The sequence below is a fragment of the Trinickia caryophylli genome, assembly GCF_034424545.1.
In the GTDB taxonomy this organism is placed as follows: Bacteria; Pseudomonadota; Gammaproteobacteria; order Burkholderiales; family Burkholderiaceae; genus Trinickia; species Trinickia caryophylli.
Map to the genome: position 1 here is coordinate 690,973 of NZ_CP139971.1, position 57,031 is coordinate 748,003.

Here is a 57,031-nt window from a genome sequence, read left to right on the forward strand (position 1 = left end):
CCGATGCGCGAAGCACGCAAGACGGTCCGCCCCTCCCCACCTAAACTGCCGGCATATCGCGTCAAATTCGATTCGCTCGAGGAGAGAAGCAATGGCACTTGTTTGGAAAGGCGTTCTACCCGCTGTCACGACGAAGTTCCACGAAGATTTCAGCATAGACCGTGCGTGGACAAAGAAGAACATCGAGGCCCAGATCGATGCCGGCGTGGACGGCATCATCGTATGCGGCTCGCTCGGCGAAGCCTCTACGCTGTCGCTCGACGAAAAGCTTGAGGTGCTCGACGTGGCAGTGGAAGCGGCGCGCGGCCGTGTGCCGGTACTGCTGACCATCGCCGAGAACAGCACGCTCGACGGCTGCCGGCAAGCCGAGCGCGCGGCCAGCCGCGGCGCGGCAGGCTACATGGTCCTGCCCGGGCTGCGCTATCTGTCCGACCGGCGCGAGACGCTCCATCATTTCCGCAGCGTCGCCAACGCCAGCCCGCTGCCGCTCATGGTCTACAACAACCCGCTCGCGTACGGCGTCGACATGACCCCCGAGATGTTCGCCGAGATCGCCGACGAGCCGAAGATCGTCGCGATCAAGGAATCGTGCGGAGACGTACGCCGCGTGACCGATCTCATCAACGCCGTCGGCGAACGCTATGCGATTCTTTGCGGCGTCGACAACCTCGCGGTGGAAGCGATGCTGATGGGCGCGCATGGCTGGGTCGCCGGACTCGTCTGTGCGTTCCCCCACGAAACGGTGGCGATTTATCGCCTCGTGCAGCAAGGCCGCATCGCCGAAGCGCTGAAGATCTACCGCTGGTTTGCGCCGTTGCTCGCACTCGACGTATCGGCCAAGCTCGTGCAGAACATCAAGCTCGCCGAAGCGATCGTCGGGCTCGGCACCGAGCCGGTGCGGCCGCCGCGCCTGCCGCTGGCCGGCGACGAACGCAAAACCGTCGAAGCGCTGATCCGGCAGTCCATCGAGACGCGCCCCCCTCTGCCGGCGAACTGATCCGCCGTTCACACCTTCGTTCGACACGAAGGCTGCGACCGCCCGGTCAACGCCTTCCCGTGCGCGGCGGACAGCAACGGTTTGCACCGTGCTCATCCGTCGCGCAGGCGGCGCTATCCGCCGCCGGTGCCTCGTGGCTGCTCGAGCCTGAAGCCTGCTCGCCACCGCGCTCAAAACCTTCCATTACCCTGCGAACTCGTTGCGCGCGCAACGGCTCGCCCCGCCATTGCATCGCCATTCGGCGACAAAAGATGGGCCGCGCCTATCATCCGATAATTCGCTTTTATTTTCATTTAACATCGCGCATTTTCACCCAAACGGAGGAATGCCGAAGTGGTTATTGAACTGATGAAAGCGCTTACGAGGCGCGCACTGGCGGGGGGTTTTGTCTGCTTTTCATTGATGGTTTCGACGGCGCCCGCCCAGGCCCAGGTCGAGCCGCTCAAGAATCCGGTCTACGGCGTGACGCTCGACGATTTGTCGAGACTCAACGCAATCGTCAACTCCCTCGCAAACCTGCCCTATCGTCCGACGGTTCGCGTCGTATTCGATCCCGATACGCCTGCAAGCGACTACTACGCGCCGCTCTTGCGGCTGCATTCGGTCGCTTACGTGATGGGCGAAGTTCTGGACTCGTATTACTTTCCGACGACGCTGACGGCGTACAAGGCCCGCACGCAGGAACTCGTTTCCGCGCTCAAGGGCACTGTGGACGTGTGGGAAATCGCCAACGAGATCAATGGCGAATGGTTGCGCGCGCACCCGTCGGGCTCGGACTCCGTCGTCAACGCCGAGGAAACGCAGATCGGGCAGATGGTGGAAGCGGCCAATACGATCGTGAAATCGGCGGGCGGCAAGACCGCGATCACGCTCTACTACAACGACGACAGCAAAGGCAACAACTGCTGGGAAAAACCGCAGGACTACTGGAAGACGTGGGCCACGACGTTCTTGTCGAGCACCGTCCGTCAGAGCGCGAACTATGCGCTTTTCAGCTATTACCCGTACCAGGATTGCCCGGGCCTGTCGCCATCATGGACCAGCGACTTCGCGGCGCTCGAATCGATCTTCCCGAATGCGAAAGTCGGATTCGGGGAAATCGGCACGTCCGATCCCGCAGCCCCGCAGACGGTGCAGGACAAGCTCATCACGACGTACTACCCGATGGTCAACAGCACGACCGATCCGCGCTTCATCGGCGGGTTCTTCTGGTGGTACTACGCGGAAGAGATGATCCCCTATAGCACGAGCCATTACTGGCAGTTGCTGCGCCAGACGATCATCAATCTGAAGGCACCGAGCTGATGCCGTGGCGGCCCGCCGTCGCGGCGGTGGCCGCGTCGCGCCGCTTCGCCGCTCGCGGCGCGAGCGCCCGCGTCAGCGCGGCGCTCACGTAGTGCGGGCCGTCGAACAGATACACGCCATAGCCGCCGTACTCGGTCAGTTGCGCACGCAGTTCGTCCGCGCTTGCCGAGCGAAATCCGCCGCGCGCCGACGGGCGAAACGCCTCGGCGATCACGCGCACGCGGTCTTTGCCCAGCCGCGAGGCGAGCACGTCGAGATACTCGCGCGCCACGCGCGGCACACGCGCATCAACGCCGCAGCCGTCCTGAAAAAAGATGCCCACGTCGCCCGGCAGCCAGGAGGCGAGCCAGTCGGCCAGCGTCTGCGCGCCGACGTTCGCGCTGTCATAGACCGTTACCCATAACGGCCGCGGCAGCTTGCCGAGCGCACGCGCGAACGCGTTCGGCGCATCGCGCCAGGTCGGGTCGATCTCCACTGGAAAGTAGTAGCCGGTTACGTGCAGCCCGAGCGGCAGGCGCGCGAGCGGGGCCGACATTTCAGCGAGCTTCTCGACGTTGGCGCGCGCACGGCGCTCGTCCATGTACCCGGCAAGTCCGAGAATCACGTTGCGCGCCCAGGGCTCGCGCCCGATCCGCTCGAAATCGGGCAACTGCCGCGCCTCGCGCCACCCTGTATGTGGCACGAAAGCCGTTTCGTCCACGACGATCCACTGGATCAGCAGCTCGTGCGCGCCGAGCAGGTCCCAGTCTCCCGCCGGTCGCGTCGTGGCGTCGTCGGCCTGCCAGACGATGCCTTTCACGCGCATGTCGGCCGGCGTGTCGCCGCATCCCGTGATCGCCAGCGCGCCCATCATCGCAGCAGCCACGCGCGCGAGCCGGGCCAACGGAAGCCTGTGAGCGGGCGGCACTAGAACCATAGCGTCGCTTGCACCACGAGACCGCGCGCTCGCGCGGCCGATGTCAGCGGGAAACGGTATTGAATCGTCACGTCGGCCCAACTGGCCGGTGCGCTGTAACGATTCTCGCGGAACCAGAATCGGAATTGCACGCCGGGCCCGATACCCATCGCGGTTTTGTCGATTTCGCGGTTGTCGTGATCGAATACGAACGCGACGTGCGGATAGACCGTCAGGTGATTGCTGATCGCCGGCAGCGCCCAGGTATGCCCATAGCGCAGCTCCGAATAGAGCACGTAGCGCCCCTGATGGAGAAAGTAGTCAGCTTCGGCGTAGACCTGCCAGCTGCGCCAGCTCGGCTCCGTCACGCGCAGATCGCTTCCGCCCTCGGACGAGTAGCCGAGACGCGCCAGCCAGTCGTTGGTGGAAAATCTGCCGATGTGTACGAGCCGCTCCGCCGCGATCACGAGGTTCTGATCGATGATCGGCTTGTAGCGCGCGCCGATCGACCCTTGCACGGTCGGCAAGCCGGTCACGTTGCCCGAGCCGTCGTAAGCGGTGCCGTAGCCGCGCACGAAAAACTGCAGGATGCGCCCATTCTGGTAGCCGATTTTCGGTGGCTGCCAGTATGCTTCGATGCCGGGCTGCAGCACATTGACCGTACCTTGCGGGGAGAACGCCGACACTTGGTAAGGCAGGCTCAGCACGAAGCCCCAGTGCCGCTCGAGCTGCTGCACCTCGCGCCGATAGCCGAAACGCCGCTGCTCGTCGAATGCGTGCTCGGTATCGTCGGCATCCAGGCTTTGCTTGAAAAGCTGGACTGCCTCGTCGTTTTCGCCGAGGCGCTTGGCCGCATAGCCCGCGTCGGCATAATTGCCGGCCGTGCCGGCGCCGCTGCTCAGCCCGCGCCGGAACGCCTCCAGCGCCTCTTCGTCCTTGTTCTCGCGCAGCAGATCGTAGGCGGTCTGCAGCGTCTGACGAGCGGTATCGTCCTTCGGCTCGGGCTCGTTCGCGAACGCAATGATCGTGGCGGCAGCTTGCCGGTCTTCGTCCGTGGACGCATGGCTTTGTGCGAGTTCGGCCGCGTGCCGCGCGCCGTCGCGATCGCCATTGCGCAGGCGCAGTTGCGCGATGCGCAGTTGTACTGCCGTATCCGGCTCCTGTTCGTAGGGCGCGAGCGCACGCGTCGCCCGCTCCGGCTGGTGCGCCGCCAATGCGCTATCGGCCAGTGCAAGGCGCAGGTTGCGCTCCTCGGCAGCACTCCAGTTACGCGCGCCGAGCGCCGCATCGAAATCTTCCATTGCCGCTTCGTATCGCTGTTGCCCCTGCTGCAGGAATCCGTGCCGCGCGAGCACGAGCGGATCGCCGGGGTGTCGCCGCTCGAGCGCTTCGGCCGCGTCGTCCGCCTCGGCCACCTTGCCTTGCCTGACGTAGACGTCGACCATCAGGAGCCCTAACTGAAGACTGCCCGGCTGCGCCTTCAGCGCGCGCGATGCGTAATTTTCGGCACGCGGGAGGTCGCCTGCCGCAATCGCCTTGTACGCCGCATCGGCCAGGCGGTACGCGCGCGGTGTGAGCGTCTCGGCACCGCCCGCATGAATCGCAAGCGACGCGAGCGCGGCAGCGCTCCCCAAGCGAACGAGTATCGCCCAGCGCACCGCCCGCGCGATCGTCGACTGCTTCATAGCCGTTCCCCCGGACGCCCCTCAGGCGCAACACGGCGCAAAGCCGCCTCGGCAGCCGTGCCGTGTTCGAAAAAGTGCGCGTGTCGTTCGAGCTCGGCATCGACCTCCTCGTCGCTCGCGACGAAGTAGGCGACATTGGAGCGCGCGCCGCGCTTGACGATCTCGCGCTCGTCGCCGCTGAGCGGGCTGCCTACCGCGACGTTCAACGTGCCGTCGTCGCTCGTAGAAAACGGGACGACCCGATAAGTCTTCTGCAACTCGAATGCGAGAGATTTGCTGAAATGGCCCACAGCGACGTTCGCAAGGCTCACGCGGGGCAATTCGGCCTGCTCGGCGAGCGCATCGGCCACCGATTCCGCGCTCACGACCCCGCTCTCGACCAGCAGGGCGCCGAGCCGGCGCCCGCAGCCTGCCTGCCGGGTGAGCGTCGCCTCGAGCTGCGCCTCGGTCAGCACCCCCCATCCGACGAGAATCTCTCCCAGCTTGCATCGCGTTTTGCCGCGTGCCTCGGTCGACAGATAGGTGTGGTTCGTCTTGTCCCAGGCGATCGGCTTGCCGGTGGCGAGATGGCCGATGAAGATCCGCCACGCGCGGCACACCGCCAGAAAGTTGATGACGTTGTTGACGAAGATGCGCGGCAATGAGAGCAGCCCTTGCAGCGGCCCGTTGAGCCTTGCCACGAAGTAATAGCGCTGCGCCAGCCGTGCGCCGAGCAAAACGGCGTTGATCGACAGCAGCGGGGCCAGCCACGCGCTCGAAAGCGCGCGCAGTTCGACCTCCGGCGGCGCGAGCCCCGCGGCGCGCAGGCCGGCCAGTGCAAGGTACTGCGCCAGCACGATATAGGCGAAGACCGAGAAGAGCGACGTGATCATGCCCTTGCGGTCGCGCGCAAGCATATAGCGCTGCATGAAGCTGCCGCTCCAGCGGATCTGCTGCCAGCCGTGAAACGCAATCCCGAGAATCCATCGCGCGCGTTGCCGATAGGCCGTGCGCAGCGTGCTCGGAAAGAACTCGCGCGTGGCCAGCAGATTGCGCACGGCGCAACCGCGCCCCTCGCCTTTCCGGTCGTCGTCGATCGGAAAGTGCGCGAACGATTGCTTCATGCCGAGCGCCTTCAACCGGAAACTGAAGTCGTAGTCCTCCGTCAGCGAACCGGTATTGAACGGCTTGCCGTCCGACGCGGCAGCAGCCGCATCGATCGCGCGCCTGCTGTAGCACGAGGCGACGCCCGCGCCCGGCACGATTCCAGTCAGACGCTGCCGTGTCGGCATGTCTTTCTGGTGGGTTTCGCTGAAATCGTCGAGATAGGTGCCGGCGACGAACTCGTTCCACTTGCGCGGCAACGACAGCACGGGCAATTGGATCAGGTCGCTCTCGTTCAATGCGTAATTGAAGTACTTGAGCTCGATCGGATGAATGACATCTTCGCAATCGTGCATGACCACGCCATCGAAACGAAGGTGATGCGTCGTCTCGTAGCGCCCTATCGCGGCAACGATCCAGTTAAGACAATCGGCCTTGCAGGTCGGGCCGTCGTTGAGCACGGTAGCGCGCGTCACGCGCCCCGGATGGCGCCTGACCATGCGCTCGACTTCCGCGGTCGTTTCGGGATCGTTGTGATAAGTCCCGACGAAGATCACATAATGTTCGTATTCGAGCGTCCGCAGCGTATGGTCGATCATCTTCGCGATGACGTCATATTCCTTCCACGCCGGCACCATGACGGCCAGATAACGCTCCTCCATTGCCCGCAGTGCCGCCGCATCGACCGTACGTTCGCTTTGTCCTCGCAAACGCGCACGGATCTCCGAAAACCAATAACAGGCATCGAAAAACAGATCGTCGATGGTGCTGATGAAGATAACGACAGCAGTGAGCCATATGACTGCGCTTGCTGCCCCCGCGTAGACCTGCCAGACGGACGTTGCCTGCATTTTTATCTGCCGATGAGATTCCGCCACCCATGGGCCGGCCACGATCGTGCGCTGGCCGCGCGTATCGATCGCCGATTGGAAGCCGGTCCATTCCCCGAATAAAACGCATCGAAATGCGTGATGCGTGTGCCCGCCTTTTATCCGGCGGGTTCGTTGGATTTATCTTGTGATATGCCGTCTATGCCGACTGTTCGTCCTCGCACAATGCCTGCAATTCATCGGCGTTTACGCCGAGCGCAGTGCAAAGAGGCCCGATGCCACCGCGTTGTGCAGCGAGGCGGCCTGCGATCCAGCCGCATCAGCCGGCAAGAATGTTGCCGGTATGTTCTTGAGCGCATCGGCAATCTTCGCGCTCGCATGCCCATCGCCATATGGATTCGTGGCGTGCGCCATCGCTTCGTACTGCGTGCGGTTCGTCAATAACGCATTCACTTCCGCAACGATCCGATCGGTGCGAGTGCCGACCAGCCGTGCAGTACCGGCGCGAACGGCCTCGGGCCGCTCGGTGGTTTCGCGCGTGACGAGCACCGGCTTGCCGAGCGCGGGGCCCTCCTCCTGAATTCCCCCCGAGTCGGTGACGATCAGGTAGGACCTCGACATGAGAAAGACAAACGGCAAGTAGTCCTGAGGCTCGATCAGATGGACATTGGGCTGGTCGGTGAGAATCGCATAGACGGGGTCGCGCACGTTCGGATTCAAGTGAACCGGATAGACGAGTTGGACGTCGTCATGCATTTGCGCGACGTGCTTGAGGGCCTCGCAGAAATGCTTGAAGGGCTCGCCGAAGCTTTCGCGGCGGTGCCCTGTCACGAGGATCAACCGCCGCGATTCATCGAGAAACGGATAGCGGGCGGCGATGCGCTGCGTGAGCGCGGGATCGTTGTCGAGCTTGTGCTTGACCTGATGCAATGCGTCGATCACGGTATTGCCCGTCAGCACCACCTGCGCCGCGGGCGCGCCTTCGCTGAGCAGGTTGTGTACGGCCTGCTCGGTGGGCGCGAAAAGCCACGACGCGACGGCGTCTGTCACACGGCGATTCAGCTCTTCCGGCCATGGCGACCAGACGTTGCCCGTACGAAGCCCCGCCTCCACGTGTCCGACGGGAATGTACCGATAAAACGCGGCGAGGCTGGCAGCCAGCGTCGTCGTCGTGTCGCCGTGTACGAGCACCGCGTCTGGCTGCCAGCGGTCGTACACGTCGCCGATCGACTGCAGGATGCCCGAGGTCAAATCACCGAGCGTCTGCCCGTCGCGCATCATGTTCAGATCGAAATCCGGCACGATGCCGAACAGGTCGAGCACCTGGTCGAGCATCTGACGATGTTGAGCCGTTACACAAACTCTTGCATCGAAATCCGCGCGCGCCGCGAGTACATGAACGAGAGGCGCCATCTTGATCGCTTCAGGCCTCGTTCCGAACACCGTCAATACTTTCTTCATTTCATCCCCCGCCGAACGCACGATGCACGCCGCGTCGCGTTGTGCCGTTACGAATTCGCTGCAGTCAGGTCGTACGATAGCGTCGGGGCAACGCCCGGTCTGTGGGGCGACCCTCACAGTTTGCGCGCCCGACGAGCGCGCAAACGCCAACGCATGCGTAGCCGGAGGGCAACCCGGGTTTCGTCGTTGGTCGGTCGGCAAGCGGAAGACATGAGGGGGCGGGCGATAAGCGCCTCGCATGCGGCCCCTTGCACGCTGCGCAGGGGCTGGATCGGCGCGGCAGGCCCGTTCGATGCAACCGACATTTCACGTCGGCCCGAAGCGTCGCGGCGCAACGCCTTTTAGTATCTCTCCATGAACACGCCCACACCCCACTTCACGCCAGCGCTCGCACGGCTTCTTTGCACCGTGAGCGTCGCGTTCGTCGTCACACAACTCGACGTCACGATCGTCAATATTGCGCTGCCAAGCATCAGCGCGCAGTTGCGCGCGCCCGTTTCCAGTCTTCAATGGATCGTCGACGCCTATACGCTCGCATTCGCCGTGCTGATGCTTTCGGCCGGCGTACTGGGCGACCGCTTCGGCCCGCGGCGCGTATTCGCCGCCGGCATCGCACTATTCGCGTTGTCCTCGCTCGCTTGCGGGCTGGCGCCATCCGCTTTGACGCTCATCGCCGCTCGTGCCGTGCAGGGTGCAAGCGCCGCCGCCATGCTGCCGAATTCGCTCGCGCTGCTCAACCGCGCGTGCAGCCACGACCCGAGACTCAGAGCCCGCGCAGTCGGCCTGTGGACGGCTTCTGGCGCCGTGTCGATCGCAGCCGGACCGGTACTCGGCGGCTTGCTGATCGCCGCGTTCGGCTGGCGCAGCATTTTTCTCGTCAACCTGCCGATCTGCCTGGCCGGCCTGGTCGCGGCCTTCGCGTGGGTACCGCGCAGCCATGACGAGGCCGCGCACACGCCGGACCGATCGAAACCCGGTATCGATGTGCCCGGTCAGTGCCTCGCCATCGTGGCGCTGACAGCGTTCACCGCGGCCGTCATCGAAATGCGGCCACTTGGCCTGGGGCACCCGTTCGTCGTCATGGGGTTCGCCTTCTCCGTGCTCGCTACCGTCGCTTTCGTCGGCGTCGAAGCGAAGAGCCGCGCTCCGATGCTGCCGCTCGCGCTGCTGCGCGATACGACGTTCAGCGCTGCGGTGCTCTTCGGCGTATGCGTGAACATGGCGTACTACGGAACCGTCTTCATCCTGAGCCTGTATTTGCAGCGCGTGCGCGGCGACACGCCGCTTCAGGCCGGGCTGGCGTTCCTGCCATTGACGGGCGGGTTTCTCGTTTCGAACGTGGTCAGTGGATGGGTGGTCGCCCGCAGCGGTCCGCGGCTGCCGATGACGGTCGGAGCAGCGATCGGCGCCGTAGGCTACGGCTTGCTGCACATGGCGGGCCACGATACGCCCTTGCTTGCGCTACTCGTGCCGTTTCTGCTGATTCCGGCGGGCATGGGGCTCGCGGTACCGGCCATGACGACAGCCGTCCTGGCCTCGGTCGAGCCGAGTCGCGCCGCCACGGCATCGGCACTGCTCAACACGGCACGGCAGGCAGGTGGCGCCGTGGGCGTGGCCGCGTTCGGCGCGCTCGCCGGCAGTTCGGGAGCGGCCGGCGTGGTGACCGGCCTGCAGGCTTCGTCCGCCATCGCGGCGGGGCTGCTCGCCGCCGGCCTCGCACTGAGCCGCCTTGTTCACCCGGAATCGCACGCGGGCAAGCGCCCCGACCGTTCGCCGACACGGCAGACGGAGCAGGCAGGGCGGACGGCTCGCGCCGATTCCTCCGAGTAACGGAAGACGGCACACCGCCTCACAGTTTCGCGGTCTGGACGGTACCCGTGTCGAGCGCGCGCTCGATCAACCCCTCTTCGCGCGCCTTGCGGATCGCGTCCGCGATGAGCTGCGCCGGAGGCGCCATTTCGGCCTTCAGCGCGCCGAGCAGCCCTCCGGTGTCGAATACAACCAGCGTTTCCGCGGAATCGTCGCGACTGATGATGACGCGGTGCACCGATTCCCCTTCGCCCAGACTTGCGCAAAACTGCATCGCCTGGCCGCCAATCGTTTGTTGAAAACTCTCTATCATTGCAACGCCCTCCGGCACGGCGCCTGAGCGCCGACCCGGAACGATGCAGCAAGAAACGTGCGCGTGCGGCGTGCCGCGCGATGTCAGAGCAAATGCCGCTTCGGCGTGCGCGCGGCATCGACGCTCATGCCGCCCGCACCTGTGACGAACAACAGCAGGAAGCCGCCGGCAATACCCACGTTCTTCCAGAAGTGAATGACCATGTCATGCTGGATCGTCGGATCCGTCACGTTCCAGAAGTCATGGCCGAGCACCGCTGTGGCGATCGTATAGGCCGCCATCACCAGTGCGAGCGGACGGGTAAGGAAGCCGACTACGAGCAAGACGCCCCCGAGCACTTCTATCGCCGTTGCAATCGGCGCGCCGATCTGGACGAATGGCACACCCTTCGCCTGCAGGTAGCTGACGAAGCCCGAATAACCGAGCAGCTTCATCACGCCACTCCACAAAAACAGCACCGCCAGCGCAAAACGAGCGATGAGAATGACGCCGGAATCGACGGGACGCGTCATGAATACCTTCCTCCTTGTTTCGATCGAAATAAAATCGATACGATCGCCGGCCGGCGCGCGCATCGATGGTCAGCATATGCGTTGACCCCTTGTTTTCCAAGGCTCAACGATACTTCGACCGGGAAACGGGGAAGAAGTGCAAACGCGTGCAGGATGTGCAAGGTCGCTTGCGCGACCTTGCATCCCATGCGTTCAGGCGGCTTGCTGAGGCCTGGGGGCTCCGCCGCCCGACGGGTCGGCCGCTACGCCGTCGACAACGCCGAGGTGGCGGATGACGGGGGCCTCCGGCCGCAGGCCAACGGAGTTGAGCAAGCGATAGAGCGTCGCGCGCGACACGCCAAGCTCGGCAGCGGCGCTCGACAGACTATAGGCGTGCCGCGCCAATGCATCGCGCACCGCGGCGCGTTCCGCCTCGCAGCGCACCTCGGCGAGCGTGCGTCCGCGCTGGTGCCCCGCATCGGGCAGCCCCAGATCCGCCGCCGTAATGAACCGGCCTTCGGCCATGACCACGGCACGCCTCACGCAGTTGATCAGTTCGCGCACGTTGCCGGGCCAGGGGTAATTGAACATCGCCGCAATGGCGTCGCTCGAGAAGCCGCGAATCTTCCGGGCGCCGTCGTTTTTGTGCAGCTCGAGCGCATGGTAGGCCAGCAGCTTGATATCGTGCCCACGCTGGCGCAGCGGCGGCTCGTCGAAACGCAACACGCAAAGCCGGTGAAACAGGTCCGCGCGGAAACGCCCCGCGTCGATCGCCTGCATCAGGTCGACGTGCGTTGCGGAGACGATCCGCGCATCGATCTTGATCGACGCCGTGCCCCCGAGCCGCTCGATCGTGGCTTCTTGCAGAAAGCGCAGCAGTACGGCCTGGCATTCGTGCGGCATATCGCCGATTTCGTCGAGAAAGAGCGTGCCGCCGGAGGCGGCTTCGATCCGTCCGATCTTTCGCTGCAAGGCGCCGGTAAACGCACCCCGCTCGTGACCGAACAGTTCCGATTGCAGCAGGGACGGCGGAATTGCCGCGCAATTGATCGCGACGAATGGCTGACCGGCTCGCGCCGAACGCTCGTGAATGGCCCGCGCCGTCAACTCCTTACCGGTGCCGGATTCGCCCGCGATGAACACGGGCGCGCCCGTGCGCGCGCATTTCTCGACGCCACGGTAAAGCTGTTGCATCGGCTCGCTCGTACCGATCATCATGCAGCAGCCTTGCACGGGTGGGGGCGGCGCCGCCTTTTCGCGCAATTCGGACAGCCCATACGCGTGGCCCAGTACCACGGCCAACCGCTCTTCCGCGCACGGCATCGTAACGTAATCGAAGCAATAATCGACGATGAAACGCTGCACGGCGGGTTTGTCGGCCTGCCCGCGCTGAACGAGCGCAACCCAGGTCGCCTCCGTGTGCGAAACGCTTGCTTCCAGTTCGGCCAATTGCTGCTCGGTGCATTCCTGCGGCAACGCCACGACGCCCACACGAATGGCGCCCCGTTCGAGCAGGCGTTCGACCTGCTGAGCGGTCTTCGCGTGCACGACCTGCCACTTGGCCGCAACGAGGCCATCGACGTATGAAGAATCCGGCTTGAGCGAAACAAAAAGAACGGTGCGCTCCGCCTGCAGCGGGTTCGAAGCGTGATGGGTCATGGTCCAGCCCCCCGTGTCGATACGCGTGTGCCTGTGTCGGCACCACGATAAGCGGTCCGCATCGACGCAAATTTGATTTCGATCAGTCCCGGGACGAGCCGCTTTTGCGCTATTCCAGCTTGACGGAAATCACATTATGGCGAGCCATCTGCCGTGACTCTGCCCATTTCGTCCCGCCATGATTGAACGGGACGTCCGATTTACACAACCGACAGCAGCCAGCCCGGCCAACGCCGACCCGGCTAAACCCGCGGTTGTGCCTTCCCTAGCCTCGGAATGATTATTCTTCACGCGCTTTGGCGTCGCCACGAAGCGGTTTGCGCCCGCAGATGATACCGCGCGTTTCAAACATGCATGCACTGCAACATAGACGAGACGACACGGAATTACCATAAGAAAAAATACGACTCCGGTTAAATACTGAGTATCTGTTGCCCCGGAGCGACGAAGCACGCCGCGTCATACGCTTGTAATCGGAACTTTTTACGGCCTGCGGCCCACAGTCTCCTGCCAAACCCGTGGGCACAACGCCCGCGCCGGCGCCGCGGAGTATATGACCTGGCAATTAAATGATTTCGGAATTCGCCCGTGGCCGCGCTCCCGGAGCTCGAAGACGATAACTGGGCGAACGGTCATGCTAATCCCGGCCGGCGCGACCGCCTGTAATTATTAAAACACTCGGCATTCGCGTCGGGAGCGAGCGGTTCAGCATCATCGATGCAAGTACGACATCGCGCGGGGCGAATAATGTTTCGGGCGGCGCTGCAATTAATTGCGCCATCAATTAAATTGCTGCACTGCCAAAGTTCTCGGAAAGAACCGTCCCATTGTCTGACGGGGCGGCGTTCCTATCGCCCTGCTGCTCGCAGGCGGGGAGCGACCGTGCGCCGCGCATGGTCCGCCCGCTGGCCGAGCTCGGCTCGCCCCCCGACACGCGTCAGCGGCAAGGTAGTGATTTTCTTTCTCGCCTGGTAGCGGCGGCGGACCAGATATACGGGGCGTTCCTTCGTCTCGTGATAAATCCGCCCGACATATTCGCCGACGATGCCCACACCGACGAGCTCGATGCCGCCGAGAAACAGCAACACCGAGAGCAGCGAGGCATAGCCGGGCACCGGGTTGCCAAACAGGAGCGTGCGGCCGATGATGAACGACCCATAGCCGAATGCGAGCACCGCGATCGCGAGCCCGATGTAAGTCCAGCTGCGCAGCGGCACTGTGCTGAAACTCGTAATGCCTTCCAGCGCGAAATTCCAGAGCCGCCAGCCGGAAAACTTGGATCTACCCGCGCTACGGGCCTCGCGCTCGTACTCGACGATGACCGTCTTGAAGCCCACCCAGGCGAAAAGCCCCTTCATGAAGCGCCGGCGCTCCGGCAGGCTGCGCAGCGCATTGACGACGGCACGGTCCATCAGCCGGAAATCGCCCACGTTTTCCGGCAGCTTCACCTCGGACAGTGCGTTGTGCACGCGATAATAGAGCCGGGCCGTGACGCGCTTGGCGAACGTATCGCAAGCGCGGCTCGCACGCTTGGCAGCGACAACCTCGGCCCCGTCGAGCCAATGCCGAACCATCGTCGGGATCAGGATCGGCGGGTCCTGCAGGTCCGCATCGATCGGGATGACCGCATCGCCGAGGGCTTCGTCGAGCCCTGCCGTAAGCGCCGCTTCCTTGCCGAAGTTGCGCGTCAGATCGATTACGCGCACGCGGGCGTCGCGTGCGGCGGCGCTCACGAGTTTGTCGAGCGTAGCGTCTGTGCTGCCGTCGTTGATGCAGACGATCTCGAACCGGATGGACGGCACGGCTTCGAGCACGGGAACGATCGTGGCAAAGAACATCTCGATCGCCGGCTCTTCGTTGAAGCACGGTACGATCAGCGAGATCAACGGTTTAGTCGTGCGTGCGGACATGATGCCCCCGAAAAACTTTTATTGAGTACGCGGCCGGCGAGCGGGCACACGTTACGGGGCGCTCGCTCGCCGCCCTGCGATTACCGTTGCCCGAGCAGATCACCCCAGCGCCTGAACTCGCACCGATCGAGCGCGATCCGCCGGACGAGCCATGCGAGCGTCGCGGCCGAAACCAGCGGCATGAACTGGACATGAATACGCGTGACGACGAGGATGCCTGCAAACGGCAACAGCCAAAGCAGAACCAGCCACTCGCGCTCGCCGGCACGCCAGCCTTGCTCGAGGCCATGCCGACACATCCAGGCGATCAGCACGCCGTACCAGGCAAGGTCGTAGTCGTAGAGATACGGGCTCACCATGAGGCTCGCGCAAACGAGCGTCGCCGCGCGCAACGCGTGCGAGGCATGCCGCAGCCACGCGTAACAGACCGCCGCGGCGGCCGCCAGCGCGCTCGCCGCCTGCACGGCATAGGCGAGCGTCGTGGGCCCATGAGCCAGCTTCACCATCGAAAACATCGACGGAATCCGCGCGAGCGCCGCCTGCCCCGTCTCCACGAAGCCAGCGGCCATATTCATGTTCGCGAGAAACGCTTCGAGCGTGCCGAAACCGAATGCGAGTACCGAGGCCGCCAGCATCGACAGCGAGATCGCCGAGAACGAAGCCAGCGTGCGCCATGAGCGCGAGCAAAGCAGCGCGAGCGGAACCAGCACGGCCAACTGCGGCTTCATCGAAAGCAAGCCGAGGCAGAGCCCGGCCAGCACCGGCCGGCGCGGCAGCAGCGAAAGGCCGAAAGCGATCAGTGATGCTGTCAGCAGTCCGTTTTGCCCCGCCGCGATGGCAAGCGCGGCGCCCGGGAATGCCGCCGCGACGAAAACGGCTTCCCTGACAGGAACAATGCGGTGCATCGCCTTCATGAAAAGCAGATAGGTGGCGCAAAGAAACGCAGCGGCCGCGATCTTCCACGGCACGAGTGCAAACGGTAGAACGAAAAGCAGAAAGGTCGGCGGGTAAAGCCATGGGAGGATGCCGACCGAATGCTGGATCGTCGCACTCTCGAGCTTTTCGAGGATGGCGAGGTTGTAGGCGTCGACGGCCTGACCGTGCAGCGCGAGATGCGACGCGCTCCAGAACGGCAGAAAGTCGAGCGCCAGCGGACTCATGTATCCATGAGGATTCCAGATCGCCTTGTAGAAATAGATCGCGAGCCACAGGACGTAGCATACGAGCGCGCCGATCGAATAGAAGCGCAGCCGTTCGCCGGTCGCCCAATGCGGCCGCCGCCTCAGCGCACGCAGCCTCGCTGCGAGCAGCGCCATGGCCGCGCCCGGCTCGCCGAGCCTCTGGGCTTTCATGGCCGCGCTCCGTCAGCCGCGAAGCGCGTTCTCCGCAGGACGACCAGCATCATGGCCAGCAGCACGAGCGGGCCGATCTGCGGCGCCAGCATGACCCGGTTCAGATGTTCGTAGATCGGCAGTAGCCACGCTGCGGCCAGCACCGCCTGCTCTCCCCGCAGCCAGCCGTCCTCGAACGCGAGAGCGGTAAGGCATGCGAGCGCAATGCCCATCCATACCAGCTCGTAATGCCACGCGTAGGGCGTGGCAAGCAGCGCGGCCACGGCGAGGATCGCGCCGCGCAGCCGCAGATCGTCGGACCGGCGCCAGACTCGGCACGCCGCGCAGATCGCGACCGTGGCGACGAACGCATGCGCCAGATACGCTGCGACCACCGGCATCCCCGCGAGGCGAAATGCCGCGAAAGCCGTGGGCGACGAGAGCCAGAAGTGCTGCCCGTGCTCGACGAGTGCACTGCGCAGCACATCCGCATTCGCAAGGAAGCGAGGAACGGACGCAGGACCTGCTATCGCAACGCCCACAGCCGACACCGCGAGGGCGCCGGCAGCCGCGGCGGCCAGTGTCTTGTAAGCGCGAGCCGCAACGAGCACGAACGGAAACACGATTGCCAGTTGCGGCTTGATCGCCAGCACCCCAATCAACAAGCCGGCACGAACCGGCTTGTTGTCGAGCAGGCCAAGCGCGAATCCGGCAATTGCTGCCGTCAGGAGCGAATTCTGTCCGACCAGCGCCGTAATGAACACGCACGGCGCAGCTGCAATGACGACCGCGCCGAGTCGCGGCGTGTCCATCGAAGCGGAAAGATTCGATACGCGCAACGTCGCCAATACGTAAAGCGCGACACTTACGCCGGTAAACACCAGATACGCCACGCCGTACGACAGCCAGGCCAATGGTGCAATGACGAGCAGCGATGCGGGCGGATAAAGCCACGGTAAAGGATGGGCATCGGCGAACGCGCCGAATACTGTGGCGTCCGCATGTGCCAAGGCAAGATGATCGTAGACCTGCAGCGGCGAGCCGTGCTGCAGCAGATACGACGCAATCCAGAATATCTGGAAGTCGGCGCCCGGTCGCCCAGCATCCGCCAGCGTGAACCCGTGCGACGTCCAGGCCCACGCTACGAGAAACGCGAGGTATGAAACGACAATCGTCACACTCGCCGCCACCAGCCGCCGCGGCGTTACGAAATCCCACGGGCAGCTCATGGCGCTGCCCGCCCCCCGATTCAAGAGATACATGTCGACACCCCATTTTCGCGGCCGATCGATTCCGGTCCTTCGGCCTTATCGTTAATCGTTGTATTCGTGCTCTGCGCCAATGCGTTGCATACGACGTCACATTGCACAAGCCCATTGTTGAAATAAACCGGCGCAGGATTCAAGTCGGTTTTCTCCCCCCGGCGGCGGATAAATGCGCGCGGACGTGCGGCGTCGAACACATCGTTATTTGCCGGCCAAGCCCCCTCCGAACGCGTGTATCAGGAATGAAACGCAAGCCTTCACGCACGGAGTGTCGAGCGCGGATTTTCGGCTGAAATGTGCGACACCGCCGACGGATGGCCAAGTCGCCCAACCTCAAGTGGAAACGGCGCGCACGGTGAGGTGGATCGGTTCCACCGAGACCGCGCGGCGAATGCCTGCCGTCTCAATCCTGCGACAGATTCGGCGAAAACCGCCACGCCGCGAGCGGGGCAGCCGAAGAGGTCCCTTATGCGGCAAGGCTTCCCGCACCATTGGCATATCGCTTGCGAAATGGTCCGCACGGAAAGTCGACGCAGCAACAGGCGGCCAGCCATACCGATCGCTGGACGAGGGCCGGCAGAGATGGCATCCGCTGTTGCTCATGGGGGGGCCTCCGGCGCGCTCCGCCGCCAGACAGTCAGGCGGCGGGGGCGTCGGAGGACGATAAGCGAAGCGACGACTTGCCGTGGCGCCACGGTGACATCCGCGGCGCCGGGACCACGCATGATAAGCCGGGGGGCTTAAGATGAAAAACAACACGTCGACACGGCACCTTCTCCGCCACTCAGGCATGACCGCCGATCCGAACGAGTGCTTCGCATTTACGTCGCGCTCGTGCGAACTGCGCCTGCCTCACGCCCCAATAGCATCCCGGCATTGTCCGTTGCGCAGATACGCGGCGATAGCCGCCCTGCGCCCGGCATTCCGTTCTTCGCGTATCTGAATACGCCGACGTTCGGAGCGCCGCGTCGGCAGCCAAGACGCAGTTCGACTTCTTGCAGTGCCCCGCAGCTTCGGCTGCATGGTAGTCCACGCCCGAAACCGTTCGGTCAGGGCTTTTATTTAGTCATCCTAACGGAGATATCGAAATGCAAAGACTCATTGCACACGTCAAGCGGTTCGCGCGTGAAGACGAAGGCGCCACGATGGTCGAATACGGCTTGATGGTGGCACTTATCGCCATCGTTTGTATCACGGCGGTGACCAGTATCGGCACCAATCTCAATCTGGTGTTCAGCGACATCGCGGCCAAGCTCTGATATCGGAAGGCGGGCGAAGCGGCACCTTACCTTCGCCCGCGATCTGAATTCGTTCACCGCAGTAGTGGTACTCACCCATATCAAGGAGTCGATCATGACCGCAGATCTCATGCAAATGGCAAAACGCAACATCTCGCGCTATCTGGCATCCGCAGCCGAAGGCGCAAAAACGCTCGTGCGCGACGAACAGGGCGCGACGATGGTCGAGTATGGATTGATGGTGGCGTTGATCGCCATTGTCTGCATCACCGCGGTGACCAACATCGGCACGGACCTCAATCTGGTGTTCAGCGATATCGCAGCCAGCCTCTGATACGTGGGCATCGAACGATTCGTTCGCCCAGCATCGGTCCGTCGTCACGCATTGAAAAACGCGCGCACCGCCCGAGCGGTGCCGCACAAACCGTCAAAGTCTCATCGGGGAAATCAGAATGCGGCCGCCAATCTCGTTCCTGTCGCGCCTGCTGCGTGAAGAGCGCGGCGCCACGCTCGTCGAATACGCGCTGATGGTCGCACTGATCGCGCTGGTGGCCTTCGGGAGCACCGTCGCCTTCGGCACGTCGCTGCAAGCGCTCTATCAGAACATCCTCGACGACATCGTCGCCGCATTGCCTTGACCCGACACGAGCCCGAACGAGGTGCCCCATGTTGCTGCCCGCACTCCCTCCCCAGCCGATTCCGCTTTGCGTCAGTGTGCTGGCCATCGCTGCCGCGAGCACGGACCTCGCCGCGCGCCGCATCCCGAATCCGCTGATCGTGCTCGGCCTCGCGGCCGCGCTCGCCGTGCGCCTCTGGCTCGAAGGCACGCTGCTCGGCGCCGGGCACTGGCTGGCAGGCGCATTGACGGGTTTTGCGCTGCTTATTCCACTTTATTTCATGCGTGGAACCTCGGCCGGCGACGTAAAGCTGCTGATGGCCATCGGCGCGTGGGTCGGGCCCGCCATGGTGGTCGAAATCACGCTCGCCGCGTTCGTCGTGGGCGGGATCTGGTCCATCGCCTTCATCGCGCGCGGCGGTCACACCGCACAGGTCCTCGCGAATCTGCGGCGGATGATACCGGGCCTCTCGCGCGCGGCTTACGCGAACGCTTCGGCATCCGATAGCAAGCGCGCATCGGTCGGCTCCATGCCCTACGGCGTCGCAATTGCGGCCGGCACCATCGGCATGCTGTTCGCCGCCGTGTAACGAAGCATGCAAACCACCGGCGCCGAACCGAAAGCTACGGACCGCAACACGGGAGACCGAACATGAGCGAATGCAATATCGAAGCAAGCGAGGGCTCGCAGATCACCGATCCGACGCCCAGCGTCACGACGCCCGAGCGCCGTGGGCATGCGCGATCGCAGGCAAGCGCGCCGCGCTCGATCGAGGAGACGGGCCTGCCCGCCATTTTCATCGGGCGGCTCGTGCTCAAGTCGACCTGGTTGAACGGCAAATCGAGCTTCGCCGACTTGTCGAGCCGGCACTGCTTGTCGGTCGCCGTACTCGAGGACATCCTGGCTTTCCTCGTGCGCGAACGTCTTGCGGAAATTACTCATCGTGGCGCGACGGACATCGACGTGCATTTCCGCCTCACCGAAGCGGGCCGCATCGTCGCGAAGGAAGCCATGGAACGGTGCAGCTATTGCGGCCCCGCCCCCGTTTCCTATCAGCAATATGTGTACGCCGTCGAGCAGCACTCCGTGCGCCGCCAGCGCATCAGGCAGCAGCAGGTACAGGAGAAGTTCGCCGGCCTGTGCATCGATTCGTCGCTACTCGATGCCGCCGCGGCTTCGCTCAACGCCGGCAAGCCGCTGATGCTCTACGGCCCGGCCGGCAGCGGCAAGACCTTCATTGCCGAGCGGCTCGGCCAGCTGCTGCAAGGCGACGTGCCCGTCCCGTACGCAATTTACGTCGGCGGCGAAATCGTGCAGCTCTACGATCCGCTTTTGCATCACGACGCGCAGGATGCCGAAACGCTCATCGCCGACAAACGCTGGCGCCTGTGCCGCCGCCCAGTCGTGCTCTCTGGCGGCGAACTCACGCTCGATGCGCTCGACCTGCGTTACGACCCTGCCGCCGGCTTCTATCAAGCGCCGCCGCATATGAAAGCCAATATGGGCCTTTACGTCGTCGACGACCTCGGCCGCCAGCGCGTGGACGCGCAAGCGCTCCTCAACCGCTGGATCATGCCGCTCGATCGCAGCGTCGATCTCTTCACGCTGCAATCGGGCATGCGCTTTTCGGCCCCCTTCGACGTGTGGCCGGTCTTCTCGACGAATCTCGATCCAGCCGCGATCGGCGACGAAGCGTTCCTGCGCCGGCTCGGCTCCAAGCTCTTCGTCGGCCCGATGGCGATCGACCACTACCACGCCGTCTTCGATGCCTGCAGCACTTCGTTCGGGCTCCATACGACCGACGCCGCGTTCGCGTATCTGCTCGACGAACTGCACGGCGCGAGCGGCAAGCCATTGATGGCCTGCTACCCGCGCGATTTGCTGAGCCTCGTCAGCGCCTCGGCCGAGTATCGGAACACACCGCGCGAAGTGACCCCGCAGGCGTTGCTCGAAGCGTGGCACGCCTACTTCGGCTCGAACGCCCAATTGGGCGGTACTCACCCGTTCACGTCCTCCGCCCGGAAAGCGGGCAGACGGCTTGCCGCCGGCTAAGCAGCCGGTATTTCACGATTCGTTAGGAGTCCTACCATGAAAAGCAGTCGCGCTCTCATCATGCTGGCGACAGCCATGCTGGCCGGCCTCGCGGCCGTCGTATTCGCCTCGCGCTGGCTCATGAACACGTCGTCGGCAGCCGTGACGCCCGTGGCCGTGGCCGTCGACGACATCAATCTCGGCCAACCGCTCAACACGAACCTGATTCGCGTCGTCAACTGGCCGACGGGCAGCGTGCCGCCCGGCACCTTCTCCGATCCGAAGTTGCTGCAAGGCCGTGTCGTCAAATCGAGTCTCACGCGCGGCGAGCCGGTGCTCGAATCGAAGCTCTCGCCGGCAGGCACGAAAGGCGGACTTTCCGCCGTCATCAACAAGGGCGACCGCGCCATCACCGTGCGCGTGAACGATGTGGTCGGCGTGGCGGGGTTCGCTCTGCCGGGGAACTACGTCGACGTCATCGTCAACACGCAGGCGCCGGGCTCCACCAACGATCAACACAGCATTTCCAAGATCGTGCTCGAAAAGATCCTGGTGCTCGCCGTCGCTCAGCAGGTAAGCCGAGACGACACTCAGCCGAAGGTGGTCAACGCGGTCACGCTCGAGGTCTCGCCCGACCAGGCCGAGAAGCTCGACTTGGCGCGCAGTGTCGGCACGCTTTCGCTCGTGCTGCGCAATCAGGTGGATACGGCGTCGCTCGAAACGAAGGGCGCAACCAAAACGACGCTGCTCGGCCAGCCGGCCGCACCTGTGGCCGCCTCGGCGCCCGCGGCCGCGCCGGCCAAACCGAAGCGCGTTCACTACGCGGCCGCGCCGCGTGCCGAGGCGAAGCGCGACTGCGTGGGCGTGCTGTCGGGCATCTCGGGCGGCATGGAATGTTTCTAGTGTCGGCGTGACCGAGCAAACGAATCGAACGTTTCATTCGCGCGGTCCGAACAAGACGGCATCAAGGATGGACGAAGTACAGGCATCACAACCCGGGGGGGCAACAAATGAACACCGAATCGAAATCAATTTCACAGCGCGCGCCGCGACGCGGCCTGCGCAACAGCGCGCTGGTCGCGGCCCTGGTGGCAGCGGGCCTCGCCAGCGCCGCGCCGGGCCATGCGCAGGACCTGAGAGGCGCGGCCGTGCCGGCGGCCGTCAAAGCAGGCGCGCCCATGCAGATGACAATCAGCATGGCGCCTGTGCCCGCCGCGGCCGCCGCGGCAGCCGCAGCGCAGTCGGCCGCACTGCGCGGGCCCAACTGCAAGGGCGACGTCAGCGCGCAAAGCAACGTCGAGGTGCCCGTCGGCAAGTCGACCCTCGTACAGCTCGCCGAACCGACGCGCAACCGCACCGTCGGCAATCCGGCGGTGGTCATGGCCACGCTCGTATCGCCGCGCACGCTTTATCTCGTGGGCATGTCTGTCGGCACGACGAACATGATCGTGCAAGGCGCGAGCGGCAATTGCCAGGTCATCGACGTCATCGTCGGCATCGACTCGAACGGCCTGCAGCAATCGCTGATGCAATTGATGCCCGAGGAGCGCGGCATTCGCGTATCCACGGCCGCGGGCAATCTCGTCCTCGGCGGGCACGTGACGAGCGCGCAGGCAGCGCAACAAGCGATGGAAATCGCGCGCGCCTATGCGAACAGCCAGCCGAGCCAGACCTCGCAATCGAGCACGTCGAATCCGGGAGGCGGCGCCGGCAGCGTGAGCGAGCAATTCTCGAGCACGAGTGCAGGCTCGAACATCATCAATATGATGACGGTCGATTCGCCGCAGCAGGTCATGCTCGAGGTCAAGGTGGCCGAGGTATCGAAAACGCTCATCGATCAGCTCGGCTCGTCGCTGAACCTGCAGGGCGGATTCGGCTCCTGGACGGGGGCGCTCGTCAGCAGCCTGCTCACCGGTGCGCAGACCATCATCGCCGGCGCCAAGTCGAACAAGCTCCCGCTCTCGGCGGCCATCGACGCGCAAAAGACAGACGAACTGACGAAGATTCTCGCCGAGCCAAACCTCGTCACGATCAGCGGGCAGGAAGCGTCGTTCCTCGCCGGCGGGAAAGTCTTCATCCCCGTGCCGCAGAGCAATACCACGGGCAGCATGACGATCACGCTGCAGGAGGAAGAGTTCGGCGTGGGCCTCAAGTTCACCCCGACCGTGCTCGCCAACGGGCGGATCAACCTCAAGGTCGCCCCGGAGGTATCGCAGCTCTCCCCCACCGGCGTGACCGTGAGCGCGACGGGCGCGAACACGTCCGCGATCCTGCCGCTCATCACGACGCGGCGAGCCTCGACGACGGTGCAAATGAACGACGGCGAATCGTTCGCGATCGGTGGGCTCATCAGCAACAACATCACCGGCGCGCTCAAGGCATTCCCGGGGCTCGGCGAGTTGCCCGTCATCGGCACGCTGCTGCGCAGCACCTCGTTCCAGCAAGACCGCACGGAACTGGTCTTCATCGTCACGCCGCACCTCGTCAAGCCTCTGCCGGCCGGCGGCTATCCGCTGCCGACCGATAGCTTCACGCGCGCGAACGAACTCGATGTCTATGCCACCGGCAACATGGAAGGCCGCGGAGCGGCGCGGCCGAACTCGCGCGCGCCGGGCAATGCAGCCACCCAGCCGCCCGCCCGACTGCCCGCGCCGTCGGTGCCGCAATCGAACGCGCCCGCAACCGATGCGGCGCCTCCCCCGCGTATGCCGGCCACACCCGTCGAGACGACGCACGAACCGAAAGACCCGTCGCGCGAAGCCCCGGCGCCCGCCGTGGCAACGCCGGTGCCGGACGTACCGAGCGCCACCGTCACGCCGCTGCCCGCGGCGCAACCCGTACCCGAGAGGCAAACGGCGGCGCCCACACCGGCGGCTCCCGACCCGCAGGCCGAACGCGTGGCCCGCATCGAGGCAGCGGCAATGCGTATCGCCGCGCGCGAAAACCGGCCCAACCCGATCTGGGGCTCCGCCAACGATCCGATCCGTCAGTGACGCGATATCGAAAGGGAATCATCATGAAACGCCAACACATTCATTATCTGCGGCGCACGCTCGCCCTCGCCCCGATCTGCGCCGCGCTGGGCGGCTGCATGACGAGCACGCCGATCTGGGACGCGCACTTCGGCGAAGCGGTCAGGGCGGTGACCGCTTCGCAGGTCATCGATCCGCAAGCGGCCGAGCGCAACCCATCGAAGCCCGGCATGGACGGCACGGCTGCGGTATCGGCCATGCGGACCTACGACAAGTCGTTCGTGGCACCTGGCCGCACCGCCAATCCGTTCGTCATCGGCATCGGCACGGGCAGCGGCACGGGCTCGAGCGGTCAATAACGTGCAAGCACGCGGAGGGGATCATGCGTCGCAACACTCTGTCGCATTCGCGCATGAAGGCGCGCCGCAACGAGCGGGGCGCCATCGCGATCATGGTGGCGCTGGCGATCGTCGCGCTTATCGGGTTCGTCGGGCTCGCACTCGATCTCGGCAAGCTCTACGTCGTCAAAAGCGAGTTGCAAAACAGTGCCGATTCCTGCGCGCTGGCCGCGGCACGCGATTTGACGGGCGCGACGATCGACCTCTCCGTGCCCGAGGCGGCCGGCATTACCGCCGGCCATCTCAACTACGCGTTCTTCCAGGACTCGCCGGTGCAACTGCAGACCGACAGCAACGTCCTCTTCAGCGATTCGCTGACCAACGCGTTTCTGCCGAAAAGCGCGGTCACGTCGCCATCGACGATCAAGTACGTCAAGTGCACGACGTCGCTCGCCAATATCCCGAACTGGTTCATGCAGGTGCTGAACATGTTGCCGGGTGCCTCGGTTGCGAACGCCGCCGTCTCCGCATTCGCCGTGGCGACGATCAGCCCGGCGCAAACGACTTGTGCGATTCCCGTGTTCATCTGCAAGGCAGGCACGCAGGTGAACCCTCCGATCGCTGGGCAGAGCTATGCCGTTGGCGACTGGATCGGCTCGAAAGACGGCTCGCCGCCCTCCTATGGCCCCGGCAATTTCGGCTGGGCCGCACTCGACGGCAGCAACAGCGCCGTAGCCGTGCGCAACCAGCTGACGGGCAACTATTGCAGCCTTCCGGCGACCGGATCGAGCGTCGGCACGCCGGGCAACAAGATGACGGACTCGGGCGCATGGAATACGAGGTTCGGCATCTACCAAAACCCCTACGATCAAGCGAGCGGCACGCCCGATTTCACGGGATGGACTTACAACCCGACCACCTGGTTGCCTGGACGCGACGCCTACAGCAACTTCGTGACGAAGCGGGCGGCGTTTGCGGGCTACCAGGGCGATGCAACCACGCAGATCACCACGGCCGGCTCGTCGTCGTCGACCGTCTACACGGCGGGCGCCGATCGCCGGCTCGCGCTGGCGCCCGAGGTCGATTGCACGCTGCTGCTTTCGGGCCACTCCGCGCCGATCCTCTGGTGGGATTGCGTGCTCATGCTCGACCCGATGGAAAAAGGCGGCAATCCGGGCCCCGTGCACCTCGAATACCGCGGCAAGTCCACCGATGCATCCGTGCCATGCGCGACGCACGGCATACCCGGCAACAGCAATTCGGTTGGCCCGCTGGTGCCCGTCCTTGTGCAATGAGCGAGGCGATCATGATGATGCATCCGTTCAAGTCGAGACTGCGCAAACGCCAGCAGGGCGCGGCCGTGGTGGAGTTCGCCATCGTGCTGATTCCGCTGATCGTGCTCGTGATGGGTGTGGCCGAGTTCGGCCATGCGATCTACCAGTACGAGGCGTTGACGAAGGGTACGCGCAACGCCGCGCGCTATCTGTCGACCTATCTGCCCGGCGATCCGGCCTATCCGAAAGCCGCCGCGCAGTGCCTGGCCGTTTATGGCAACGCAGCGTGCACCGGCAGCGCGCTCGTGGACGGTCTCACGACCTCGATGGTCGTCGTCTGCGATGCCGCGAACACGGCCGACTGCGCGGACTCGAGCGACCCGCCGCAATTCGCGAACGTGGCGACCTACGACACGAATAACGGCGCGCCGGGCGGCACGCAGTCAGGCAGCATCAATCTGGTCGAAGTGAAGATCAAAGGCTTCCCCTATACGCCGATCGAGCCGTTTTTCCAGCTCTCGCCCTTCAACTTCGGCAACATCGTTACCGTAATGAGGCAAGTGTCATGAACACGCGCGCACGTCGGGTCCGGTTGGCGCGCCGGCCCCGCCACAGCCTTCGCAATGTCCGCGGCGCGGCGATCGTCGAGTTCGCCATCGTCGCGGCCGTGTTCTGCATACTGCTCGTCGGCGTATTCGAGTTCGCCCGCGTGCTGTATTACTGGAACACCGCCAGCGAGGCCGTTCGCCTCGGCGCGCGCACCGCCGTCGTATGCGATGCGGACGCCGCATTCGTCAAGACGAAGATGGCGGATCTGCTGCCGCTGCTGCAGTCGTCGAACGTCAATCTCAGCTATGCGCCTTCGGGCTGCGACTCGGATCCCGACACGGCCCGCGACAGCTGCACGTTCGTGACGGTAAGCGTCACCGGCGTCAGCGTGCAGACGATGATTCCGTTCGTGCCCCTGACGCTCACCATGCCGCCGCTCGCCACGACGCTGCCGCGCGAAAGCCTGCGCACGTCGACCGGCGGGACGGTCTGTCAATAACGTTTCAACGTTCGATAGCGTGCTTCCATCATGATCGATATCCTCAGCATTTCCAAAGACGCTTCCCGCCTCGCGCAGATCGTGCGGCAAATCGGCGAATGCGGAAGCTACCGGACTACGCGCGCCGTCGGTAGCCCTTCATCGCTCGCTCAGCGCGGCGACAGCCTCGATGCGTTCGACGTGCTGATCGTGGATGCGCAGTCGCTCGACGATGCCGAACTCGCCGTGGTGGCGGATCTATGCCGCCGTTACGAGCGCATGACATGCATTCTGCTGTCGGACGACGCCTCGCCCGAGACGCTGATCGCCGCCATGCGGGCCGGTTTTCGCGATGTGCTGGCCTGGCCGCTCGAACACCGCGCGCTCTGCGATGCGCTGCAACGCGCCGAAAGCAAGCGGCTGCAGGGCGCGACGCACGAAACGCGCATCGTGTCGTTCATCTCGTGCAAGGGCGGCACGGGTACGACGCTGATCGCCACGAACGTGGCGCAGGCAATCTCGAAGCTGGAACACCAGCGCGTGCTGCTCATCGATCTGAACCAGCTTTACGGCGACGCCGCGTTCGTGATGACGAGCGAGGCGCCTCCGTCGACATTGCCCGACGTGTGTGCGCAGATCGACCGGATGGACTCGGCCTTTCTCGATGCGAGCCTGCTCCACGTCAGCGAGACGTTTCACGTGCTTGCGGGCGCGGGCGACCCGGTCAAGGCCGCCGAAGTCGGCTTCGAGCGGCTCGAGTGGATCATCGGTATCGCCATTCCGCGTTACGACTTCGTGATCTTCGATCTCGGCCAGTCGATCAACCCGCTGTCGATGCTCGCGCTCGATCGCAGCGACGAAATCCACATGGTGCTGCAGGCGAGCATGCCGCATGTGCGCGCCGGACGGCGGCTGCGCGAGATTCTCGGCTCTCTCGGCTACGGCAACGATCGCCTGCGCCTGCTGCTCAACCGTTACAGCCGCGAATTGGAGCGCTCGCGCACCGCCCTCGAGGAGGTGGTGGACCTGACACCCTACCAGGTGCTGCCGGACGATACGGCCGTGGTCACCGAGGCGCTCGATGAAGGCGTGCCCGTGAGTACGATCAAGCGCAACTGCGCCCTTTCTCGCGCGTTGCAGCAGCTCGCGGAGAACATCGTCGCCGGCGCTGCCGCACCCGCGCGCGGCAAGGCGCGCAGCGAGACGCGACCCATCCGCTTTTTCGGGCGCGTAGTCACGCCCAAGCTCAAAACCATGTAAGCAGGGAACGGGAGAAACATCATGTCGCTGCGTGAACAGATATCAGGGCAATTCGTGCAATCGTTCGGCGAACGAAACAGCGGTCCGGGCACGTCCGCAAGCGGCATGGCACGCGCCGCCTATCAAACGCTCAAGCGCGAAGTCCATCATTCGGTGCTCGACCGCGTCGAGCTCGAACGGCTTTCGCGCATGCCCGTCGATCAGGTCCGCCAGGAGATCGGCGCGCTGATCGGCCGCATTCTCGACGAGGAGCGCGTGCCCGCGAGCGATCAGGAGCGCAAGCAGCTCGTGAGCGACGTCTACGACGAAATGTTCGGATTCGGCCCGCTCGAGGCACTGCTGCGCGACCCGACGATCTCCGACATCCTCGTCAATACCTCGAAGCAGACCTACATCGAGCGCAAGGGCCGCCTCGAACTCACCGACGTGACGTTCTACGACGATGCGCACTTGATGAAGATCATCGAAAAGATCGTCTCCCGGGTGGGGCGGCGCATCGACGAATCGAGCCCGATGGTGGATGCCCGCCTGCCCGATGGCTCGCGCGTCAACGCGATCATTCCGCCTTCGGCGATCGATGGTCCACTTGTTTCCATCCGCCGCTTTTCGGTCAATCCGCTGCAGATGTCCGATCTCATCGATCTGCAGACATTGACGCCGCCGATGGCGGAACTGCTCGACGCGCTCGCACGCGCAAAAGTGAACATCCTGATTTCTGGCGGGACCGGCAGCGGCAAGACGACGCTGCTCAATGTCCTGTCCGGCTTCATTCCAAGCGACGAGCGGATCGTCACGATCGAGGATGCCGCCGAGCTTCAGCTTCGGCAGCCGCACGTACTGCGGCTCGAGACGCGGCCGCCGAACATCGAGGGACGCGGCGAGATCACGCAACGCACACTGGTGCGCAATGCGCTGCGCATGCGGCCCGACCGCATCATCCTCGGCGAAGTTCGTGGGCCCGAAGCGCTCGACATGCTGGCCGCGATGAACACGGGCCACGAGGGCTCGCTCGCGACGATTCACGCCAATACGCCGCGCGATGCGCTGACCCGCCTCGAAAACATGGTCAGTCTGGCCGGCATGGGGCTGCCGCCGAAGACCATGCGTCAACAGATCGCATCGGCGATCTCGGTCGTGATTCAGGCCACCCGCCTGACCGACGGACGGCGCAAGATCGTCAGCATTCAGGAGCTCACGGGCATGGAGGGCGAGATCATCAACATGCAGGAGCTCTTTGCGTTCAAGCGCACCGGTGTCGATCGCAGTGGCGCGGTGAAGGGCTACTTCGCCGCCACCGGTGTGCGCCCCAAATTCGTCGAACGGTTGCAGGCCTTCGGCATCAATTTGCCGGACGAGCTCTACGATCCGGCGCGGCGCTTCGAAACGGCGTGAGGCACTGAACAACAACTCCAGGAGGCCCGTATGGACCCGATCTTCTACGCCTTTATCGTTCTCGTCTTCGTCGCCGTGGTGCTGGCCGTAGAGGGCGTCTACCTCTGGTGGAACAGCCGCCACGGCCCCGCGGCGCGGCGCATCGAATCGCGCATTCGCGCGCTTTCCGCGGGTGGTCAGATAGGCAAGGAACGGCTCTCGATTCTCAAGGACCGCATGTTGCGCGACGCAAGCGGCTTCGAAAAACTGCTGATGGAGTTGCCGCGCGTACAGACGCTCGATTTGCTGATACAGCAATCCGGCGTGACCTGGACGGCGTCGAAGCTCGTGCTCGCGAGCCTCTTGCTTCCGCTCGTGGTGCTGATCGCGACCATGCTTACGCCGGTTCCACCCGCGATCGGCGTGCCTGTGGCCCTTGCCTCGAGCGCGCTGCCGTATCTCCACATCAAGCGTCGGCGTGCCAAGCGGCTCGCGCAGCTCGAGCGGCAACTGCCCGACATGGCCGATACGATCGGCCGCGCGCTGCGCGCCGGCCACTCGTTCGCGAGCGCGATCGGGATGGTGAGTTCGGAATTCCCGCAGCCCACCTCGGGTGAGTTCCGCATTACGTTCGACGAAATCAACTACGGCGTGCCGCTCAACGAAGCGCTCATGAATCTGGCCAAACGTGTGCCGATTCGCGATTTGCGCTACTTCGTCATCGCCGTGCTGATCCAGCGCGAAACCGGAGGCAATCTCGCGGAAGTACTCGACGGTATTGCGTTCCTGATCCGCGAGCGCTTCAAGCTGTTCGACAAGGTTCGCGTGCTGTCCGCCGAGGGCAAGATGTCCGCATGGGTGCTCGGTTTGCTGCCGTTCATTACCGGGGGCGCCATGATGGTGCTGAACCGCCCGTTTCTCGAAGTCCTGTGGACGGACCCGGCGGGCATCAAGGTGATTGCGGTCATCGCGGGGCTGATGGTGATCGGTATCTATTCGATGCGGCGCATCATCCGCATCCGCGTTTGATGCCGCCACCCTTGCGCCACAGCGAGAGATAAAGGAGAAAATCATCATGCAATCGCCCAATACCATGCACCTGCTGCTGTTGGCAGGGCTGTTCGCCTTCGTGTTCGCCGGGGCGTTCGGCGCCATGTATCTCTTTGCGCCGCGCGACATGCGAAAGCGCATCGAGCAGGCCGGCGGGGCGCCTCGTGCCGCCGCGGCGGGCGAGGTCGCCTCCCCGGGTGCGGCGTGGCTCGAAAAAATCGCCGACCTTTCGCAGCCGATCGCCAAGCTCTCCATTCCGAAAGAGGGATGGGAAAATTCGGTGCTGCGCGTGGAGCTGATGAATGCGGGATGGCGATCGCCGAATGCGGCCGCCATCTACTTCGCCGCGAAAACCGTGCTTGCGCTGGCACTTCCGCTCGCCGCGCTGCCCTGGCTGCTCGGCGGGTCGCTCGCCGCGCAGCCGCTCGCGCTTTCGGCCGTGCTGATCGTATTTGGCGGAATTGGCTACTACGTGCCGAACACCTTCCTCAAACGCCGGGTAAGACTGCGCAAGCGCACGATTTTCGAGGACTTCCCTGACGCACTCGATCTGCTGACCGTATGCATCGAGGCGGGTTTGAGCCTCGATGCCGGGCTCATGAAGGTGACGGAGGAAATCAAGGTCCGCAGCACGATCGTTGCCAGCGAACTCGAATTAATGCTGCTCGAAATGCGCTCGGGCTTCACGCGGGAAAAGGCGCTGCGCAACCTGTCGCTGAGAACCGGCGTGGAAGACATCGATTCGTTCGCGACGATGCTGATTCAGGCGGAGCGATTCGGCACGAGCATTGGCGATTCGCTGCGGGTACTTTCCGACACCTTGCGTACACGGCGGCGCATGCGCGCCGAGGAGCAGGCCGCGAAGATCGCGCTCAAGCTGCTGCTGCCGCTCGCGTTTTGCATCTTTCCCGCCCTGTTGACGGTGCTGCTCGGGCCTGCGTTCATCCATGTCTACCGCGTGCTGCTGCCGACGATGACGGGAACCGGGGGCTGAATTTTGGCCGGTGCGGCATCGCTCGCACCGGCCAACGCGTCGGGCCGGGTTCGTGCGATTTACGCCACATTCATGCGGCATACCGCCTCACCGGCTGATGCCTGGGCGGCGCCTGCGATTCCCTTGCCGCACCGCCTCTTGCACGCCCCCGCCCGGGGCGTCGCCGCGCTAAATGCATCTGCGCATCATTCCCATTCTCGTTGACGAATGACCGGCTCCATCGGTACGATCGTTCCACTTTTCGCGGCAAGCACGAAAACATCGGCGGGCTATGATCGTTGCCCCCCCGCCAGCGCCGACGCTGCCGCAATACCCGAAACAAGCCGAGCGGTACGGACGTTGCCGATCGGCGCCTCATAAGAAACTTCAAGGATTTTCATGGTGTCGACATCCTCGTTCTCGCCCGCGCTGCGCCGGTGCACCGTGTCCGTCGCTCTTGCCTTTGCCTGCCTCGGCGGCGCGGGCGCCCGTGCAGCCGGTACGTCCGATTCGGCCGATGCCCAACCCGCGGCGAACGCGAACGCGAACGCCAACGGCGCGGCGAATGGCGAAACGCAAGCTCCGCAAGCGGAGCAGAGCCTCTGGACGCGCGACACGCTGCTGGGCGACATCGGCGGCGTGCGCCCATGGCTCGGCAAATATGGCGTGACGCTCGGCATCGTCGAAACGAGTGAATACCTCGCCAACCTGCGCGGCGGGCTCAGGCGCGGCGGTACCTACGATGGCGTCACGACGGTGACCCTCGGTGTCGACACTGAAAAGGCGTTTGGTCTGAAAGGCGGCTCGTTCAACGTCAGCGCGCTGCAGATCCACGGTCGCCACTTGAGCGAAAACAATCTGGGCACGCTGAACACGGCGAGCGGCATCGAGGCACAGGATACGACGCGGCTGTGGGAGCTCTGGTACCAGCAGTCGCTACTGAACGACCGGCTCGACGTGAAGGTCGGTCAACAGGCGATCGACCAGGAGTTCATGACGAGCCAGTATGCGAGCACGTTCATCGGCACGATGTTCGGCTGGCCCGGCGTACCCTCATACGATATGCCGAGCGGCGGCCCCGCGTATCCGCTGGCGGCGCTCGGCGTGCGCGCACGCGCGCACATCGCGCCGTCGCTCACGGCCATGGCCGGCATATTCGACGGCGATCCGCTCGGCAACGATGCGGGCAACCGCAGCGGCACGAACTTCAATCTGCATAACGGCGCCCTCTATATCGGCGAATTGCAGTATGCGATCAATCAGCCCGCCGAGGGCGACGGCGCGCCGGGCAAGACCACGCACACCGGTTTGCCCGGTACCTACAAGATCGGTGTCTGGTACAACAATGGGCGCTTTGCGGATCAGCAAACCGCTGCGCTTCATCGCGGCAATTACAGTTTTTACGCCGTTGCCGACCAGATGATCTGGCGCCCGGATCCGAGCGGCGCCCGCAGCGTAGGGGTGTTCGCACGCGTCATGGGCGCCCCCGGGGACCGCAATCTCGCGAGCGTCAGCGCCAACCTGGGCGTGGTCATGAAGGCGCCGTTCGCAGGGCGAGAAAACGACAGCGTCGGGCTCGGCCTCGCCTATATCAAGGTGGGCAACCACGCACGCGCCTCGGATATCGACAACGGCTATGTGCCGCGCGGCAGCGAAACGGCGCTCGAGGCAACCTATCAATACCAGGTCGCGCCATGGTGGCAAATTCAGGGAGACCTGCAATACACGTTCAATGCGGGCGCGGGCCAGAACCCGAACGACCAGACGAAAGCGCTGCGCAACACGTTCGTCGTCGGCGTGCGCACGAACATCACGTTCTGACCGGTCGGGCGAGAAGTTCGAATGGCGTGGCGCGTGGCATAGTGGAAGGCCTCGGACCCATTGCTCGTGCCATTGAAGGAGAGCCTCCCGTGATCCGCAAGACCCTCACTGCTTCGCGCCTGCGCGACGAGGTTGCCCGGCGCATTCATCGCATGCCCGACGTCATCGAGGACGGGGTGAAGATCGCCGTGCCGCGCCCGCAAAAACAGGAGCCGGACACGTCCGGCTGCAACTGGACGATGAAGCATTTCGGCAACGCCATCGGTTTCGAGCGAACTGTCGAGAACGTGCTCGCGGCCGTGCGTGCCGAATACAACCTGGCCGATGCCGACGACGGCAAGGATATCCGCAGCCTCTTCGGCGAATAACCTTCCGAACGGGCTGCCGGCGAAACGCGCGCCTTACGCATTGCCCGAAATATCTCGCTTGGCCGCCTCGAGCTTCGTTTCGCCGGTGCGGCGTGCCGGTGCGAGCAGGCGCCGCCACGCCGGCAGTGTCGCCATCCGGACAAATGGCTTGAGCGCCGCCCTTGCCCGGCCGAGCCGGTGCCGCCATACGAGCGCCCGCCAAACACAGGCCGGGTCGAACTTATCGCGGCGGGCTTCGCGCTCGATCAGCGATTTGCTGCCCGGCAAGTGGACGAACGCGCAACGGCTGAACCAATAGAGATTCCGATGCGTGTTGCCGGGCCAATGACGGCCGACCGCCTGATAAGCGCCCACCTCGACGAACGCGTGCCCCGCTTGCGCCAGCAGGCAAAGCGCGGCCGAAATGAACGCCTCGTCTCCGTGATGATGCAGATGTCGAACGGCCGCGAGGTAGCGGCCGAAACAGGCTCGGCCCTGCTCGACGAGCAAGGCCAGAAACGCCTGCGTGCAAAGCAGGAACTCGCCGCCATACCAGCGCGGATTGACGAGGGGCCCGCCCGCCACACGTTCGAGGTCCGCGATCACGCGCTCGCTGCCGTACGCCGGGAACACCTGGTCGGATATGTCGAACACGCCGGCACCGAGGCGTGCGCTACGCGCAACGAGCGCGGCGTCCAGTCCGCGCATGGCCACCATGTCGGTGTCGAGCAGCAGAAAAAGCGCATCCGGCGGTAAGGTCTGCGCGACCTGCATCATCAGATCGAGCTTGAAGTGCGCGGCGTAAAACGGTGTGTTCTTGGGCAGATCGCTGCGGGTCGTGGTCAGCAGGTGCACGGCGGGGCGAGCGGCGGCGTCCGGCAACGCCGCCCACTCGGCGGCCACCGCGTCCGGAGCGTTCGTATAGACGTTGAGCCGGGGCATGCCGGCCGCGAGCAACGACCGGTTCAGACAGGCCGCCTGCCGGATGTAGGTGCTCGGGTCCGCACTGCGGCAATTCGGGCTAGCGGCCGCCGCGTAGTCGAGATACACCAGCGCGCACGGCACGATCGCCGGCAACGTCGGACGCTGCACCTGCTCGTGCATACAGCGGGAATCGCAGGTTTGCATAGTCGTTTGCGACATGCCGCGAACGCCCCCCAGTACGGCGGGGCGCGCAACGCGCATGCCCGCTCGACATCGATGAATGGCCCGGGCGGCATGCGCCCGATCAGCACGCCGCTTGCGGGCGCTCCCAACGATTATGTCCGCTCGCGCCTTGCCCTATGCGCCATGTTCGCGCCATCGACCGCCCAAAGCGTTCGCAAACGCGCTGAGGCCAGCCTCGCCCGGCGCGGCATGCGTCTTTAACGGTGACATCCGCATTTGCGGGAAAATAGCGGACGTCAGGTCTTCGAGAGCCACTCCGCCCCATGTCGTCCCCATCCCCCCAGCCCGGCTGGTTGCAGCGAGCAATCGTCGAGCGGGCTCGCCACGCGCTTGCGTGCGGCGCGCTGCAGCCGATCGAGACCTCACTGGCGACGATCGACGACGGCGGCGTGCGCTTCGCCGTGCGGCAGGTGTCGAGCCTCGTTCGCAAGGCCCGCGAACGGCCGGCCGCCCGCGGCGATGACTTCGATCCGTTCCTGCCCTACGATCCGGATCTGTTTGTCGCCGATCTTTCGCCGACGCACGTCGCCTTGCTGAACAAATTCAACGTCATCGACCATCATCTGTTGATCGTCACGCGTGCGTTCGAAGATCAGGAAACACTGCTCGGACTGGCCGATTTCGAAGCGTGGAATCTGTGCCTGCAGGCGCTCGACGGCTGGCTCGGCTTTTACAACGGTGGCGTGCAAGCAGGCGCCAGCCAGCGGCACAAACACATGCAAGCCGTTGCGCCGGCGCTCGGAGAGGCCGGCATGCCACTGCCCATCGCGCCGCTCCTCGATGCCGCGCCGCGAGACGGCCGCGTCTGCACGGTGGCGGGGCTGCCTTTCGCCCATGCTTTTTGCCGCCTTACGTCCGAGCGCGGCGAGGCGGCGCCGGCGATGCTCGCGGCCTATCGCCGGCTGCTCGACACGCTAGGCGTGAGCGCGCTCGCCAGCCCCGCCGATGCGCGACAGAGCGCGCCGTACAATCTGCTCGTCACATCTCGGTGGATGCTCGCGGTGCCGCGCACGGCCGAAAGCGCCGAAGGCGTCGCGGTCAACGCGCTCGGATTCGCCGGCTCGCTGTTCGTGCGCGATGCGACGCAGATGGAAGCCGTCCGCCGAGTCGGTCCACTGCGGCTTTTGCAGCGCGTGGCCCGCCCGCTCGCCGGCGGCAACCGTGGCAGCAGCGGCGGCTGAGGCGAGCGTCGATGCAACCGCGTTCGCGCCGCTTTCCACGAGCTCCTCGGGCTACCCTTTTTGCCGTTTCTTCATTCTTTTCGGACTCCTCATCGATGCGCTTTCTCGACATGGCCGGCAGGCTTCGACTGAGCCTTGCCGCCCTGTGCCTCGCGCTGGGCGCGTGCGCCACTCAGCCCTCGCCCACGACCAGGCAGGCCTATACCGATCCGATCGCGCTCTATCCGATGGCCGCCTATGACCAGAACGTCGATCGGTGGATCGACCCATCGAGCCCCGGCTATGACAAGCCCTTCCTCGGTGCCGCCGATCAGCGCCGCCACCTGGATGCGCTCTACGCGCGTTACTTCGGCACCCTGGCGCGCGACCCGTCCCCGTGGAACGCGGCGTTCATCGACTCGCGAGTCTACGTCAAGCACGGGGAGGACATCGTCGACCTTCAGCTCCGGCGCATCGGCCGGTACGACAACGAAGGCAAGGCCGACAAGCGCATCGGCTACGGCCAAAACTATCGCCCTCATACATCGGCCTGGATCGATGCAATCGAAACGAACATGGATATCGCGCAGTTCACGCGCGCGCCGCACTACGTGCCGGACGCACGGTCGATCGCTGTCGACAACCTGCTCGTTCGCGAGTTGCCGACCATGGACCCGTCGTTCTTCTCGCATACCCTCGCGGGCGAAGGCTATCCGTTCGACAACCTGCAGGTATCGGGCGTGCGCCCCGGCACGCCGCTCTATGTGCTCGGGCGCAGCGCCGACCGGGCATGGGCTTATGTGCAAACGCCCGACGTGCAGGGTTGGGTTCAGGCACGGGGGCTCGCCTCGATCGACGACGCGTTTGCCAACGACTGGCGTCGCGCCGCGCGCGCTTCATGGGGTGCCATCATCGCGGCATCGGCCGCCGTCACCGACGAGAACGGCGTATTCCGCTTCGAGGCACCGGCGGGCACGCTATTGCCGCTAGTGAACGCAACGGCCGCGGCGACCACCGCAACCGCCAGTGCGCCCGCAACACCCGCCACGGCACCCGCCGCCCGCTACACCGTGCTGGTCCCCGCGCGCGGCATCGATGGTCACGCTGTCGCACGCCGCGCCCATCTTACGGCCAACCAGGTCGCACCGATGCCGCTTGCGGCCACGCCGCGCCATTTGGCGCAGCTCATCAAGGCGCTGATCGGGCGGCCCTACGGTTGGGGCAACACGGGCTTCTACAACGATTGTTCGTCGGAACTCCAAAGCATGTTCGCCGCTTTCGGGATCTGGTTGCCACGCCACTCGTCGACGCAAATGAGCGCCGGCCACATGACCGATCTGTCGGCCGACACACCCGCCGAGCGCGTCGATTACCTGCTTCGCCATGGAGAGCCGATGCGCACGCTGATATACATCGGCGGCCACGTCATGCTCTATCTGGGACCGATTCGCCGCGACGGCCAGACCGTCCCGCTCGTGTATCAGGACATCTGGGGACTGCGGCCCGCGGACGACAGCCGGCGGGCCGTCATCGGCGGCTCGGCGATCCTGCCGCTCTTATTGAGGATTCCCGAGGATCCCGCGCTGCAATCGCTAGCGGGCACACCCACGTTCCAGATGAGCGTCATCGGCTCGCCGAGCGGCTCGGCACCGGCCGCCGACGAGGAAAACCCCGCAGGCTGAGCCGAATGCCGAGCGCGGCGGCGCCGCCCTTGCCCGTATTGCCCACTGGCTTACTGAGGCAGCGTTTCGCCGCGCGTCTCGGGCGCGAACGGAATGATCGCCAGACCGATGACGAAGGCGACGGCGGTCAGCGCAACCGGCAAGCCGAGCGTGTGGGTGTGCAGCACGGCGGCACCGAGCGCGAAGTTGACGCCAGCGCCTACGAAGCGTCCGAGCGAAGTGCAAAACGCAAAGGCGGTCGCCCTGACGCGCGTCTCGAACTGCTCGGGCAGCCAGAGGCTGAAGAGTGCGAAGTTGCCGCCGAAAAAGCCCAGCGCGAACAGCCATGCGATGAACGGCGCGAGCCCGTTGGGCAGATAGAATGCCCAGCCGAAGCTGCCCGCGATCGATATCGCCATGCCCGCAAAATAGACGGCGAGCGTCTTCTTGCGGCCGATGCGTTCGGCGAGCGGCGGCAACGCGAGGCAGCCGAGAATCGTGCCGATCGACAGCAGTCCGGTCGCAAGCGAAGCCGTCTTGATCGCGTCCGCTTTCGACATGCCGGAACGCATGGCCAGTTGGATGACGGCGGAGGGCTCGTAGACGGCGCCAGCCCAGAGACCGACGATGGCGATCGTCAAGAGCGCGCAGGCCACCCAGGTGCGGCGCCGGTAATGCGCACCGAGGATTTCGCGCAGTGGGCGCGCCGGCATCGCGCGCGCCTCGGCCTTCTTCCATTTTTCCGGCTCCTTCACGCGCAGCAAAATGATGATCGCAAGCACGACCGGCACGGCACCCGTGAGGAACATCGCGCGCCAGCCGAAGTGCACGCCGACCGTATAGTTGAGCGCGGCGGCGAGGAAAAAGCCCGCGTAATAGCCGGTCTGCAGATAACCCGCGCCCATCTTGCGGCGGTCCTCGGGCCACGCCTCCGCCACGTACGTGCCGGCGAGCGCCCACTCGCCTCCGATTCCCACGCCGGCCAGGAACCGATAGGTCCCGAGTTGCCAGACATCGTGCGCGGTCGCGGCCAACCCCGTGAAGATCGCGAACGTGAAGATCGTGCCGGCCAGCACCTTCGTGCGGCCGAATCGATCGGCCAGCGGCCCCCAGATGAACGACAGCCCCCATCCGACCAGAAACAGCGCGAAAAGGATCGATCCGGCGAGGCCGATGTTCGCCGGTGTAGCTTCGTAGCCCGAGCGCGGCAGCAGTTCCGTCAGGGCGGGCGTCAGCACGAGTGCGTAAATAAACGAATCCATGCCGTCGAGCGTCCATCCTGCCCATGCGCCCCAGAAGCCCGCTATCTGCGAGCGATTGAGCGGCGTGCGATGTCGTGCCGCACGCGCGCTTTCCGTCATTGAGCTCATCTCACTCCTCCGAAAATCCGGTTTGGACAAACACGTCTTCCAACGTCGTGCCGCGCATCCGCGGCGCCGCGACGGGCTTCGGGCCGCTTCGCGTCCCAGGGTTTGCCCGCTTTCTTATCGAATATTTTGTATATAATATCGACCACTATGGATCAAGCAACGAATCGTTTTCCCTTAGACGAGGCCGACGCGCTGCCGCTGGCCATCGCCCCGGCGGCGCCGCGAATGAGTGCGGCGAAAATGGTGGCCGACGCGCTGCGCACTGCAATCGTCGAAGGCACGCTCGCGCCGGGGGCACCGCTGCGACAGGACGCGGTTGCACGGCATTTCTCTGTCAGCGCTATTCCGGTGCGCGAGGCCTTGCGCCAGCTCGAGAGCGAGGGCTGGGCGAAAGTCGAGCTGAACAAGGGCGCCACCGTGGCGCCGCTGTTAGCCGACGAAGCGCGCGAGATCTACGAGATCCGCGCCTCGCTCGAAAGCCTGGCGGTCTCTCTGGCCATACCGGCTCATACGGAGGCGACGCTGCGCGTAGCGCAAAGCCTCTGCGACGCCGCGCGCAACGAGCCGGATCCGGCGCTTTACGTCGCGCGCAACGAAGCGTTTCATATGAGCCTGTACGCCCCGGCGGCAAGGCCGCAGCTGATGGAGCTGATCACCACGCTTCACCGCCGCGGCGAGCGCTATTTGCGCGTGAAGTTCGGCCTGCCCGACCGCAAGGACGTATCGGACCGCGAGCATGCGGCGATCTTGCGAGCCGTGCGCCGGGGCGAGGTGGCAACGGCGCAGAAATTGCTGACCGAACACCTGCTCGATACGGGCGAGCTGCTTTATCGTATGCTCGCCGAAGGCAGCTCCGACGCGGGGCGTACCGGCGCCAAACGCGCACGCGAGCGGCGTGCGGCCTCCGCGTCCCACTCGAAGAAGGCATGACCCGCCCCATTTTCGCGATCGAATCCGCATGCCCATGAACACGACCATCGATACGCCCGCCGCCGCCCGGTCCTGGACGACCTTGCGCGACGAGAAAGCGCGACGGCTCGCGCTCGTCGAACCCTGGCTCGAAGAGGGCGTGCTGCCGCGCGCGCGCATCGTCGACGCCCTGCAGGCGCTCGTGTGCCCCGGCGACCGCGTCGCGCTCGAAGGCGACAATCAAAAGCAGGCCGACTTTCTCTCGCGCGCCTTGGCGCAGGTGGAGCCGAAGAAGGTGCATGACGTGCATCTGCTGATCTCGAGCATCAGCCGTCCCGAGCATCTGACGCTGTTCGAGCGCGGCATCGCGCATCGCGTCGATTTTTCGTTTGCCGGGCCGCAGAGCCTGCGCGTCGCGCAACTGCTCGAAGACGGCCAACTCGAAGTCGGGGCGATCCATACCTACGTCGAGCTGTACGCGCGCATGTTCGTAGACCTCACGCCGCGCGTGGCTTTGCTGTGCGCCGAGCAGGCGGACCGTCACGGCAATCTGTACACGGGGCCCAATACCGAAGACACGCCGACGATCGCCGAAGCGGCCGCATTCCGGCACGGCATCGTAATCGTTCAGGTGAACGAGATCGTCGACGAACTGCCGCGCGTCGACATTCCCGGCTCCTGGGTGGATGTGGTGGTCGAGGCCGACCGCCCGTTCGCGGTCGAGCCGCTCTTCACGCGCGACCCGCGCCATATCGGCGACTTGCAGGTATTGACCGCGATGATGGTGATTCGCGGCATCTACGAGCCGTACGGCGTCACGTCGCTCAATCACGGCATTGGATTCGACACCGCGGCGATCGAGCTGATACTGCCGACATATGGCGCGGAATTGGGCCTCAAGGGCAAGATCTGCCGCAATTGGACGCTCAACCCGCACCCCACATTGATTCCGGCGATCGAATCGGGCTGGGTCGACAGCGTGCACTGCTTCGGCAGCGAAGTGGGCATGGAAGCCTATATCGCCGCCCGGCCCGATGTGTTCTTCACGGGCAGCGACGGCAGTCTGCGATCGAATCGCGTGCTTTGCCAGCTCGCGGGGCAGTACGGCGTCGATCTTTTCATCGGCTCGACATTGCAGATCGACGGCGATGCGAATTCCTCCACGGTGACGCGCGGACGGCTCGCCGGATTCGGCGGCGCGCCGAACATGGGACATGACCCGCGCGGGCGCCGCCATGCGAGCGAGGCATGGCTCAAATTGATGAGCCCGCAAGGCGCGAACGACGGCGGGGCATCGGGCATCGCGCGCGGACACAAGCTCGTCGTGCAGCTGGCGGAAACCTACAAGAAAGGCGGCGAGCCAACCTTCGTCGAAGCGCTCGACGCGGTGGCCGTCGGCGAAAAAAGCGGCATGCCGATCGCACCGGTCATGATCTACGGCGACGACGTCAGCCACGTCGTGACCGAGGAAGGCATTGCCTACCTGCACAAGGCGCAAGGCACCGAGGAGCGGCGCGCGGCGCTCGCGGCGGTGGCCGGCGTCACGCCCATCGGCCTGCGGGCCGATCCTGCCCGCACAGCGGAACTCAGGCGCCGCGGCATCGTCGCGTACCCGGAGGATCTCGGCATCCGCCGCGCCCAGGCCAAGCGTTCGATGCTGGCCGCGCGCAGCATCGACGATCTGGTCGAATGGTCCGGCGGGCTTTATGCACCACCGGCGCGCTTCCGGAGCTGGTGATGCGGCCCGGCCCGAACACGATGGGCGCGGCCAGCCTCGCCGCGCGCAACGCCGGGGAGACAGAGAACGCGCTCACCGCCAGACTCGCGTCGTTCGCCGTCGACGCGCTCGTCGAAGAGGCCAACCTCACACCGAAGCCCGCGCTCGTCGACCGGCGCGGCAGCGGTGCGCATCGCGACCTCGATCTCGCGCGCATGATGCGCTCGGCCCACGCCCTGGCACCCACGTTCGCCGCCTTGGCCCAGGCCAGCCGCACGCGCCGCCCCTCCGCCTTGCTGCGCACGGACCTCGCCGCCATCGGGCGGGCCGGCGAAGCCGACATGATGGCGGCCACGGGCGGCAGCAATACGCACCGCGGCGCGATCTGGATCGTCGGCCTGCTCGTTGCGGGCGCAACGATTTCGCACGATGCGCTGGGCACCTCGGATCCACAGGCAGTCTGCGGCTTCGGCGCGCAGATCGCCTGCTTTCCCGACTATGCGGCAACGGCGTCCGACAGCAACGGTTCGCGCGTATGCGAACGCTACGGCATAGGCGGTGCGCGTCGCGAGGCGCAGGAAGGATTTCCGCACGTACTGCACGCCGGCTTGCCCGCGCTCGTCGCGGCGCGGCGCCGGGGCTACGGAGAAAACGCCGCCCGCATCGACGCGCTGCTCGCCATCATGACCACGCTCGACGACACATGCCTGCTGCATCGCGCCGGCATGCCGGCGCTCGTCGCGGCCAAGCGCGGCGCGCGCGCGGTGCTCGATGCGGGCGGCAGCGCGAGTCTGCCCGGCCGCGCGGCGCTTTATCGGCTCGAACGCGAGCTGACCGCAATGAATGCTTCGCCGGGCGGCGCGGCCGATCTGCTCGCCGCAACGCTCTTCATCGACAAGCTGGTGCGCTACGGCACCGGCGGGAGACGAACCGCATGGAACATCTGACCTTCGACTATTCGGCCAAACGCGCGGTCAGGGCACGCGCGCACGTCGGCGTGGTCGGCTCGGGCGATCTCGAGATCCTGCTCTCGCCGAGCGACACGATGCAGGCCCGCGTGACCGTGACCACGAGCGTCGACGGATACGGGCACATCTGGAAGCACGTTCTCGATCGCTTCTTCTCGCACTACGACGGCGCGGCAACGATCGAAATCAACGATTTCGGCGCGACGCCCGGCGTGGTCGCCCTGAGGCTCGCCGAAGCCGTGGAGGCAGCCGAAGGCGCGCAGGCTTCGGGCGGCGCGTTGCAAGGAGAAACACCATGACCGACCGGTTCGACCCCGCGCCTTTCAACTCGCGCGAGAGCTTCATCGAACTCACGGCCCGCGAACGGGCGCGCGCCCTGCTCGACCCCGGCACGTTCCGCGAGCTGGTCGGTCCCTTCGATCGCATCATGTCTCCGTGGCTGCCGCTGCAAGGCATCGTCTGCCAGGCCGATGACGGTGCGGTCATCGCACGCGGCACGATCGACGGCGAGCCCGCCGTCGTCGCCGCGATCGAATCGGCGTTCCAGGGCGGCAGCATCGGCGAAGTGTCGGGCAGCAAGATCGCAGCCGCCCTCGAGCTGGCCCTGCGCGACTGCGAACGCGGCAGGCCCGTGCGCCCGGTCATCGTCTTCGAAACGGGCGGCGTCCGGCTGCAGGAGGCGAATCTGGGCCTCGCGGTCATCGCCGAAATCCAATCGGCCATCGTGGCGCTGCGCAAGCACGTGCCGGTCGTCGGCGTCATTGCGGGCATGGTCGGCTGCTTCGGCGGCATGTCGCTGGCGGCCGCGCTCTGCACGCGCCTCGTCATGACGCGCCAAGGTCGGCTCGGCATGAACGGGCCCGAGGTCATCGAACAGGAAGCGGGCATCGAGGAGCTCGACGCGAGCGACCGCCGGCGCATATGGCAGTTGATCGGCGGCGCACAGCGTGTCGCTACGGGATTCGCCGATGCCCTCGTCGAAGACGACGCGAGCGCCGTCGCCACGGCCGGGCACGTTGCATTCGCGCAAGGCGTACCGGCTCAGCACCGCAGCGAAGCCGTCGACGCCTATCTGTCGCATCTGGCCCAGGTCGATCCGAGCAGCATCACGCCTGAATCGATGCGCGCGATCTTCGAGGCCCGCGCCATGCCGCAGGCCGCTCAACACGAACCGGATACCGAGGAGTGCCGATGAACGACGCAGACCTTACCCGCGGCGCGCGCTGGCTGCGTGCGCTCGCCGGCCCATCGCTCACACCCGCCCCCGTGCTCAGCGCCGATGCCGCGCTCGGCGATACGCAGGCTCGCTTCATCGCCGTCGTGCCCGATGCCGCGAACCGCTTCGTGCGTGCGCGCGAAAACGTCGTGGGCCTGGAGCAAGGCTGGCTGCTCGCCAAAGCCGTGCGCGAGGCAATGGATGCGGATGATGGCGCGCAACGGCGGCGCCCCATCGTCGCCATCGTCGACGTCAAGAGCCAGGCATACGGTTATCGCGAGGAGATGCTCGGCGTTCACCTCGCCTGCGCCGCCGCGGTCGACGCCTATGCCGCGGCGCGGCAGGCCGGCCACCCTGTCGTCGCGCTCATCGTGGGCCCGGCCATGTCGGGCGCATTCCTCGCACATGGCTATCAGGCAAACCGGATACTCGCGCTCGACGCGCCCGGCACGATGGTCCACGCAATGGGCAAGGACGCCGCCGCGCGCGTCACGCGGCGCTCCGTCGAGGCCCTCGATGCGCTAGGCGAGAAAGTAACGCCGATGGCGTACTCGATGTCTGCGTTCGCACGGCTCGGGCTGCTCGATCGTCTCATCGAAGGCATCGATGCGGACGCGCCGGACGACGAGCAGATCGAACGCGTGCGCGGGCTGCTCGCCGAAGCCGTGGCGGGCATACGTCAGGCGCCGCGCGATCTCTCCTCGCATCGCCTCGCCTCGGATGCCGCGAAGCGCACGCGCGCGGCATCGATCGAAGTGCGGCGCCGGCTCGCCGAGCAATGGGATGCTGCTTGAGTGCACCGATGCATGAACCGCGGCCCCACGATCTGCTGAAGCTCAAGCGCTCGCCGCTGTCGGCCGACTCGCCGCCGTGGGCACACGATGCGATGCGCGCGGCGCCATTCGCGGTCGTTCGCCGCGCGCCGGCCGAGGGTGGCCGCGTGCCGATCGGCGTGCGCGGCTCGAGCCGCGGCGAGCGATTCGCCGCCTTCGCCGAACCCGAGGACATCGAAACGATCGTCCGCCCGCACGCGCTGTTGGGCATCGATGCGCCGCCCAGCCGCGCCGTGCTGGCGCCTTTCGCGCTGCTGCGCGCATTGCGCGACGCGGCGGTGTTCGGTGAACTGCGCTGGGGGCCGACCGGCAGTGCCGGTTTCGAGCTTGCAACGGCGCTGCCGACGATCTCCGCCGGTAGCGACCTCGATCTGCTCGTCGAGGCACCCCATGCCATGACGCACGACGAAGCGGCGCAGCAGCACGACGCGCTGCAGGCATGCGCGCGCGGTGCCGGCGTGCGCATCGACGTTCAGCTCGAAACGCCGTTCGGCGGCATCGCGCTGGCCGAGTGGGCTGCGCGCAAGCCCCGAACGATGCTGCGGACGGCCGGCGGCCCGCGCCTCGTCGAAGATCCCTGGCAAGGAGCCTGATGATGCTGGCCTGCCTCTTTCCGGGCCAAGGCGCCCAAAGCCCCGAGTTCTTGCACCGTCTGCCCCATCGCGCAGCGGTTCGGGCGACCCTCGAGGAAGCGTCCGATGCGCTCGGCGTCGACGTGATGACGCTCGATACCGCCGATGCGCTGCGCTCGAGCGTTGCCGTGCAGATCGCGCTCGTCGTGGCCGGCGTCGCGACGGCGAGACGGCTCGAGGACGAAGGCTTCGAACTCGCACTCACGGCAGGCCTTTCCGTTGGCGCCTACGCGGCGGCGGTGACGAGCGGCGCGCTCGCGTTCGCCGATGGCCTGCGCCTCGTGCGCAGGCGGGCGCAACTGATGGAGACGGCCTACCCGAGCGGCTATGGGCTCGCTGCCATCGAGGGGCTCAACGAGCACGAGGTCGAAACGCTGGCCGATGCCCTCGCGAGCGAGGAAGGAAAGCGCGTCTACGTCGGCAATGTGAATGCGCCGCGCCAGATCGTGGTAGCCGGTGCCAACGACGCGCTCGAACGCTTCGGCGAGCGCGCATTGGCGGCCGGCGCCCATCGGGCGAAACGGCTCGACGTAAGCGTGCCCTCGCATTGCGAGCTACTGGCGCAGGCCGCCGACGAACTCTCGGCGTTCGCGCGGGAATTGACATTTCGGGCGCCGCGCGCGGTCTACGTCGCCAATCGGAACGCGCGCGCGCTACGCACGGGCGACGCCGTACGCGAAGACCTCGTGACCAACATGCGCTACACCGTACGGTGGTTCGATTCCCTGACGGCACTCGTGGAAATGGGCGCGACTGTCTTCGTGGAAGTCCCGCCCGGCCAGGTGCTCACTTCGATCGCGCAAGTCTCATACCCGGAAATCCCGGCGCTGTCGGCCTGCGCCATTCCTGACGAACGGCTGATTCCCCTCTTGCGCAAACGGCTGGCGCCCGGGCAATGACCCGCCGTCGATCCCGGGCCCTCCCGGGTCCTATTCCGAGGCTCGATTTGCCAGCGGCTCTACGCAATCTTGAACTCGATGTGGCCGAACCCGTCTATTTCGCCATGCACGACGGCGGGCTCCCTGGTCCAGAACACCGGCGTATAGGAGCCGGTCGTGAGCATCGTGCGGGCCGGAATGGAATGACCGGTCTGCAGCACACGACCGACGAGCCAGGCGACGAGCCGGCGCGGGTCGCCGGCCGGATGTTTCGCGCGCCCACTGAAAACCTCATGTTCGCCGCAACGCAAGCGAACCTGCGGCGTGCAGAAGTCGAAGTTGCGATCGTAGGGCCGGGTATCGCCGATGACGAGCGCGCCATTGTTCTGCAGATCGGCCAGTTGCAGCAGCGGGTCGACGTTCGGCCAGCTCGCGTAGCGGCTATCGACGACTTCGACCACTACCGACATCGTATCGATGGCCTCCAGCGCCTCTTCCGGTCGCTCGGTGAATGTATGGTCGACGTCGACGGCGAAGCTGAAAGCAATTTCGAGCTCGAGCCCCACGCGCGCGTAGTCGTTCAGGCGTATGCCGGTTGCGGCGCCGACCACTTTGCGCGCCGGCAGCGGCGCGCATTGCGGCTCGGCCGTGGGGGTGCCCGCCCCGATCTTGTAGCCGGCGCATCCGCCCAGCTCCGCGAGCACCAATTGCTGCACGACGTAAGCATGCTCGACGTCGGCGGGTTTCAACTCGTCGAGTGCCGCCGCGCCGATCGGCCTGTGCGTGCGATGAGCTTCGATAAGGCGCGCAGCGAGCGCTTGCGTCGGGGTCATGGTCTGCGTCTCCTTTGTTGCGATGGCCGGCGACGGGGTGGATGCGGCATCGGTTCGTCGTCAGCATACGCCCGGTGCAAGCCGCGGGCCAACGCGCCCCATGGCCGGAACGCGGTTGGCACAAAGTCGCGCGCGGCTGCCGACCGCTTCCGGCTCGGTGCTCAGAACTTGTGGCGCAGGCCGACGCGCCCGACCACTTGCCGCGACGTACCGGACAGATCGGCCGCGCCCGGCACGTAGGCCTGATCGAGGCTCGACCCGGTCGAATCGCCGGCCACGCGCTGGTACGCGCCCTGGATATAAATGTCGGTACGCTTCGAGAGGTTGTAGTCGGCCATCAGCCCAAAGGAGTGGATCCGCGGCTTCGCGGTGCCGAGTGTCGTGCTGTAGCGCTCGAGCGTGTAGACGTACTGCGCGCCGAGGTACAACGCCGGCGTGAGCTGATACTTGCCGTTGATCTCGAAGTTCTGGAAGCGGATCGAGCCCACGGTTGCACCGGCGAGCGGGCCGGTGATCGGCGCAATGGTCTCGCCCGTGACCGTCTGGTTCAGATAGCCGTTGGCCGTCGGGTCGCGCACGTCCGTATTCGTATAGACGAAGCCCGCCGTCGCGGGCCCGAATGTGTAGTTGACGCCGCCGCCGAAAATGCGCAGCCGGCTCGCGACGAAATCGGTATCGCCGCCGTTGCCGATCGCCCCGCCGGCTGTCGCCGACGGGTTGTTGGCCTGCAGATAGGCCGCGGCCACGAGCAGGCCGCCGCTCGTGTACTGGCCACCGAGGCTGTACTGGCGGTTGTTGGCAAAGCCCGTGCTGTTGCTGAAGCTGTATGTTCCGCCGAAGCGCAGGCCCGAGAGGTCCGGGCTCGTATACTTGACGGTGTTGTTCACACGGAACGTGTTGTCGGTGTTGTCGTTGTCGTAGGGGTGCGAAAACAGCAGGCCGCCCCAACTGCCGTTGGCGGTGGCGGGTGCGAGAAAATCGACGACCGAGTCGTACTGACGGCCGAACGTGACCGTGCCGTACCGATCGGACGCAAGCCCCACGTAGGCCTGACGGCCGAACATGAGGCCGCCCTGGCCCAACCGCCCGTTGTTGACGTTGAAGCCGTTTTCCAACTGGAACACCGCCTTCAGCCCGCTGCCGAGATCCTCCACGCCCTTCAGGCCCCAGCGGCTACCTTGCACCAGGCCGCTTTGCAACTCGTACTGATGACTGCCCAGCACGTTGTTGGTGAAATCGAACCCCTCGTCGATCAAGCCGTAAAGCGTGACACTGTTTTGCGCCATGGCGGGCGCGGCAAATGCCGTCAGCACCGCGAGCGATACGATGTGTTTTTTCATTTGAACCCTCCCGGCCGTCCGATCGCGAACCGTTTTTCGATTTTTTTTCGCCACCACCAACGCTTCACTCCGGCCACCATCCATACCGCGATCATCTTTGCATGACAAAACTGGCGCGTCCATGCTCGTTCGCTCTTTCAATACCCACATTAGGGGCGGCCGCCGACGATCGGCCGCCGAAGCAAATCCGCCATTGACTCGACCCAACGCAATCAGTGAATTCCCTAAGACGAAAAACCGTCATAATCGGCGCTGGACGCGGCGCACGCGGCGCACGCGGCGCGGGCCGGGCCCGGCCGGCAGCCCCGGCGGCACGATGGCGCACGTTTATGCACGTTTATTTTTCAGCGCCGCCATGCATCAATCGCGGTCGCAAAAAATCGCGGTAATGAACGGGGCGACATGATGCACGATTGCGGGACTTTGCGCAGCGGTGACGGTAGCCTGCACCTTCTCGGTCGAGCCCCAGACCACCGCGCCGTAAGCGGAGCGGGAAAGCCGCTTGCCACTGCCCTTGCGAAAGAGCGGATCGTCGTCCTCGTAGCCGACGACCGCGAATACCCGGTAGCCGAAGGCATGCAAGTCGGCCCCCTTCGCCAGATTGAACGCATTGATGTAATTCGATTCGACGCGCGAGGGCTGCGGATCGATCAGGTTTTCGTCGATGAGCTTGCTGATGAAGGCATGGGCCGAGACGGTGCAATGCAAGGGATCGTCGAGCGAGCCCGCATGCCCGGCAGCGGGCAGCGCGGTCGAAACGAGAAAAACGGCGGCAGTGACGAATTTTTTCATGGCGGAGGCCGGAGTCAATCCTATTTGGCTTCGGTTCAGGCACCGGACGGCTGGAGGCAAAGCCGATGCCCGATCCCGCTGAAAACGTGCGGAGGCTGGCACTGTACCGCCTTTCCCGCCCCCATGCCCACGGGATTCGACTCGCACGCGAATCTCGCCCCGAATCTTGTCCCTGTTGGCGTGCGCGGTTCGAACGCGTCCTGGAACAAAACCGTATATATTTCTGCGGATGGAAAATTCTACTGACACGGATGCGTGCTATGCGGAGGCCGCAACGCCCCCCGCGCCGCGTACCTGGGACGCACGGCTGGCCCGCTGGCTCGTCACGCCGCTCAAGAACACCCGCGTCGTCCCGAACCACCTGACCACGCTGCGCCTCGCCGTCGGGCTCGCAGGCGCCTATTGCCTGGCCCAGGGCGGCTTCGCGTGGGCGAACGCCGGTGCCCTTTTCGTCGTGCTGTCCAACTTTATCGATCATACGGACGGCGAACTCGCGCGCATCAGCGGCAAGTCCAGCAAGCTCGGCCATTTCTACGACCTCGCGAGCGACGCATTCGTCACCGTTGCGCTCTTCGTGTCGATGGGCATCGGCATAGCCGCGCGTGGGGAGCAGCAGCTTATGCCGATCGCACTCGGCACGCTCGCCGGCGTCGCCGTGGCCCTCATCTTTTACCTGCGCATGCGCATCGAATCGTTCGCCGGCAAGGCGGGCACGAAGCAGGCCTATGCCGGGGGCTTCGAAACCGAAGACGTGCTCTATCTGCTGCCGCTCGTCACGCTCGCGGACGGTGTCCAGCCGTTCGTCCTCGTGGCGGCGATCGGCGCTCCGCTTTTTGCCGCGTGGGTCGTGTTCGACTATTGGCGCATCGTGCGTCGCGGCCGGCCGGGCCAGCAAGGCACCGAATTGCGGATGTCCCGATGAACTCGCAGGCAATCGGATGGAGCGCGCCCGACTTGCGCGCCAAATCGGATAACGGCGGTGCGGATAACGGCGGTGCGGATGCCGGCGGTGCGGGACTCGAAAGCAGCTTGGCGGCGCAACTGGGCCAGCTCGACGCGAATCGGCTCGAAAAAGACTTCGCCGAGCAAGGCGCGTTTCTCTACCTTCAGGATTTCCTCCCTGCCGACGTCACGTCCCGGCTCGCCGAAATCGCGCGGGCACTGCTGCCCGCCGTCAACCGCAACTACCTGCCGGGCCATAAGCAGGGCGGCAGCGTAAGCCGGCATACGCTCGATAAGCTCGCGCCGTTCGTGGCCGAGCTCTATCGTTCGCCGGCGCTTACGCGGTGGCTCGAAGCGATCACGGGCGACAAGCTGCTGCCGTCTCCCGAGGACGATCCGCACGCGTACGCGCTCTACTACTACACGCGCCCCGGCGATCATATCGGCTGGCATTACGACACGTCGTATTACGAGGGCCGCCGCTATACCGTGCTTTTCGGCGTGATCGACGATTCCTCCTGCCGGCTCGACTACGAGTTGCACACACGCACGCCCGGCCGCGCCCCCGTGCCGGGCTCGGTGCAGTATCCGCCCGGTGCGATCGTGCTGTTCGACGGCGACAAGCTGCGGCATCGGATCACGCCGATGGGCGCCGGCGAAATGCGCGTGTCGCTGACGCTCGAGTACGTGACCGATGCGCACATGCGACCATGGCGCCGGTTCATCTCGAACATGAAAGACGCCGTTGCCTATTTCGGCTTTCGCCAGGTGTTCGGCAAGTCGAACGCTCCGGCCGGCGGTGGAGGACACGGCGCATGACGCGCGCCGCCATGGCTTTGCTGACGCTCGGCACGGTCGTATTCGTCGCGCTGCTCGCGTGGCAAGGCGTCGGTGCCGTGGCCGGCGCATTGGCCGCCGCCGGCTGGGGGCTCGCGCTCGTCGCGGCATTCCACGTGGTCCCGCTCGCGATCGACGCCGGGGCCATCCGGGTGCTCGCGCCGCGCAGGACCACGTTCAAGGACACGATGTTCGCCCGCTGGGCCGGCGAATCGGTCAACAGCCTGCTGCCCGCCGGCCAGCTCGGCGGGCCCGTGCTGATGGCGCGCCATCTCGCGCAGCGCGGCCTGCCGCTTCCGCGCGCGGCCGCGGCCATTACCGTGAGCACGACGATGCAAGCGTTCGCGCAGATCGTGTTCGCACTCATCGGGCTTGCGGCCTTCGCGGCGGCGGCCACGAGCACGCATCATGCGACGGCGGGCGTGCGCACCGCCACGCTCGTCGCGAGCGCGGTTCTTGCCGTGGCGATGATCGCGTTCTACGTTGCGCAGCGGCGCGGTCTTTTTGGTGGCTTCGCCCGGCTGGCATCGAAGGTATTCGGAAAACCCAATGCCGCACTGGCGGCGCGGGCCGACGCGATCGACGTCCGCGTGCAGGCGCTTTACCGCCGCCAGTGGCGCGTTGCCGCGACGTTCGCGGTGAGCCTCGTCGGCTGGATCGTCGGAACCGGCGAGGTGTGGCTCGCGCTGCGCTTTCTCGGGCATCCGGTCGGCTGGGCCGAAGCGCTGCTGCTCGAAAGCGTCGGGCAGGCGATCCGCGGCGCGGCGTTCGCCATCCCCGGCTCGCTCGGCGCACAGGAGGGGGGCTATCTGCTGCTCGGGCCGCTGGTTGGCCTCGCCCCCGAAACGGCCCTTGCACTCTCGCTTGCCAAGCGGGCTCGCGAACTCGCATTGGGCTTGCCAGGCATCGCTTATCTGCACTGGAGCGAGCGGAAGTGGCAGCGCCGGCGGGTAGCCGCCCGGTCGTAGCCACGGGCGGCACCCGGCCGAAGATCATTCAGCAATATCAGCAAGTTCAGCAAGTCTAGGAAGGAGAACGACAGATGCGAGCGATCATCCTCGCGGCCGGGCTCGGTCTGCGCCTGCAGTTGCCACCCGAGCAACAATATCCGAAATGCCTGCTGCGCTTCGAGGGCACAACGCTGCTCGAGCGCCATCTGCGCGCGCTGCGCGCCGCGGGCGTGGACGACATCGTCCTCGCGCTCGGCTTCGAGCCGCGGCAGGTCGAGGCCGAACTCGAACGCCTCGCCTGGCAGCCGCTGCCCGAGATGATCCACAACCCGCGCTACGACCTCGGCAGCGTGCTGACGGTGCATACGGTCGCCGATGCGATGACGCGCGGCGGCGACGTCCTGCTGATGGATGCAGACGTTCTCTACGACGAAGCGATTCTGCGTGCGCTCGTGGCCGGCGCGAGCGCGGACCGGCTGCTGATCGACCGCGATTTCGAAGCAGGCGACGAGCCCGTGAAGCTGTGCGTGAGAAACGGCGTACCCGTGGAGTTGCGCAAACAGCTCGCGGTCGGGCTCGACTACGACACGATCGGCGAATCGGTCGGCTTTTTCCGCTTTCGCGAGCAAACCGCGCGCCGTCTGGCGCAGATCGTTGCGCGCTATGTCGACGAAGGGCGCTCGAACATGCCGCACGAAGAAGCCGTGCGAGATCTGCTGCTCGAAAGCGGGCACACGTTCGATATCGCAGATGTGACAGGCATGCCCTGGATCGAAATCGACTTTCCCAATGACGTGAAGCGCGCAGCCGACGAAGTGCTGCCGCGCCTCGCACCGGTAACAGGGGTTACACGATGAACGCACGCGAACCGATTCCATTTACCGACGCAAGCTCGCGCTTTACGCGGCTGCGGGACATGCTCGTCGGCAACGAGCTCGAATTCATCATGGAAGCTCATAACGGCTTGTCGGCGCGCATCGTGCGTGAGGCGGGCTTCAAGGGCATCTGGGCTTCGGGCCTCGCCATTTCGGCGCAATTCGGCGTACGCGACAATAACGAAGCAAGCTGGACGCAAGTTGTCGATACGCTCGAATTCATGGCCGATGCGAGCGACCTGCCGATCCTGCTCGACGGCGACACCGGCTACGGCAACTTCAACAACGTCCGTCGGCTCGTGCGCAAGCTCGAGCAGCGCGGCATCGCGGGCGTGTGCATCGAAGACAAGCAGTTTCCCAAGACGAACAGCTTCATCGGCTCCGAGCGCCAACCGCTCGCCGACATCGACGAATTCTGCGGCAAGATCAAAGCCGGCAAGGATTCGCAGACCGAAGAAGATTTCTCGATCGTCGCACGCGTGGAAGCCTTGATTGCAGGATGGGGCATGGAGGAGGCGCTCAAGCGCGCCGAAGCCTATCGCGTCGCCGGCGCCGATGCGATCCTGATCCACAGCAAGCTCTCGCGCCCCGACGAAATTCTTACGTTCGCGCGCGAATGGGCCGGCCGCGCGCCGCTCGTCATCGTGCCGACGAAGTACTACAGCACGCCGACCGAAGTCTTCCGGCAGGCCGGCATCAGCCTCGTGATCTGGGCAAATCACCTGATTCGCGCGGCAGCGTCGTCGATGCAGCTCGTTGCCCGCGAAATCCATGCGAGCGAGACGCTCGTGAACGTCGAAGAGCGCATCGCGAGCGTCGACGAGATCTTCCGCCTGCAAGACGCCGAGGAGTATTCGGCGGCCGAGCGGATCTATCTGTCGGCAAGCCGCCAGGCGTCGTCCGCGGTCGTCCTGGCCGCGAGCCGCGGGCGCGGCCTCGAGGCCGTGACCGAGGACAAGCCGAAGGTCATGCTGCCCGTCGCGGGCAAGCCGCTGCTGCGCTGGCTCGTCGATGCCTTCAAGCAGCAAGGGGTCAACGACATCACGGTCGTCGGCGGCTATCGCGCCGATGCGATCGATCGGGCCGGCATCAAGCTCGTGTTGAACGAGCAGCATGCGCACACGGGCGAACTCGCGTCGCTCGCCTGCGCGATCGACGGCATCTCGGGCGACGCCGTGATTTCGTATGGCGACCTGCTTTTTCGCCATTACATCCTGCGCGATCTCGTCGAGAACGATGCGTCGTTCACCGTCGTCGTCGATTCGTCGATCTCGCAGCCTTCGAACCAGAGCGTGCGCGATTTCGCCTATTGCTCCGCGCCGGACGATCGCGCGCTCTTCGGCCGCAAGACCTACTTGCAGCGCATCCGCAGCGGCGCGCCCGGCGATCAGCCTGCCAATGGCCGGTGGGTCGGCCTGCTCGGCGTTCGAGGCAACGGCGCCGAGCGCCTGAAGTCGATGCTCGCGGAGCTGAGGCTGCAGCCCGATTTCGATACGCTCGACATGCCGGCGCTCATCAATGCGCTGATCGATGCCGGCGAGCGCATCGAGGTGCAGTACGTGCATGGCCATTGGTGCGGCGTGAACGATCTGGAGGACTTCCGCCGGGCCGGCGACTTCGCTCATGCGCAAACGCCGCTCGGCGCCGCGCCCCAGGGCAGCGGAGCCGAGCGATGATCGAAGCGGCACAGTTCGTCGAGGCGGCACGCCGTCATGGCTTCCAATGGTATGCCGGCGTGCCCTGCTCGTTTCTCACGCCGTTCATCAACTATGTGCTGCAGGATCCGGCGCTGCACTACGTGAGCGCCGCCAACGAAGGCGACGCGGTGGCGTTCGCCGCCGGCGTGGCGCTCGGCGCGCGCAACGGCCTGCGCGCCGTGACGATGATGCAGAACTCCGGACTCGGCAATGCCGTGAGCCCTTTGACGTCGCTCACCTGGACGTTCCGGCTGCCGCAGTTGCTCATCGTGACGTGGCGCGGCGAGCCGGGCGTGTCCGACGAGCCGCAGCATGCGCTGATGGGGCCGATCACGCCGACGCTGCTCGAAACCATGGACGTTCCGTGGGAGCCCTTCCCGCGCGAAGCCGAAGCGATCGAGCCCGTACTCGCACGTGCCGTTGCGCACATGGACGCGACGGGCCGCCCCTACGCGCTCGTCATGCAAAAAGGCAGCGTGGCCCCGTATCCGCTCAATGCCGCAGCAGCCACGCCGCGCCGGCTTTGCACGCCGGAAGCCCGTTGGCTCGGCACGACCGGCGAGGCATTGCCCACGCGCCAGGATGCCCTGCGGCGCGCGATCGAGCTCACGCCGGCGGCCTCCACGGTCGTGCTCGCATCGACGGGCTTTTGCGGCCGGGAGCTCTACGCGCTCGACGATCGCGCAAACCAGCTCTACATGGTGGGCTCGATGGGCTGCGTGACGCCGCTCGCGCTCGGCCTCTCGCTCGCGCGGCCCGACCTGCGCGTGATAGCACTCGATGGCGACGGCGCGGCGCTGATGCGCATGGGGGCTTTCGCGACGCTCGGCACGTACGGACGCGGCAACCTGCGCCACCTGCTGCTCGACAACGGCTCGCACGATTCGACCGGCGGCCAGGCCACGGTCTCGCCGCATATCTCGTTTGCCGGAGTAGCGGCCGCGTGCGGCTACGCGCGCGCGATCGAAGGGGACGATCCAGGCATCGTCGACGAACTGCTTGCTGGCGATATACGCGGCGATGCGGCAGAGGGGCCGCACTTCGCGCGTCTCACGATCCGGCGCGGCACGCCCGATGGGCTGCCCCGCCCCACGGTCACTCCCGCCGACGTGAAAACGCGGCTCATGCGTCATATCGGAGCGAGCTGATGCTGCTACTGAATCCCGGCCCCGTCACGCTGACCGAGCGCGTTCGGAAAAGCCTGCTGCAAACGGACCTCTGCCACCGCGAAAGCGAGTTCTACGATCTTCAGGACGAGGCGCGCAAGCGGCTGCTGGATGTCTACGCGCTCGATCCCGCCCGCTGGTCGGCTGTGTTGATGACCGGCTCGGGCACCGCAGCCGTGGAAAGCATGATTGCGGCACTCGTGCCCGGTGACGGCAAGCTGCTCGTCGTCCAGAACGGCGTGTACGGCGAGCGGATCGTCAGCATTGCGAAGCAATATGGCATCGCGCACGAAGCGCTCGTGCACGAGTGGATGGACGCGCCCGACGCGGCGCGCGTGGCGGCGCAACTGAAGGCCGACCCGACAATCACGCATGTGGCCGTCGTCCATCACGAAACGACCACGGGCCGCCTGAACGATCTCGGGGCCTTCGCGCGCGCGTGCCGCGAGCACGGCGTGCGGCTGCTCGTCGACGCGGTCAGCAGCTTCGGCGCCGAAGCGCTCGATTTCAGCGACGAGGGGGCGATCGCCGCCGTGGCGGCCACCGCGAACAAGTGCCTGCACGGCGTGCCGGGGGCAGCGTTCGTGGTGGTGCGCCGCGATGCGCTGGAAAAGGCCGCAAGCCGCACCTATTACCTCGATCTCGCCCGCCTTGCGCGCCTGCAGGATCAGCGCAATACGCCGTTTACGCCGTCGGTGCACGCTTATTACGCGCTGGTGGAGGCGCTGCGCGAATTCGCCGAGGCTGGCGGATGGCGTGCGCGCCACACGCACTACGCGGCATTGGCCGAGCAAGCGCGCGCAGGGCTCGCCGAACTCGGCATCGCGAGCGTGCTGCCGGCCGCTCAGTCGTCGGTCGTCTTGCGCGCCTACGATCTGCCTCGGGGAACGACGTACGAGCAACTGCACGACGCACTCAAGGCGCGCGGTTTCGTCATCTATGCGGGGCAAGGCGGGCTGTCGAGCCGGCTTTTCCGCATTTCGACGATGGGCGCGATCGGTGCCGCGGATATCGAACGACTCCTGCAGGCATTTCGCGACCTGCTTCGATAAAGCCCGGCAACGGGGCGGTCGGCGGCAAACGGACTGACATGCGACAATCGGCGCTCCCCGAGGAGAGAATCGATGAGCACGCCCCTACAGCACGATTTCCGCAGCGATACCGTCACGCGGCCGAGCGCCGCCATGCGCCAGGCCATCGCAAACGCCGAGGTCGGTGACGACGTATTCGGCGACGATCCGACGGTGAAGCAGCTCGAAGCGCACACCGCCGAAGTGCTGGGCAAGGAAGCCGCCCTCTTCGTGCCGTCGGGCACGCAATCGAACCTGATTGCGCTGATGGCGCATTGCGAGCGCGGCGACGAATACATCGTCGGCCAGGAGGCGCACTGCTACCGCTGGGAAGCCGGCGGTGCGGCCGTGCTCGGCAGCATCCAGCCGCAGCCGGTCGAGAACGAGGCCGACGGCACGCTGCCGCTCGCGAAGATCGAAGCGGCCATCAAGCCCAACGATCCGCACTTCGCCCGCACGAAGCTGCTCGCACTCGAGAACACGATCGGCGGCAAGATCCTGCCGCCCGCTTACGTGCATGACGCGGTCGACCTCGCGCGCGGCCGCGGCCTCGCCTGCCACCTCGACGGGGCACGCCTCTTCAACGCGGCCGTCGCGCTCGAGGTGCCGGCCGCAACGCTCGCGCGGCCCTTCGATACGGTATCCGTCTGCCTGTCGAAAGGGCT

General features: G+C 65.4%; 53 protein-coding genes (1 of these 53 cut by a window edge). 38 read left to right on the plus strand and 15 right to left on the minus strand.

Annotation, left to right across the window (positions count from 1 at the left end; translation table 11 throughout):
• The first annotated feature begins 91 nt into the window (after window positions 1–91).
• Together U0034_RS22300 and U0034_RS22305 are read left to right on the plus strand one after the other, a co-directional pair.
• Window positions 92–997, plus strand: coding sequence for a dihydrodipicolinate synthase family protein (locus U0034_RS22300; RefSeq protein WP_085224682.1), 906 nt, complete (start codon window positions 92–94; stop codon window positions 995–997).
• A 348-nt stretch (window positions 998–1,345) separates the two neighbouring features.
• Window positions 1,346–2,302, plus strand: coding sequence for a hypothetical protein (locus U0034_RS22305; RefSeq protein ID WP_085224680.1), 957 nt, complete (start codon window positions 1,346–1,348; stop codon window positions 2,300–2,302).
• On the opposite strand, the gene U0034_RS22310 is transcribed toward U0034_RS22305, so the two are convergent.
• The 4 genes from U0034_RS22310 to wecB form a co-directional block, all read right to left on the minus strand.
• Window positions 2,280–3,155 (minus strand): alpha-amylase family protein, encoded by an 876-nt coding sequence (locus tag U0034_RS22310; RefSeq protein WP_233211853.1) that lies wholly within the window; start codon window positions 3,153–3,155, stop codon window positions 2,280–2,282. The two genes, U0034_RS22305 and U0034_RS22310, sit on opposite strands and share 23 nt — an antisense overlap.
• A 53-nt stretch (window positions 3,156–3,208) precedes the next feature.
• Window positions 3,209–4,882, minus strand: coding sequence for a bacteriophage N4 adsorption protein A (locus U0034_RS22315; protein ID WP_085224676.1), 1,674 nt, complete (start codon window positions 4,880–4,882; stop codon window positions 3,209–3,211).
• Complete coding sequence (locus tag U0034_RS22320) at window positions 4,879–6,816, minus strand: glycosyl transferase family protein (RefSeq protein WP_085224673.1); 1,938 nt, start codon at window positions 6,814–6,816, stop codon at window positions 4,879–4,881. Before U0034_RS22320 ends, U0034_RS22315 begins: the two co-directional genes overlap by 4 nt.
• A gap of 225 nt (window positions 6,817–7,041) precedes the next feature.
• Entirely contained in the window at window positions 7,042–8,256 is a 1,215-nt protein-coding gene (gene wecB / locus U0034_RS22325; protein WP_085224671.1) for a non-hydrolyzing UDP-N-acetylglucosamine 2-epimerase, read from the minus strand.
• Window positions 8,257–8,610: 354 nt separating this feature from the next.
• Here wecB and U0034_RS22330 point away from each other — a divergent pair, with 354 nt between their 5' ends.
• A complete protein-coding gene (locus U0034_RS22330) occupies window positions 8,611–10,086 on the plus strand; it encodes an MFS transporter (RefSeq protein ID WP_085224669.1) in 1,476 nt (491 codons plus the stop codon).
• 19 nt (window positions 10,087–10,105) lie between these two features.
• On the opposite strand, the gene U0034_RS22335 is transcribed toward U0034_RS22330, so the two are convergent.
• From U0034_RS22335 to U0034_RS22360, 6 genes are all read right to left on the minus strand, one after another.
• Window positions 10,106–10,378, minus strand: coding sequence for a hypothetical protein (locus U0034_RS22335; RefSeq protein WP_085225419.1), 273 nt, complete (start codon window positions 10,376–10,378; stop codon window positions 10,106–10,108).
• An 83-nt stretch (window positions 10,379–10,461) separates the two neighbouring features.
• Entirely contained in the window at window positions 10,462–10,890 is a 429-nt protein-coding gene (locus U0034_RS22340; protein WP_085224667.1) for a DoxX family protein, read from the minus strand.
• Between the two features lie 192 nt (window positions 10,891–11,082).
• Window positions 11,083–12,528 carry a sigma-54 dependent transcriptional regulator gene (locus U0034_RS22345; protein ID WP_085224664.1) on the minus strand — a complete coding sequence of 482 codons (1,446 nt, stop codon included), beginning with the start codon at window positions 12,526–12,528 and terminating at the stop codon, window positions 11,083–11,085.
• Window positions 12,529–13,376: 848 nt separating this feature from the next.
• On the minus strand, window positions 13,377–14,438 hold the full coding sequence (locus tag U0034_RS22350) for a glycosyltransferase family 2 protein (protein WP_085224661.1): 1,062 nt from the start codon (window positions 14,436–14,438) through the stop codon (window positions 13,377–13,379).
• 80 nt (window positions 14,439–14,518) lie between these two features.
• The gene (locus tag U0034_RS22355) at window positions 14,519–15,790 is read right to left on the minus strand and encodes a glycosyltransferase family 87 protein (RefSeq protein WP_233211839.1); all 1,272 of its coding nucleotides are present in this window, start codon (window positions 15,788–15,790) and stop codon (window positions 14,519–14,521) included.
• Entirely contained in the window at window positions 15,787–17,031 is a 1,245-nt protein-coding gene (locus U0034_RS22360) for a glycosyltransferase family 87 protein (protein WP_085224659.1), read from the minus strand. The genes U0034_RS22355 and U0034_RS22360 overlap by 4 nt, the downstream gene beginning before the upstream one ends.
• A gap of 1,091 nt (window positions 17,032–18,122) precedes the next feature.
• Here U0034_RS22360 and U0034_RS22365 point away from each other — a divergent pair.
• From U0034_RS22365 to U0034_RS22445, 17 genes are all read left to right on the plus strand, one after another.
• Complete coding sequence (locus U0034_RS22365) at window positions 18,123–18,293, plus strand: Flp family type IVb pilin (protein WP_085224657.1); 171 nt, start codon at window positions 18,123–18,125, stop codon at window positions 18,291–18,293.
• Window positions 18,294–18,435: 142 nt separating this feature from the next.
• Window positions 18,436–18,606, plus strand: coding sequence for a Flp family type IVb pilin (locus U0034_RS22370; RefSeq protein WP_386092520.1), 171 nt, complete (start codon window positions 18,436–18,438; stop codon window positions 18,604–18,606).
• A 118-nt stretch (window positions 18,607–18,724) separates the two neighbouring features.
• On the plus strand, window positions 18,725–18,910 hold the full coding sequence (locus U0034_RS22375; RefSeq protein WP_085224655.1) for a Flp family type IVb pilin: 186 nt from the start codon (window positions 18,725–18,727) through the stop codon (window positions 18,908–18,910).
• A 28-nt stretch (window positions 18,911–18,938) separates the two neighbouring features.
• Window positions 18,939–19,478, plus strand: coding sequence for an A24 family peptidase (locus tag U0034_RS22380; RefSeq protein ID WP_102622882.1), 540 nt, complete (start codon window positions 18,939–18,941; stop codon window positions 19,476–19,478).
• A gap of 62 nt (window positions 19,479–19,540) precedes the next feature.
• The gene (locus tag U0034_RS22385) at window positions 19,541–20,941 is read left to right on the plus strand and encodes an ATP-binding protein (RefSeq protein WP_085224653.1); all 1,401 of its coding nucleotides are present in this window, start codon (window positions 19,541–19,543) and stop codon (window positions 20,939–20,941) included.
• 36 nt (window positions 20,942–20,977) lie between these two features.
• Window positions 20,978–21,823 (plus strand): Flp pilus assembly protein CpaB, encoded by an 846-nt coding sequence (cpaB, locus tag U0034_RS22390; RefSeq protein WP_085224651.1) that lies wholly within the window; start codon window positions 20,978–20,980, stop codon window positions 21,821–21,823.
• Window positions 21,824–21,930: 107 nt separating this feature from the next.
• Complete coding sequence (locus tag U0034_RS22395; RefSeq protein WP_085224649.1) at window positions 21,931–23,913, plus strand: type II and III secretion system protein family protein; 1,983 nt, start codon at window positions 21,931–21,933, stop codon at window positions 23,911–23,913.
• Window positions 23,914–23,936: 23 nt separating this feature from the next.
• On the plus strand, window positions 23,937–24,251 hold the full coding sequence (locus U0034_RS22400) for a hypothetical protein (RefSeq protein WP_085224647.1): 315 nt from the start codon (window positions 23,937–23,939) through the stop codon (window positions 24,249–24,251).
• Window positions 24,252–24,274: 23 nt separating this feature from the next.
• Window positions 24,275–25,525 (plus strand): pilus assembly protein TadG-related protein, encoded by a 1,251-nt coding sequence (locus U0034_RS22405; protein ID WP_085224645.1) that lies wholly within the window; start codon window positions 24,275–24,277, stop codon window positions 25,523–25,525.
• Window positions 25,526–25,536: 11 nt separating this feature from the next.
• Entirely contained in the window at window positions 25,537–26,073 is a 537-nt protein-coding gene (locus U0034_RS22410; protein WP_085225411.1) for a TadE/TadG family type IV pilus assembly protein, read from the plus strand.
• On the plus strand, window positions 26,070–26,552 hold the full coding sequence (locus U0034_RS22415) for a TadE/TadG family type IV pilus assembly protein (RefSeq protein ID WP_085224643.1): 483 nt from the start codon (window positions 26,070–26,072) through the stop codon (window positions 26,550–26,552). Before U0034_RS22410 ends, U0034_RS22415 begins: the two co-directional genes overlap by 4 nt.
• A 30-nt stretch (window positions 26,553–26,582) precedes the next feature.
• On the plus strand, window positions 26,583–27,791 hold the full coding sequence (locus tag U0034_RS22420; RefSeq protein ID WP_085224641.1) for an AAA family ATPase: 1,209 nt from the start codon (window positions 26,583–26,585) through the stop codon (window positions 27,789–27,791).
• A 21-nt stretch (window positions 27,792–27,812) separates the two neighbouring features.
• Window positions 27,813–29,183: a CpaF family protein gene (locus U0034_RS22425; protein ID WP_085224639.1), complete on the plus strand. Its 1,371-nt coding sequence runs from the start codon at window positions 27,813–27,815 to the stop codon at window positions 29,181–29,183.
• Between the two features lie 30 nt (window positions 29,184–29,213).
• A complete protein-coding gene (locus U0034_RS22430) occupies window positions 29,214–30,191 on the plus strand; it encodes a type II secretion system F family protein (protein WP_085224637.1) in 978 nt (325 codons plus the stop codon).
• 46 nt (window positions 30,192–30,237) lie between these two features.
• Window positions 30,238–31,206, plus strand: coding sequence for a type II secretion system F family protein (locus U0034_RS22435; RefSeq protein ID WP_085224635.1), 969 nt, complete (start codon window positions 30,238–30,240; stop codon window positions 31,204–31,206).
• Window positions 31,207–31,584: 378 nt separating this feature from the next.
• On the plus strand, window positions 31,585–33,006 hold the full coding sequence (locus U0034_RS22440; RefSeq protein ID WP_085224633.1) for a carbohydrate porin: 1,422 nt from the start codon (window positions 31,585–31,587) through the stop codon (window positions 33,004–33,006).
• An 89-nt stretch (window positions 33,007–33,095) separates the two neighbouring features.
• Window positions 33,096–33,374, plus strand: a complete 279-nt coding sequence (locus U0034_RS22445; protein WP_085224631.1) for a hypothetical protein — start codon at window positions 33,096–33,098, stop codon at window positions 33,372–33,374.
• Between the two features lie 33 nt (window positions 33,375–33,407).
• Here U0034_RS22445 and U0034_RS22450 read toward each other — a convergent pair whose 3' ends face one another.
• The gene (locus U0034_RS22450; RefSeq protein WP_176072583.1) at window positions 33,408–34,496 is read right to left on the minus strand and encodes a hypothetical protein; all 1,089 of its coding nucleotides are present in this window, start codon (window positions 34,494–34,496) and stop codon (window positions 33,408–33,410) included.
• A gap of 287 nt (window positions 34,497–34,783) precedes the next feature.
• Here U0034_RS22450 and U0034_RS22455 point away from each other — a divergent pair, with 287 nt between their 5' ends.
• Both U0034_RS22455 and U0034_RS22460 read left to right on the plus strand, forming a co-directional pair.
• A complete protein-coding gene (locus U0034_RS22455) occupies window positions 34,784–35,701 on the plus strand; it encodes an ATP adenylyltransferase family protein (RefSeq protein WP_085224629.1) in 918 nt (305 codons plus the stop codon).
• Between the two features lie 95 nt (window positions 35,702–35,796).
• Window positions 35,797–37,362: an SH3 domain-containing C40 family peptidase gene (locus U0034_RS22460; protein WP_233211838.1), complete on the plus strand. Its 1,566-nt coding sequence runs from the start codon at window positions 35,797–35,799 to the stop codon at window positions 37,360–37,362.
• A 50-nt stretch (window positions 37,363–37,412) separates the two neighbouring features.
• Here the strand turns inward: U0034_RS22460 and U0034_RS22465 are convergent, their stop codons facing one another.
• Complete coding sequence (locus U0034_RS22465; protein WP_085224627.1) at window positions 37,413–38,711, minus strand: MFS transporter; 1,299 nt, start codon at window positions 38,709–38,711, stop codon at window positions 37,413–37,415.
• A gap of 147 nt (window positions 38,712–38,858) precedes the next feature.
• Between U0034_RS22465 and U0034_RS22470 the strand changes: the two genes are divergently transcribed.
• Genes U0034_RS22470 through mdcH form a run of 8 tightly spaced genes read left to right on the plus strand, consistent with a single transcriptional unit; the run spans window position 38,859 to window position 45,885 of the window.
• Entirely contained in the window at window positions 38,859–39,641 is a 783-nt protein-coding gene (locus U0034_RS22470) for a GntR family transcriptional regulator (RefSeq protein ID WP_085224625.1), read from the plus strand.
• 34 nt (window positions 39,642–39,675) lie between these two features.
• The gene (mdcA, locus tag U0034_RS22475) at window positions 39,676–41,358 is read left to right on the plus strand and encodes a malonate decarboxylase subunit alpha (protein WP_085225405.1); all 1,683 of its coding nucleotides are present in this window, start codon (window positions 39,676–39,678) and stop codon (window positions 41,356–41,358) included.
• Complete coding sequence (locus U0034_RS22480; protein WP_170151688.1) at window positions 41,358–42,284, plus strand: triphosphoribosyl-dephospho-CoA synthase; 927 nt, start codon at window positions 41,358–41,360, stop codon at window positions 42,282–42,284. The genes mdcA and U0034_RS22480 overlap by 1 nt, the downstream gene beginning before the upstream one ends.
• Complete coding sequence (locus tag U0034_RS22485; RefSeq protein WP_085224623.1) at window positions 42,272–42,604, plus strand: malonate decarboxylase subunit delta; 333 nt, start codon at window positions 42,272–42,274, stop codon at window positions 42,602–42,604. Before U0034_RS22480 ends, U0034_RS22485 begins: the two co-directional genes overlap by 13 nt.
• The gene (locus U0034_RS22490) at window positions 42,601–43,500 is read left to right on the plus strand and encodes a biotin-independent malonate decarboxylase subunit beta (RefSeq protein WP_085224621.1); all 900 of its coding nucleotides are present in this window, start codon (window positions 42,601–42,603) and stop codon (window positions 43,498–43,500) included. Before U0034_RS22485 ends, U0034_RS22490 begins: the two co-directional genes overlap by 4 nt.
• Complete coding sequence (gene mdcE, locus U0034_RS22495) at window positions 43,497–44,315, plus strand: biotin-independent malonate decarboxylase subunit gamma (RefSeq protein ID WP_085224619.1); 819 nt, start codon at window positions 43,497–43,499, stop codon at window positions 44,313–44,315. The genes U0034_RS22490 and mdcE overlap by 4 nt, the downstream gene beginning before the upstream one ends.
• A gap of 8 nt (window positions 44,316–44,323) precedes the next feature.
• The gene (locus U0034_RS22500; RefSeq protein ID WP_102622894.1) at window positions 44,324–44,947 is read left to right on the plus strand and encodes a malonate decarboxylase holo-ACP synthase; all 624 of its coding nucleotides are present in this window, start codon (window positions 44,324–44,326) and stop codon (window positions 44,945–44,947) included.
• 2 nt (window positions 44,948–44,949) lie between these two features.
• On the plus strand, window positions 44,950–45,885 hold the full coding sequence (gene mdcH / locus U0034_RS22505) for a malonate decarboxylase subunit epsilon (protein WP_085225401.1): 936 nt from the start codon (window positions 44,950–44,952) through the stop codon (window positions 45,883–45,885).
• Window positions 45,886–45,944: 59 nt separating this feature from the next.
• Here mdcH and U0034_RS22510 read toward each other — a convergent pair whose 3' ends face one another.
• The 3 genes from U0034_RS22510 to U0034_RS22520 form a co-directional block, all read right to left on the minus strand.
• A complete protein-coding gene (locus U0034_RS22510; RefSeq protein WP_085224614.1) occupies window positions 45,945–46,697 on the minus strand; it encodes a hypothetical protein in 753 nt (250 codons plus the stop codon).
• Between the two features lie 161 nt (window positions 46,698–46,858).
• Complete coding sequence (locus tag U0034_RS22515; RefSeq protein WP_085224612.1) at window positions 46,859–48,037, minus strand: porin; 1,179 nt, start codon at window positions 48,035–48,037, stop codon at window positions 46,859–46,861.
• 360 nt (window positions 48,038–48,397) lie between these two features.
• Window positions 48,398–48,829, minus strand: a complete 432-nt coding sequence (locus tag U0034_RS22520; protein ID WP_085224609.1) for a hypothetical protein — start codon at window positions 48,827–48,829, stop codon at window positions 48,398–48,400.
• 229 nt (window positions 48,830–49,058) lie between these two features.
• Here U0034_RS22520 and U0034_RS22525 point away from each other — a divergent pair, with 229 nt between their 5' ends.
• From U0034_RS22525 to ltaE, 8 genes are all read left to right on the plus strand, one after another.
• Complete coding sequence (locus U0034_RS22525; protein WP_085224608.1) at window positions 49,059–49,751, plus strand: CDP-alcohol phosphatidyltransferase family protein; 693 nt, start codon at window positions 49,059–49,061, stop codon at window positions 49,749–49,751.
• A complete protein-coding gene (locus tag U0034_RS22530) occupies window positions 49,748–50,590 on the plus strand; it encodes a HalD/BesD family halogenase (RefSeq protein WP_233211837.1) in 843 nt (280 codons plus the stop codon). The genes U0034_RS22525 and U0034_RS22530 overlap by 4 nt, the downstream gene beginning before the upstream one ends.
• Entirely contained in the window at window positions 50,587–51,576 is a 990-nt protein-coding gene (locus tag U0034_RS22535; protein ID WP_085224606.1) for a lysylphosphatidylglycerol synthase domain-containing protein, read from the plus strand. The genes U0034_RS22530 and U0034_RS22535 overlap by 4 nt, the downstream gene beginning before the upstream one ends.
• Before the next feature lie 74 nt (window positions 51,577–51,650).
• A complete protein-coding gene (locus tag U0034_RS22540; RefSeq protein ID WP_085224604.1) occupies window positions 51,651–52,415 on the plus strand; it encodes a phosphocholine cytidylyltransferase family protein in 765 nt (254 codons plus the stop codon).
• Window positions 52,412–54,109 (plus strand): phosphoenolpyruvate mutase, encoded by a 1,698-nt coding sequence (gene aepX, locus U0034_RS22545; RefSeq protein WP_085224602.1) that lies wholly within the window; start codon window positions 52,412–52,414, stop codon window positions 54,107–54,109. Before U0034_RS22540 ends, aepX begins: the two co-directional genes overlap by 4 nt.
• Window positions 54,106–55,278: a phosphonopyruvate decarboxylase gene (gene aepY / locus U0034_RS22550; RefSeq protein WP_085224600.1), complete on the plus strand. Its 1,173-nt coding sequence runs from the start codon at window positions 54,106–54,108 to the stop codon at window positions 55,276–55,278. The genes aepX and aepY overlap by 4 nt, the downstream gene beginning before the upstream one ends.
• Window positions 55,278–56,348, plus strand: a complete 1,071-nt coding sequence (locus tag U0034_RS22555) for a 2-aminoethylphosphonate aminotransferase (RefSeq protein ID WP_085224598.1) — start codon at window positions 55,278–55,280, stop codon at window positions 56,346–56,348. The genes aepY and U0034_RS22555 overlap by 1 nt, the downstream gene beginning before the upstream one ends.
• A gap of 72 nt (window positions 56,349–56,420) precedes the next feature.
• Window positions 56,421–57,031 carry the 5' portion of a low-specificity L-threonine aldolase gene (gene ltaE / locus U0034_RS22560; RefSeq protein ID WP_085224596.1) on the plus strand. Its footprint extends 424 nt past the window's final position, so 611 of the gene's 1,035 nt are visible here — the first part of the coding sequence; the start codon lies at window positions 56,421–56,423; the stop codon falls past the right edge of the window.

Coding starts and splice junctions, on each gene's coding strand:
- U0034_RS22520 (WP_085224609.1), bottom strand. CDS start 48,829: ATGAAAAAATTCGTCACTGCCGCCGTTTTTCTCGTTTCGACCGCGCTG.
- U0034_RS22345 (WP_085224664.1), bottom strand. CDS start 12,528: ATGACCCATCACGCTTCGAACCCGCTGCAGGCGGAGCGCACCGTTCTT.
- U0034_RS22335 (WP_085225419.1), bottom strand. CDS start 10,378: ATGATAGAGAGTTTTCAACAAACGATTGGCGGCCAGGCGATGCAGTTT.
- U0034_RS22360 (WP_085224659.1), bottom strand. CDS start 17,031: ATGTATCTCTTGAATCGGGGGGCGGGCAGCGCCATGAGCTGCCCGTGG.
- U0034_RS22315 (WP_085224676.1), bottom strand. CDS start 4,882: ATGAAGCAGTCGACGATCGCGCGGGCGGTGCGCTGGGCGATACTCGTT.
- U0034_RS22300 (WP_085224682.1), top strand. CDS start 92: ATGGCACTTGTTTGGAAAGGCGTTCTACCCGCTGTCACGACGAAGTTC.
- aepX (WP_085224602.1), top strand. CDS start 52,412: ATGAACGCACGCGAACCGATTCCATTTACCGACGCAAGCTCGCGCTTT.
- U0034_RS22395 (WP_085224649.1), top strand. CDS start 21,931: ATGAACACCGAATCGAAATCAATTTCACAGCGCGCGCCGCGACGCGGC.
- U0034_RS22535 (WP_085224606.1), top strand. CDS start 50,587: ATGACGCGCGCCGCCATGGCTTTGCTGACGCTCGGCACGGTCGTATTC.
- U0034_RS22425 (WP_085224639.1), top strand. CDS start 27,813: ATGTCGCTGCGTGAACAGATATCAGGGCAATTCGTGCAATCGTTCGGC.
- U0034_RS22310 (WP_233211853.1), bottom strand. CDS start 3,155: ATGATGGGCGCGCTGGCGATCACGGGATGCGGCGACACGCCGGCCGAC.
- U0034_RS22465 (WP_085224627.1), bottom strand. CDS start 38,711: ATGAGCTCAATGACGGAAAGCGCGCGTGCGGCACGACATCGCACGCCG.
- U0034_RS22415 (WP_085224643.1), top strand. CDS start 26,070: ATGAACACGCGCGCACGTCGGGTCCGGTTGGCGCGCCGGCCCCGCCAC.
- U0034_RS22500 (WP_102622894.1), top strand. CDS start 44,324: ATGCATGAACCGCGGCCCCACGATCTGCTGAAGCTCAAGCGCTCGCCG.
- U0034_RS22410 (WP_085225411.1), top strand. CDS start 25,537: ATGATGATGCATCCGTTCAAGTCGAGACTGCGCAAACGCCAGCAGGGC.
- mdcE (WP_085224619.1), top strand. CDS start 43,497: ATGAACGACGCAGACCTTACCCGCGGCGCGCGCTGGCTGCGTGCGCTC.
- mdcH (WP_085225401.1), top strand. CDS start 44,950: ATGCTGGCCTGCCTCTTTCCGGGCCAAGGCGCCCAAAGCCCCGAGTTC.
- U0034_RS22455 (WP_085224629.1), top strand. CDS start 34,784: ATGTCGTCCCCATCCCCCCAGCCCGGCTGGTTGCAGCGAGCAATCGTC.
- U0034_RS22420 (WP_085224641.1), top strand. CDS start 26,583: ATGATCGATATCCTCAGCATTTCCAAAGACGCTTCCCGCCTCGCGCAG.
- U0034_RS22540 (WP_085224604.1), top strand. CDS start 51,651: ATGCGAGCGATCATCCTCGCGGCCGGGCTCGGTCTGCGCCTGCAGTTG.
- U0034_RS22320 (WP_085224673.1), bottom strand. CDS start 6,816: ATGCAGGCAACGTCCGTCTGGCAGGTCTACGCGGGGGCAGCAAGCGCA.
- U0034_RS22470 (WP_085224625.1), top strand. CDS start 38,859: ATGGATCAAGCAACGAATCGTTTTCCCTTAGACGAGGCCGACGCGCTG.
- U0034_RS22485 (WP_085224623.1), top strand. CDS start 42,272: ATGGAACATCTGACCTTCGACTATTCGGCCAAACGCGCGGTCAGGGCA.
- aepY (WP_085224600.1), top strand. CDS start 54,106: ATGATCGAAGCGGCACAGTTCGTCGAGGCGGCACGCCGTCATGGCTTC.
- U0034_RS22305 (WP_085224680.1), top strand. CDS start 1,346: ATGAAAGCGCTTACGAGGCGCGCACTGGCGGGGGGTTTTGTCTGCTTT.
- U0034_RS22460 (WP_233211838.1), top strand. CDS start 35,797: ATGCGCTTTCTCGACATGGCCGGCAGGCTTCGACTGAGCCTTGCCGCC.
- U0034_RS22525 (WP_085224608.1), top strand. CDS start 49,059: ATGGAAAATTCTACTGACACGGATGCGTGCTATGCGGAGGCCGCAACG.
- U0034_RS22380 (WP_102622882.1), top strand. CDS start 18,939: ATGTTGCTGCCCGCACTCCCTCCCCAGCCGATTCCGCTTTGCGTCAGT.
- U0034_RS22340 (WP_085224667.1), bottom strand. CDS start 10,890: ATGACGCGTCCCGTCGATTCCGGCGTCATTCTCATCGCTCGTTTTGCG.
- U0034_RS22480 (WP_170151688.1), top strand. CDS start 41,358: ATGCGGCCCGGCCCGAACACGATGGGCGCGGCCAGCCTCGCCGCGCGC.
- U0034_RS22405 (WP_085224645.1), top strand. CDS start 24,275: ATGCGTCGCAACACTCTGTCGCATTCGCGCATGAAGGCGCGCCGCAAC.
- cpaB (WP_085224651.1), top strand. CDS start 20,978: ATGAAAAGCAGTCGCGCTCTCATCATGCTGGCGACAGCCATGCTGGCC.
- U0034_RS22435 (WP_085224635.1), top strand. CDS start 30,238: ATGCAATCGCCCAATACCATGCACCTGCTGCTGTTGGCAGGGCTGTTC.
- U0034_RS22350 (WP_085224661.1), bottom strand. CDS start 14,438: ATGTCCGCACGCACGACTAAACCGTTGATCTCGCTGATCGTACCGTGC.
- U0034_RS22490 (WP_085224621.1), top strand. CDS start 42,601: ATGACCGACCGGTTCGACCCCGCGCCTTTCAACTCGCGCGAGAGCTTC.
- wecB (WP_085224671.1), bottom strand. CDS start 8,256: ATGAAGAAAGTATTGACGGTGTTCGGAACGAGGCCTGAAGCGATCAAG.
- U0034_RS22510 (WP_085224614.1), bottom strand. CDS start 46,697: ATGACCCCGACGCAAGCGCTCGCTGCGCGCCTTATCGAAGCTCATCGC.
- U0034_RS22450 (WP_176072583.1), bottom strand. CDS start 34,496: ATGTCGCAAACGACTATGCAAACCTGCGATTCCCGCTGTATGCACGAG.
- U0034_RS22515 (WP_085224612.1), bottom strand. CDS start 48,037: ATGAAAAAACACATCGTATCGCTCGCGGTGCTGACGGCATTTGCCGCG.
- U0034_RS22400 (WP_085224647.1), top strand. CDS start 23,937: ATGAAACGCCAACACATTCATTATCTGCGGCGCACGCTCGCCCTCGCC.
- U0034_RS22330 (WP_085224669.1), top strand. CDS start 8,611: ATGAACACGCCCACACCCCACTTCACGCCAGCGCTCGCACGGCTTCTT.
- U0034_RS22385 (WP_085224653.1), top strand. CDS start 19,541: ATGAGCGAATGCAATATCGAAGCAAGCGAGGGCTCGCAGATCACCGAT.
- U0034_RS22355 (WP_233211839.1), bottom strand. CDS start 15,790: ATGAAAGCCCAGAGGCTCGGCGAGCCGGGCGCGGCCATGGCGCTGCTC.
- U0034_RS22440 (WP_085224633.1), top strand. CDS start 31,585: ATGGTGTCGACATCCTCGTTCTCGCCCGCGCTGCGCCGGTGCACCGTG.
- U0034_RS22365 (WP_085224657.1), top strand. CDS start 18,123: ATGCAAAGACTCATTGCACACGTCAAGCGGTTCGCGCGTGAAGACGAA.
- U0034_RS22430 (WP_085224637.1), top strand. CDS start 29,214: ATGGACCCGATCTTCTACGCCTTTATCGTTCTCGTCTTCGTCGCCGTG.
- mdcA (WP_085225405.1), top strand. CDS start 39,676: ATGAACACGACCATCGATACGCCCGCCGCCGCCCGGTCCTGGACGACC.
- U0034_RS22530 (WP_233211837.1), top strand. CDS start 49,748: ATGAACTCGCAGGCAATCGGATGGAGCGCGCCCGACTTGCGCGCCAAA.
- U0034_RS22375 (WP_085224655.1), top strand. CDS start 18,725: ATGCGGCCGCCAATCTCGTTCCTGTCGCGCCTGCTGCGTGAAGAGCGC.
- U0034_RS22555 (WP_085224598.1), top strand. CDS start 55,278: ATGCTGCTACTGAATCCCGGCCCCGTCACGCTGACCGAGCGCGTTCGG.